The following is a 57671-nucleotide window of genomic DNA, read 5'->3' as shown; positions in this document are numbered from 1 at the left end:
TTGCCATGAGTGAATTGAAGAACGATTGGAACAAGCCGTACAAAAAGTCTGCCCGTGTGGTCGGTGACGTGATCGGTAAATATCACCCCCATGGTGATTCGGCGGTTTACGATACTATCGTTCGTATGGCTCAGCCTTTCTCTCTGCGTTACACCTTAGTCGATGGTCAAGGAAACTTCGGTTCGGTTGACGGCGACTCCGCAGCGGCAATGCGTTATACCGAAATCCGTATGGACAAGTTAGCGCACCAGCTCCTCGCCGATCTTGAAAAAGAAACCGTTGACTATGTGCCTAACTATGATGGTACAGAACAAATTCCTGCGGTGTTGCCAACCCGTGTACCTAACCTGTTAATCAACGGTTCATCGGGTATTGCGGTCGGTATGGCGACAAACATTCCGCCCCATAACTTAACTGAAGTTGTGAAGGGCTGTTTAGCGCTTATCGCCGATCCTGCGCTGTCTATCGAACAGCTGATGGAACATATTCCTGGCCCAGATTTCCCAACCGCAGCGATTATCAATGGCCGTAAAGGCATTATCGATGCATACAAGACGGGCCGTGGCCGTGCAGTAATGCGCGCTCTTGCCGAAGTCGAAACCGAAGACAACGGTCGTGAACGTATTATCGTTACCGAAATTCCTTATCAAGTGAACAAGGCGAAACTCATCGAGAAAATCGCTGAGTTAGTTAAAGATAAGAAGATTGAGGGCATTAGCGGTCTGCGCGATGAGTCTGACAAAGACGGTATGCGCATCGTTATCGAAATCAAACGCGGTGAAGTGGGCGAAGTTGTCCTGAACAACCTCTATGCCCAGACACAAATGCAATGTTCTTTTGGTATCAACATGGTGGCATTGACCAATGGTCAGCCTAAGTTGTTCAACTTAAAAGAAATGCTCGAATGCTTTATTCTGCACCGCCGTGAAGTAGTAACACGCCGCACTGTATTCGAACTGCGTAAAGCGCGCGAACGCGCCCATATTCTTGAGGCATTAGCGGTAGCGCTGGCCAATATCGACCCGATTATTGCGCTGATCAAAGCTTCACCAACCCCAGCTGACGCGAAAGTGAAATTGGTTGAGCAAGGTTGGGAATTAGGCCACGTTCAAGGCATGCTTGAAAAAGCGGGTGACGATGCAGCGCGTCCTGAATGGTTAGAGCCAGAATTCGGTATTCGTGATGGCTTATATTATCTGACTGAGCAACAGGCTCAGGCGATTCTAGAGCTGCGTTTACACCGTTTAACCGGTCTTGAGCACGATAAGATCATCGCCGAATACGAAGAGCTGCTCGAGTTTATCGCAGGACTGCTGTTTATTCTGCGTAGCCCTGAGCGTTTGATGGAAGTCATCAAAGAAGAGCTAGAAGAAATTCTTGCTGAATACGGTGATGCTCGCCGTACTGTCATCAACGCCAATGAAATTGATATGAGTCTTGAAGACTTAATCAACGAAGAAGACGTGGTTGTGACCCTGTCACACTTAGGTTACGCCAAGTACCAACCGCTGAGCGATTATCAAGCCCAGCGCCGTGGTGGTAAGGGTAAAGCCGCAACTAAAGTGAAAGACGAAGATTTCGTTGAAAAACTGCTGGTTGCCAACACCCACGATACCATTCTGTGCTTCTCAGATTTCGGTAAGATGTACTGGCTCAAGGTCTATCAATTACCGCTTGCGAGCCGTACTTCCCGTGGTCGTCCGATTGTTAACTTACTGCCGCTGTCCGATGGCGAACGCATTACTGCGATTCTACCAGTGCGTGAATACGCAGAAGATAAGTACATTATCATGGCGACCTCTAACGGTACCGTGAAGAAAACTGCGCTGACAGCTTACAGCAACCCACGTGCTAACGGCATTATCGCCGTGAACCTGAAAGACGGTGACCAACTGATCGGTGTCGATATCACCAACGGTGATGATGAGATCATGCTGTTCTCGAACGAAGGTAAAGTGGTTCGCTTTAAAGAAGGCGAAGAAGTGGCCGTACTCGATGAAAACGGCAACCCAGTACTGGATGAAGAAGGCAACCCACAAATCAACTTCAAGGGTGTGCGTCCAATGGGTCGCGGCGCGACCGGTGTTCGCGGTATCAAGCTTGAAGAAGGTCAAAAAGTGGTGTCTCTCATCGTACCTAAGGGCGATGGCGCTATCTTAACCGTGACCGAAAACGGCTATGGTAAACGTACTGAACTGTCTGAATACCCATCTAAGAGCCGCGCAACCAAAGGTGTGGTATCTATCAAGGTGAGTGAGCGTAACGGAGCGGTTGTTGGCGCGGTACAAGTTGGCGGCAATGACGAAATCATGCTGATCAGCGACAAAGGCACCTTAGTGCGTACGCCGGCGAACGGTGTGTCAATCATCGGCCGTAACACCCAAGGTGTGACCATTATCCGTACTGCAAGTGATGAGAAAGTGGTTGGTCTGCAACGTATCGATGAGATCCAAGGCGACGAAGATGAAGTCGAGCTGGATGAAAACGGTATGCCAATCGTCCCTGTTGTCGCTGAAGGTGACTCTGTTCATGAAGAGCCTTTAGAGGATGAACTGGAAGAAGAATTAGATGAAGACGAAGAGCTTGACGACGAGCAAGACGAAGACTAATTCGAGAGTATGAAAACGAGCGTCCAATTGGACGCTCGTTTTTTTCATGGCAACGTTTTATTTTATGAATTCTAATATCATGGTTTGTAAATAAGGAGAGTGGCAGTGAACGCGATTTATAATTTCTGTGCAGGTCCTGCAATGTTACCCGCAGCGGTAATGAAAAAAGCACAACAGGAATTACTCGATTGGAATGGGCTAGGTGTCTCCGTGATGGAAGTCAGCCACAGAGGTAAAGAATTTATCGCGCTGACCAAGCAAGCTGAGGCGGATTTACGCGAGCTGATGCACATTCCACAGAACTATCATGTGCTATTTATGCACGGCGGTGGTCGCGGTCAGTTCTCTGCCGTTGTGAATAATTTTTTAGGCAACCAAGGCCGAGCCCTGTATTTAGTCAGTGGTCAATGGTCTTCTGCGGCATTGGCCGAAGCACAAAAGCTGGCGGGCGATGCGCAAATTGATAGCCTTAACATTGTTGAAAAACATAATGGACTCAATACAGTAGTGCTGCCTGATCTGCATAAGATTGATGCCGATTACCGTTATGTGCACTACTGCCCAAATGAGACAGTTGATGGTATCGAAATTTTTGATGAGTTAGACAGTCCATGGCCGATTGTTGCCGATTTATCGTCAACCATTATGTCGCGTGAAATCGATGTAAGCCGTTACGGCTTAATCTATGCCGGTGCGCAGAAGAACATTGGTCCTTCTGGCTTATCCATCGTGATTGTGCGTGATGATATGTTGAAACTGCCGAGTTTAACTCAATCATCCATCATGGATTACCGTTTAGCGGTGGAGCATGATTCTATGTTCAATACGCCACCAACATTTGCCTGGTACTTAGCGGCCGAAGTGTTTGCTTGGCTCAAATCCTTAGGTGGTGTGGCCAGTATCGCTAAGATTAATCAGCAAAAAGCGCAAATGCTGTATGCCTGTATCGACGCCAATCCTTTCTATAAAAATGGTGTCGTCGCGGCAAACCGCTCACAAATGAACGTAACTTTCCAACTGGCTGATGAATCCCTTGATGGTGCCTTCTTAAAAGAGGCCGAAGCGGCGGGTTTAGTGGCCTTAAAAGGGCACCGAATCGTCGGTGGTATGCGTGCAAGTCTTTATAATGCGATGCCATTGGAAGGTGTTACCGCTCTGGTGACCTTTATGAACGAGTTTGCGGCTAAGCATAGCTAAGCCTAGTGAACGGAGTTTAACTTGCTTGCTTTAGCTAACTGATTGATACACGCGGTTTAAAGTTAGTTTTAACAGCGTAAAAGCTAGAACAAAAAACGAATACCTTGGCATTCGTTTTTTTATTGGTTGCATAAAAGCTGAGGGCTTAAGTCAAAGCATGAACTAAGCGAAAGCTGGTTACTTAGGCGCTTTCATCTTAGCAGCCTTGCCTACAGCACTTTGGCAATCGATTTGGCTAAGTAATCCACATTGTCTTCGCTAATGCCTGCAATGCTAATGCGGCTCGAACCCACCATATAGATGCTGAATTCTTTCTGCAGGCGTGCCACTTGCTCAGGATTAACCCCTAGGAAGGAGAACATACCTTTTTGGCGAGCGATAAAGCCAAAGTCACGCTCAACGCCATTGGCTTTGAGTTTTTCGACTAAAATCGCGCGGTTACCATTGATGCGGTCGCGCATCACTTTGAGCTCATTTAACCACTCTTGCTTTAATTCTGCCGAACCGAGAATGGTTTCGACAATTGCCGCGCCGTGGGCTGGCGGCATTGAGTAGAGGCAGCGAACCACATAAAGCAGTACAGAGTGCGCGATGTTTGCCGTGTTCGCATCCTTTGCAACCACAGAGCAAGAACCGATACGCTCACGGTACAGACCAAAGTTTTTCGAGCAAGAGCTACACAGGATCATATTATCGACAGCGGCGGCCATTTTACGCACGCCATAGGCATCGATATCGACACCATCACCAAAACCTTGGTAAGCCATGTCGATAAGTGGGGTAAAACCTTGCTCCTTGGTGAGGGCAACCACTTTATCCCATTGCTCAGTGGTTAAATCCATCCCGCTCGGGTTATGGCAACAGGCGTGGAATAGTACCACATCGTTCGGGCCAATTTGAGTAAGTGCGCTGAGCATCTCATCAAACTTTAATGATTTAGTGTCGTAATCATAGTAAGGGTAGGTTTTAACGGTAATGCCTGCCGCTTCAAACAAGCCTGTGTGGTTCGCCCAGGTGGGATCGCTTACCCAGAGCACCGCATTAGGATTGCAGCGCTTAATAAAGTCACCGGCAACACGCAACGCGCCTGTACCACCAGGTGTGGATACAGTGCGGATACGGTTGGCGATAATCGCGCTGTGATCTCTGCCAAAGGCTAATTCTGTGATCAGGGTATTAAACTGAGGCGAACCGGTTGGGCCTATGTAAACCTTAGTTGTCTCGGTTTCTAAACGGAATTTTTCGGCTTTTTTCACGCAATTAAGGATTGGAGTGTTTCCCGCGGGATCTTTATACACGCCCACACCTAAGTCGACTTTTTGAGGATGTGAGTCTTCGCGGTACTGGGTTAATAAGCCGAGGATAGGATCCGCAGGCATTGCGACGAGTGAGTTAAACATGGCTCCATCTACCTTTTTGGTTATATTGCGACAACATGAATTGCAAAGAATATGCGTGATTTATCGTTTGAAACCTAGAATAGCGTGGATAGATGAAAAATTTAAAGCAAAAACTGTAAACTATGGCCAATTAATCTGGCAAAAAAGCCTGCCAAAAAACGCTTTAGATCACAATTTCACCGCTGATATTTTGTATTTTTGTTATTTTTAGACTGACTTGAGTAATTTTCCGGTTTAAAAAGCCGTTTTTTAGCAAAAAACGGTTGAATCCTGCGTCACTATCGGTAATTTTATAACGACGAAGCACCAACAAGGTCCCCAATCTCCTTTAATTTGTAATCTTAACTTGACGCTATGTAGCGTGAGGTTGCCATTTTGCCTATTTTCAATCCGCGTGCCGTCGATGGTTACGCACTAAGAGAAAGAAGATTTATTCATGAAGCAATTACGTCTTGAACCTGTTGTGCAAGTCCGCGGTGAGATCAACATTCCGGGCTCAAAAAGTATTTCTAACCGCGCGTTATTATTAGCGACCTTAGCCAAAGGCACCACCACGCTAACCAATTTGCTCGATTCCGATGATATTCGTCATATGTTGGCGTCTTTAAAGCAGTTGGGCGTCGAATACCGCTTATCGCAAAATAATACTGTCTGTGAACTGACTGGCTTAGACGGCGTGATTTCATCAGATACCGCGCAAACGCTGTTTTTAGGCAATGCGGGAACGGCAATGCGTCCATTGTGCGCTGCGCTCACCTTAGGTCGTGGCGAATTTACCTTAACGGGCGAGCCCCGCATGGAAGAGCGTCCCATTGGTGACTTGGTCGATGCTTTAAAACAATTGGGCGCTAATATTGTGTACCTTAAGAATGAAGGATTTCCACCACTGACCATCAATGCAACCGGTCTTAACGGTGGCGATGTGGAAATTGCCGGCGATCTGTCTAGCCAGTTCTTAACGGCGCTGTTAATGGTTGCGCCCCTCGCTAAGGGCAGTGTGAATATTCATGTCAAAGGTGAACTGGTTTCAAAGCCCTATATCGACATTACCTTAGCGCTGATGGCACAGTTTGGCGTTCAGGTGATTAACCATGACTATGCCCGCTTTGAGATCCCAGCCGGACAGCAGTATGTGTCACCGGGTAAAGTGTTAGTGGAAGGGGATGCCTCTTCTGCATCTTACTTTTTAGCGGCGGGAGCGATTAAAGGCGGTGAGGTGAAAGTCACTGGCGTTGGCCGTTTAAGCATTCAGGGCGATGTGAAATTTGCCGATGTGCTGGAAAAAATGGGCGCCGATATTGAGTGGGGCGATGATTACATTATTGCGCGTGGCGCGCCGTTAACCGCGGTTGATTTAGACATGAACCATATTCCCGATGCGGCGATGACCATTGCCACTGCGGCCTTGTTTGCTAAGGGCACGACCACCATCCGCAACATCTATAACTGGCGCATTAAAGAGACCGACCGATTAGCGGCGATGGCCACCGAGCTACGTAAAGTGGGCGCGTTAGTGGAAGAGGGCCACGATTATATTCAAATCACCCCGCCAGTAGTGCTCAATACCGCAGAGATTGACACCTATAACGACCACCGCATGGCAATGTGCTTCTCCATGATGGCCTTTGCCGATTGCGGGATCACAATCAATGATCCCGATTGCACCTCGAAAACCTTCCCAGACTATTTTGCCCAATTTGCCAGTCTCAAAGCCTAACCGCTTCCTGTAATAGACTGACTTTGGGTCATATCAAGATGATGAAGCCGCATTTGAGCGGCTTCTAAACTTCATAAAAAATCCACGGATTTTATTTGTATAGTATTGTACAATGCGGCGCGCTCATTTTCGGGGCTCTAGTTAAGAACTCACGGATGATGATTATTTTTTGCGGAGGAATGTATGTCTGAACGGGCTCCTGTAGTCACAATCGACGGCCCAAGTGGTGCTGGTAAAGGGACAATTAGCCAATTGTTGGCTAAGCATCTCGGATGGCAACTGCTTGATAGTGGTGCTATTTACCGAGTGCTTGCGTTAGCTGCAATTCACCACGATGTAGAACTGGAAAATGAAGAATCCATCACACTCCTTGCTGCGCACCTTGATGTGAAATTTTTAACCGGCAATGAGAAAGACCCAGTTCAAGTGATCTTAGAAGGTGAAGACGTCACTACTGCGATACGTACTCAAGAATGCTCAAATGCGGCCTCTAAAGTGGCGGCATTTCCCCGTGTGCGGGAAGCCTTATTACGTCGTCAACGTGCCTTTAGAACGGCACCTGGATTAATCGCCGATGGCCGCGACATGGGCACGGTTGTTTTCCCAACGGCATCGGCTAAATTATATTTAACTGCTTCTGCAGAGGAGCGGGCTCAAAGACGCTATAATCAGTTGCAGGACAAGGGCTTCGATGTTAATATCGAGCGCCTTTTAGCTGAAATTATCGAGCGTGACGACCGCGATATGAATCGTCCAGTGGCCCCTTTGGTCCCTGCCGAGGATGCGCTCGTTATCGATACTAGCGATAAAGGTATTGATGAAGTACTTGAGCTTGCGCTCAACTACATCAACCAAAAATTATCCAACACTAACTAAGTTATTGTTTGGATAGGTATTCGTATTAAGGATGATACGGATAATTTGACTGACTCCACGTCTAGGATTGACTGTGGTTTATTACATTAAAGTAACTTAAACATGACTGAATCTTTTGCTGATCTATTTGAACAATCCCTTCAAACTCTGGAATTCCGTCCAGGCTCTATCGTTCGTGGTACTGTAGTTGCTATCGAAAACGGTATGGTTCTGGTTGATGCAGGTCTGAAGTCTGAAAGCCCAATCCCAGCTGAACAATTCAAAAACGCTCAAGGCGTTTTAGAAATCGCTGTTGGTGATGAAGTTGACGTAGCTCTTGACTCTGTTGAAGACGGCTTCGGTGAGACACAACTGTCTCGCGAAAAAGCGAAACGTCACGAAGCTTGGATCGTTCTGGAAAAAGCTTACGAAGATGCTGAAACTGTAATCGGTATCATCAATGGTAAAGTGAAAGGCGGTTTCACTGTTGAATTAAACGGTATCCGTGCCTTCTTACCAGGTTCTCTAGTTGACGTGCGCCCAGTTCGCGACACCGCTCACTTAGAGTACAAAGAATTAGAATTCAAAGTTATCAAACTAGACCAGAAGCGTAACAACGTAGTTGTTTCTCGTCGTGCAGTTATCGAATCAGAAAGCAGCGCTGAGCGTGATGCACTGTTAGAAAACCTGCAAGAAGGTCAAGCAGTTAAAGGTATCGTTAAGAACCTGACTGACTACGGTGCATTCGTAGATTTAGGTGGCGTTGACGGTCTGTTACATATCACTGATATGGCATGGAAACGCGTTAAGCACCCATCTGAAATCGTAAACGTTGGTGACGAAATCAACGTTAAAGTTCTGAAGTACGATCGTGAGCGCACTCGTGTGTCTCTAGGTCTGAAACAACTTGGCGAAGATCCATGGTTAGAAATCAGCAAGCGCTACCCAGAAAACACTAAGTTAACTGGTCGCGTAACTAACCTGACTGACTACGGCTGTTTCGTTGAAATCGAAGAAGGCGTTGAAGGTTTAGTTCACGTTTCTGAAATGGATTGGACTAACAAGAACATTCACCCATCTAAAGTGGTTAACTTAGGTGACGAAGTTGAAGTTCTGGTTCTGGACATCGATGAAGAGCGTCGTCGTATTTCTCTAGGTCTGAAGCAATGTAAGACCAACCCATGGGATGACTTCGCAACTCGTTACAACAAAGGCGACAAGGTTTCTGGTAAGATCAAGTCAATCACTGACTTCGGTATCTTCATCGGTCTTGACGGCGGTATCGATGGTTTAGTTCACCTGTCTGACATTTCTTGGAACGGCACTGGCGAAGACGCAGTATCTGAGTACAAGAAAGGCGACGAAATCCACGCAGTGGTTCTGTCTGTTGACCCAGAGCGCGAGCGCATCAGCTTAGGCGTTAAACAAACTGAAGACGATCCATTCAACGCTTACTTAGCTGACAAGAAGAAAGGTACTATCGTAAACGGTACTGTTTCTGCTGTTGACGCTAAAGGTGTGACTGTTGAACTAGCTGACACTGTTGAAGGTTACATCCGTGTAGCTGACATCAGCCGTGAGCGCATCGAAGATGCATCTACTGTTTACTCAGTAGGTGACGCTATCGAAGCTAAGTTCATGGGTGTTGACCGTAAGAACCGTTCTATCAGCCTGTCAATCAAAGCGAAAGACGAAGCTGAAGAAAAAGAAGTAATGGCGACCTTGAATAAACAAGAAGACGCTGTTATTAGTAATGCAATGGCTGAAGCGTTTAAAGCAGCTCGCAAATAATCGCCTGTTGTATGGGGAGTTTTTTCTCCCCATTAGGTGACTGTGTTTGGCTTGATAATAGGGGATAGCTAGGATGACAAAATCCGAACTGATCGAAAAACTCGCCACCAGGCAGTCGCAGCTGTCGGCGAAAGAGGTTGAAGGCGCAATCAAAGAAATGCTGGAGCAAATGGCTACAACATTAGAAAGCGGTGATCGTATTGAGATCCGTGGCTTTGGTAGTTTCTCGCTTCATTATCGTGCACCGCGTACTGGCCGTAATCCAAAGACTGGTTCATCAGTTGAATTGGAAGGCAAATACGTCCCGCACTTTAAGCCAGGCAAAGAACTGCGCGAACGCGTTGACGCAGTTAATGTATAATTGACCGCATTACAAAAAGCCTCCGTAAGGGGGCTTTTTTATATCTAATGCAAGGCAAAGCTGGTCAGCTCAGTAAATTTCTTGGATAATCAGAAAATTGAAAGGCGTTTAAGGGAGTGCGACGTGAAATCTTTTGTAGTGACAGTCCTTGTGGCACTGTTATTTATCGTGGCATTGATTTTTGGTGCGCGTAATGAACAAGTAGTGACGATCAGCTACTTTGTGGCTCAGGGTGAGTACCGTTTACCCGTAGTCTTAGCCGTGGTTTTCTTTGCAGGCTTTATGCTCAGTTGGCTTGTAGCCAGCTATTATATTGTCAAATTGAGATTGGCTTTAGTGGCGACCAGAAAGAAATTAACGGTCCAAACAGCTAAAACTCCTCAAGGTGTAGACGCCTAATATGCTTGAGATCCTCTTCCTGCTGCTCCCAATTGCTGCCGGATACGGTTGGTATATGGGGCGGCGGAGCATAAGGCAAAATCAGAGTAATCAGCGTAAGCAATTAAGTCGTGATTATTTCACTGGCTTGAATTTCCTGTTGTCTAACGAGTCGGATAAAGCGGTCGACTTGTTTATCAGTATGCTTGATGTGGACGATGAAACCATCGATACCCATCTTTCCCTCGGCTCTTTATTCCGTAAACGTGGTGAAGTCGACCGTTCCATTCGTATCCATCAAAACTTAATCGCCCGTCCAACGCTCACTAATGAACAGCGCGATATGGCTATGATGGAGCTGGGTAAAGATTACCTTGCAGCAGGGTTTTACGACCGCGCGGAAGAGATTTTTCTGAATTTAGTGAGTCAAGATGACCACAGTGAAGAGTCTGAAACTCAGCTGATTGCCATTTATCAGGTGATTAAGGAATGGCAAAAGGCCATCGATATCACCAAACGTTTAAGCCGTAAGCGTCAGCTGGCACTTAAACCGATTATTGCCCATTTTTATTGCCAGCTTGCGGATGAAACCAGCGACGATGCTGACAAGATCAAGTTACTACAACAAGCCTTAAAACAAGATCCTAAGTGCGGCCGAGCCTTACTCACACTTGCGAAAAAATTTCTCGATACCAAGGATTATAACCAGTGTAAATCTATGCTGATGGCACTGAAAAAGGCTGACATAGAACTCTTCGCCGATGCCTTACCGACGGCGAAACAAGTATATCGTGATACCCAAGATAAAGAGGGCTATCAAGAATTATTAGCGGGCGCGATGGCCGAAGGGGCGGGCGCATCCGTGGTGGTAGCGCTGGCTCAGCATATGATTAGTCTCGATGAGATAAAAGCTGCTGAAAACATGGTGTTGGATGCCCTGTACCGCCATCCCACCATGAAGGGATTCCAGCACTTAATGCAGATGCATCTGCGTCAAGCAGAAGAAGGGCAAGCCAAGCAAAGTTTAACTATGCTTGAGCAACTTGTTGAACAACAAATTAAATTCCGTCCAAGCTACCGCTGCAAAGAATGCGGTTTCCCATCCCACACGCTTTATTGGCATTGCCCCTCTTGCAAAAAATGGGGCACCATTAAACGGATCCGTGGCTTAGACGGTGAATAACCTTTAGAAATACCCTGTTAGTGTAACCCTGTTGGAGAGATGATGACGACTAAACCTATCCTCGTAGCGCTTGATTACGATAATAAAAACCACGCCTTACAACTGATAGAACAGCTCGATCCCAACATGTGCCGCCTCAAGGTGGGCAAAGAAATGTTTACTCTGTTTGGCCCCCAATTGGTCAAAGACATCCACGACCGTGGTTTCGATCTTTTCCTCGACTTAAAGTTTCACGATATTCCTAATACTGTCGCCAAAGCGGTAGCTGCCGCAGCAGAACTTGGCGTGTGGATGACAAACGTGCATGCTAGCGGTGGCTTGGCCATGATGGAAGCCGCGAAAAAGGCGTTGCTGCCCTATGGTAACGATGCGCCTATACTGATTGCCGTGACAGTACTAACCTCAATGAGCGATGACGATTTAAAGCTTATCGGTATCGATGTTCCTGCATTTGAGCATGTACAACGTCTCGCAAAACTGACCAAGCAAGCAGGGCTTGACGGTGTGGTCTGTTCGGCTCAAGAGGCAAGCGTACTTAAGTCACTCTTAGGCCAAGACTTTAAACTTATCACCCCAGGTATTCGCCCGGTGGGCAGTGAAGTGGGTGACCAACACCGCGTAATGACGCCACCTGAGGCGTTGGCTGCAGGTTCTGATTATTTAGTTATCGGTCGACCAATCACTAAGGCCGCCGACCCTTTGGCTGCGCTGCAGGCGATTCATCAATCTTTAGCTTGAGAAACATGATGGAAGCCATTGCGGTTTAAGCACTTGTTCGCACGTTAATTTGACCGTTCACGGAGAATGCCCATGCTGAATACTACGATGTTTAATTATCAAGGTAAGAATGTTGTCGTTGTCGGTGGTACGAGTGGAATTAATCTCGCGATAGCCAACGCCTTTGCGCAGGCTGGCGCGAATGTGGCGGTAGCGAGTCGCAGCCAAGACAAGATTGATGCCGCCGTGTTGCAGCTCAAACAGTCAAATCCAGATGGTATCCACCTCGGAGTGAGTTTTGATGTCAGGGATTTGGCTGCGGTTGAACAGGGCTTTGACACTATCGCCGCCGAATTTGGCTTTATTGATGTATTGGTAAGTGGCGCGGCGGGTAACTTTCCTGCAATTGCTGCAAAACTCTCTGCTAATGGCTTTAAGGCCGTGATGGACATTGACCTGCTGGGCAGTTTTCAAGTGTTAAAGACGGCTTATCCTTTACTGCGTCGCCCCCAAGGGAATATTATTCAAATCTCGGCGCCGCAGGCATCGATAGCTATGCCAATGCAAGCCCATGTGTGCGCCGCTAAAGCGGGTGTGGACATGCTTACACGGACACTGGCGATTGAATGGGGCTGTGAAGGGATCCGAATTAATTCCATTATTCCTGGCCCTATTGCTGGTACTGAAGGCTTTAACCGTTTAGCGCCGAGTGCTGCGCTGCAACAACAGGTGGCACAATCAGTCCCCTTTAAACGCAATGGTGAAGGGCTGGATATTGCCAATGCCGCGATGTTTTTAGGCTCTGAGTTAGCCTCGTACATTACGGGAGCTGTACTTCCTGTTGATGGTGGCTGGTCGCTCGGTGGAGCTAGTATTGCGATGACGGGGTTAAGCGAGTTGGCGCAAAAGGGTCTGCAGTGATAGCGCAAAACTTAAATATTGTAACTAATTTATTTGATAGAGAAATCGGGTGAAAATCCATGGCGAATGCATTACAAGAGCAACTGCTTAAGGCAGGGCTTGCCAGTAAACAAAAAGTGCGTGATGTGAAAACGCAAAAACGTCGCGATAAAAAGGCGCGAGTTGACGATGGTTCAAGCGCATTGAAGCATGAGATTGCCGAACAAAAACGATTGCAGGCAGAGAAAGATAAGGCATTGAACGAACAGCGTTTTGCAGAAGCGACGGCCCGTGGGCAAGTGCGTGGCTTAGTGAGTGAATTCACTCAATTTGCGATTAAGATCCCAAGCCATACCGAGGTGAAGTTTAACTATACCCTCGATAATAAAATCTATTCAGTCTATATCGATGAAAAGATCCAATCAGAACTGCTAAAAGGTCTATTAGGGATTGTTCGATACGAAGATAAGAGCTATCTAGTCCCCCATAAATTGGCCGAGCGCGTTAATCTCTTGGTGCCACAATGGTGCGGTTATCTATGGCAACAGGACGAAGGGAAGGCGGTAGAGGTCGAAGATGACCCCTATGCTGATTATGCGATCCCAGACGATTTAATGTGGTAATCAATGCGTTAATCGTGAGCTAAGCCGACGACACATCGCTTATCTCTGGCTACACTAAAACCCTTAAGGCAACTTAAGGGTTTTTTATTGCCCGTATTTAACATTAACGGTTTTGCTGGTTCTGAGTTGCAAAGTGAATTTGTAATGAGATTGTTTTCTGTATAGAACTGGTATAAATTAAAACAACTGTTTAAATCCTACGTTTAAGAGTCTACCCATGAATCCTTACCAAGCTCCGTTAGCGGATATGCGTTTCTTATTGGAACAGGTTTTTGATGCGCCAAATACTTGGGCACAACTCCCTGATATTGCTGAAATGGTCGATATGGATACGGCCGGCGCGATTCTCGAAGAAGCCGCGAAAATCAGTGCTGAATTAATCCATCCGCTTAACCGTGCAGGCGACGAGCAAGGCGTTCTTCATCAGGATAATCGAGTGATTACCCCTGATGGTTATAAAGCCGTTTACGATCAATATTCCCAAGGCGGCTGGGTGGGCCTGTGTGGTGAACCCGAGTTTGGCGGTATGGGCATGCCGAAAATGCTGGGGGTGTTAGTCGATGAAATGGCTTACAGCGCCTGTAATGCATTCACTCTGTATGGTTCACTCACGGCGGGGGCGGCATTGTGTATTAATGCCCACGGCAGTGAAGAGATTAAAGAAACCTATTTGCCGAAACTCTACAGCGGGGAATGGGCAGGGGCGATGGACATGACTGAACCTCAGGCTGGCTCAGATCTACGTAATATCCGTACCCGTGCTATCCCACAGGATGACGGCAGTTATGCCATTAGCGGCAGCAAAATCTTTATCACGGGTGGCGATCATGATTTGACCGAGAACGTCATTCACTTAGTGCTGGCAAAGCTTCCTGAAAGCAAAGGTATTTCACTGTTCCTAGTGCCTCAAACCACGGTGAATACCGATGGCAGTTTAGGTCAAGCGAACGGTGTGAGTGTCGGTTCAATCGAACATAAGATGGGACTTAAGGGCTCTGCAACCTGCGTGATGAACTTTGATGAAGCCAAGGGTTACCTGATTGGTGAACCAAATCGTGGTCTAGTGTGTATGTTCACTATGATGAACTACGAACGCTTAGCCATTGGTATTCAAGGGCTTGGCAGTGCGCAGGCCGCTTACCAAATGGCTGCGGATTATGCTAAAGAGCGTAATCAAGGCGTCGCCGCCGGTGGTTCGCCGACTGGCAGCGACTCCGATCCGATTATTGTGCATGGTGACGTGCGTCGTATGCTGCTGACGATCAGAGCGATGACGGAAGCGGGGCGCGCACTCTCGGTATTTACGGGTAAACAACTCGATTTGGCAAAATATGCCGAGGATGAAGTTAAAGCCAAGGCCGCACGTTATGTGGGCTTGTTAACTCCCGTGGCTAAAGCGTTTTTAACCGACCGTGGTTTAGATGCCACTATCATGGCACAGCAAGTATTTGGTGGTCATGGCTATATTCGCGAAACTGGTATAGAGCAGCTGGTTCGCGATACCCGAATTGCTCAGATTTACGAAGGCACAAACGGTATCCAAGCGATTGACTTCCTAGGCCGTAAAGTCACTGGCGATAACCTGGGGACCCTAAAAGAATTTGTTGCCGACTTAAAGGCGCAAATGCGTGAATTTACTCAGGTAGACGCCGTGAAAGTGGCCGCCGTTTGTGCCCGTTTAGATGCCTTAGTCATTGTCGCTGAGTCAGTAAATGAACACAAAGTCGCTCAGCCAGCGCTTATCAACGCCAGTGCCGTCGACTTTTTGGATGCCTTTGGTTATACCCTCTATGGTTTCTATTGGTTAGCCATGTTAGATAAAGCCGTGGATGCTGAAGATAAGTATTTTGCCGAGCAGAAATCCTACCTAGCGAAATTCTATTTCGACAAACTGCTGCCTAAAGCGGACTATCACTTAGCGCAAGTTCGTGCGGGTGATACGAGCACAATGGCGATGCCTGCGGAACTGTTCTAATGTTGATTAATCATATTGAAAGTTAGGATTCAAGTAATAAAAAAAGCACTGATAATTCAGTGCTTTTTCTTTTATTTTTTGAAGGTTTTTGTTTTAGTCAGTCAATTTAACTGTGTTCAGCTCTGTAGTTATTGTTTGGCTGGTTTGAGTTTGTGACTCGATAAAGTTCAACAGCAGAGTTAAAAAATCGGCGCTAAAGGCGGGTTTGCGCTGTTTTTTAGTTTCGGGACCAATGCCATTTTCAAGTACCACAAATAGGATATCCCGTTGCTGCGCTAAACGCATAAAGCCGGCTAAATTGGCAACACCCTGCATCGAGCCCGTCTTGGCAAACACCAGATGTTTCAGCGGTGGTTTAGTGTATCCCAAGCGATATTGCAGCGTGCCGCTGACACCAGCCTCGGGCAAACTGTCGACCAGGCTATGAAAGCGAGCATCTCGATAGAGCAGTGCCAGAACATCGGCTAATTGTTTCGCGCTCAATAGGTTATAACGAGAAAGCCCTGAGCCATCGACGATATTGGCATTGGTTAAGTCAATCCTCAGATCGGTAAGGATATGGCGCATGGCCGCTGCACCATTGGTAAAGCTGCCTTGGGTTTTGTAATAGCTTTGTCCTACGCGTTTAAACAGGCTGTCGGCGATAAGATTATCCGACTTCAGTAGCATGGTTTTTAACAACTCTGGCAAGGGATCGCTGCTATGACTGGCAATAAGTTTAGCCTTGGCAGGGATGGCGTTACCCATTTTAACCTTGCCCGAGAGTGACATTTCGCCCTTGAGAGTCGCTATTAGGGTGTCCATGGCAAATTTTTCGGGATCGCTAATGGCAATCGCCAGTGGTATTGCTTCACTTCCAGGATAGCAACCCCGTAGATGATATTGATTCTGGCCAAGGCGCACCAAATCGAGCTGGCAAAAATCATGGCCAGCTTTTGGGGAGAATATAGCATCACTACTGACTTTCACCCCAAAACTGGATGCCCTTAATTTGACCTCAGAAGCATGCTTGGCCGAGCTTGGGGCAAACTGCCCATAAACACAGTTTTGGTTGATGATATAACTCGACACTGGCGCTGCAAAACAAATACCGAGGTCGTCCCATACCCAACCAGGTGCTTGTAATTGCTCTTGTTTATCCCCAATAAGATATAAATGCCCCTCAATGCTTTTAATGCCTTGTTTTTGTAGGTGAGCAAATAAAGCCTTTAGATCGTCTTGGGTGAGGGTAGGATCGCCGCTAAAACGTAGATATACACTACCCGCAATATGGCCTTGGCGAATGGGTGCATCACTCCACAGCTCGGTCACATAACGAAAATCAGGCCCAAGGCTCGCCATAGCAGTGACGGCGGTAAGCACCTTTTGAGTGCTGGCGGGGATAAATAAGGTGTCGGCCTGTTGACTGTATAACAGTTTATCCGTGGTTAAATCACGGGCCAGTAGCGCAACTTGTGAATGGCGTGGGGCAATATCGGCGATTTGCTTGGCAAGGGGCGATTCATCCTGGGGATGGATTGCTGCATAAGCCTGGGTTGACAGCAGAATGCTTGCCAAACAGCTTAGGATTACCCCCTTAGTGTTGGGCCGAATGAATAATAGAGACTTGTCCTTGTGTACCTTATGCGTTATACGCGCGATAAGTGTGCTGAATTTCATTTGTTCCATTAGCGGTCATTGCTACCATCGTCTTTTTCCATAAGACGATACAGCCTTAGAGTGACAAATAAAACCAATCCGATAAAAAGGGGCAAAATGAGTAAACCGAGTTGTGCTTTAAAATGAAAAATTCCCCAAGCTAAGGCTAAGGTGAGGGCGAGGGTCAGTAGGATTTTTTTGTTCATGGTGTTTGGTAATAGGGACATATGACGTTTTAGTTTACGCTAAAACAATATGGACAGGCAGGCTCGACCGCGGGATAACCCCTTTTTTGTGACTCACGTACCATTTTATTAATGCTGCTTTTCGTATGAGCAAATTCGCTCAGTGGAAAAAGAATAAAAGCATTTAGTTAGCTTTTAACACCAGCATGTTAATCTGCACCTTATGAGACAAATCGCTGTATTTTAACCCTTAGGATCGGCAATGAGTCGTTTCAGGTCAAATTACCAGCAAAATAGGCGCTATCCCACGTCCTTTTCGCCGAAAAGTCTTGCCGAGTCGCAGTGAAGTCGGTAATTTCTACCCCTTACGATTTTAGGATCTTAGGTAACCACTAAAACCATGCCTCATATTAGTATGCGCGGCTTACCACAGGCTGTCGTTGCAGAGCTTAGCCAAACATTACTGCAGTCTTTGGCGGCTATATGTAAAGGTAATGCAGAGAGTTTTACATTAGATTGGATCCCGAGCATCAGTTACCGTAATGGCAGAATTGATCAACGCTTTGTCCAAATCGAATTGCTTTGGTTTCCGGTCGACCCTGATATCCATCTTAAAGTAGAACAAACGATCAGGCTGGCAGTGACAGAAGCCTATCCAGAATTAACCCAAATTGCTGTGATGTTTTTGTCACTGACCCCAAGCGCTTCCTATCGGGGTGGTCAGCATGTTTAAAGGAGGATGCCTTGCTAGATAAGCTTGGTGGAATAGCCGTTCAACCCGAGGCTTTAACGTGGTTGCTTACGCCATGCCGATTTAAGGCAGAATTGCTTACCCGTATCGAAAATGCCAAGGACAGCATTTATATCGCCGCACTCTATCTTGAAGACGATGAGGCGGGACGCGAAGTTTTACAGGCCTTGATGACGGCTAAGGCGAATAACCCCGCGTTAGATGTCAAGATTTTGGTCGATTTTCACCGTGCCAGACGCGGCTTGATTGGTCACAAGGGCGATAGCGGTAACTATCTGATGTACCGTAAGGTCATGGCCGAGGCAGAGCATCCTATCGACATTATGGGCGTGCCGGTAAAATCCCGCGAGTTTATGGGCGTACTGCACCTTAAGGGCTTTGTGATCGATGACGCTGTGATTTACAGCGGTGCCAGCCTGAATAACATCTATCTGCAGCAAAACGATAAATACCGTTTCGACCGTTACCATGTGATTGAGTCGGCAGAGTTAGCGCGCAGTATGCGCACTATGATCCAGCGTTATATCATTGCCGATCCTGCCGTTGCCTCACTCACTCAAGATGCGCAGCAAGAAGTCTTGCCACCTAAAACCGATGTGCGCAGCTTTAAACTCAGGTTATCGCAGGCACAGTACGAGTTTAACGCGACCCGCAGTGGTAATCGTGTCACCCCTTTGCTGGGATTAGGTCGCAAGCATAACCTGCTGAATAAAGCCGTGATTGCCATGGTGGAAGAGTCAAAAGACAGGCTGTTTATCTGCACGCCTTATTTTAATCCTCCCTATATTCTGGTGCGAGCCTTAGCTAAACATCTGCGTAAAGGTAAACGTATCGACATAGTGGTTGGCGATAAAACCGCGAATGACTTTTACATTCCGCCCGAGCAGGATTTCTCCACCATTGGTGCCTTGCCGTATCTGTATGAGCAATCGTTGCGTAAATTTGCGAAACGTCAGCAATGGGCAATCGATAATGGCCAGCTCAATATTCATCTGTGGAAACACGGCATCAATAGCTATCACCTCAAGGGGATCAGTGCCGATGGTCGTAAGCATTTGATCACAGGCTCAAACTTAAATCCAAGGGCGTGGGCACTGGATTTAGAGAATGGTTTACTCATTCACGATGAAAACGGTAGCTGGAAGGCGCAATTTGAGGACGAGCAAACCCATATCCTCGAACACACGCAAAGGCTGTATCACTACAGCCAGGTGGATACTTTGCAAAGTTATCCTGAGCCAGTGAAGAAGATTATGAATCGCATTAGAAGGTTAAAAGCAGACTTCCTGCTCAGACGCATTCTCTAATGACACCCAATAAAAAGCCCACTGATGTGGGCTTTTTATTGGGTGTCATTTGTCCGCTATGAATTTTGTGGCAACAGGGTGTGATGGCTATCATTTTGATCCCTTGCATAATGCAATGCGACAATCACTAACACCACCATTAGCGCACAGAGCAAACCAATACTTAACTGGCCGCCCATTGGCACGAGCGACATGGTTAAGGCAGCGAGTCCCGCACCAAAGTTTTGCAAGCCACCGAGCAGAGCTCCTGCAATGCCGGCTTGACGCGGAAACGGCTCTAGCGCCGCCGAGGTTAATGTCGGAAATAACATACCTGCGCCGCTGAAAAACAGAATCGAGCCTATCAATAAACTCCAGCCCACGACCTGTTGAAATATACCGGGGATCAAGATAAACAGCGCACCGGTTCCCAGTAAGGCAACACCTTGCAAAACAGACCGTTGTGGCTGTTTTTTTCTGCCTGCAATTAGTGCGCCGAGCAAATAGCCAGGGATGGGCGCCACAAAATAACAGCTCACCATAAAAGGCGAGAGTTGCAAATATTGGCCATAGAGTACGCCAGCGATGGCTTCGAAGGCGGCAATTCCTGCAAAAGTCGCGACAAGGGAAAGCAAATAGGCCCTAAAACTGCGGTGGTGCAGTACATGGCGATAGGATGCCAACATGGGTTGTTGCTCTCGCTTATCCTTTGGTAAGGATTCCTTAAAACCAAAGCAAAGGAGCAGCCAAACAAAGACGCCGAATCCAAATAGCACCCAGTAAACGGCATGCCAACCAAAGTAAGCCGAAGCAAAGCTGCCTAAAAAGGGGGCGACCAAGGGAAGAAAGACCACGGCCATAGATATGTAACTGTTAAATTTTACTAAGTTATCACCAAAGTAATGATCCCTAGGAATACTTCGGCATAAAGCGCCCGCACTCGCGGTACCCATCCCTTGTAGTAAGCTCGCGAAAATCAATTGACTAAAGCTTGTGGCCCCAGCAGCCATAAAAGCACCCACGATAAAAATCCCAATGCCAATCAGCAGCGGAATTTTACGCCCAACTCGGTCGGATAACGGGCCATAGATAAACTGACATAGGCCGTAGGCGAGCAGATAGCAAGCCATGACGGCCTGCAATTTACTGGCATTCACGGCTAAGCCTTGGGCTATAAGGGGGAGTGCGGGGACAAAAATGGTTTGTGCCATCTGCCCACAAGCCACCATAAATACCAGCATAAAGAGTAACCGAGTGATGCTGCCTGCTGCGGGTGCCGGCGCTTTTTGTGAGATTAAAGACGGTATTTTGTCTGACATCATAATTCCATTAAAAAGCAAAGCTGAACGGTGAGGCGCATATTACGCCCAAAAAGTTTCAGTTCAAGTATCAATCATATTGATTCACATGGATATTTTTTGAGTAAATTGATAAGTTTTTTATTAATTTATAGTTGTAAAACTTAGCTTACACTTAGTTTTTAAGTGGTTAATATAGTTTGATTATTGATAACTGAACGCTGGTAAAGTTAATTGCCACAAGCTTTTTATTGACAGTATTTTGATGTCAACAGATAAGGATGGAGAGCTAACTTGGCTCTCCATCGATATGGACTGTGAACACTATCGCAAGAAAAAGGGATAAATACCTAGAATGTGGATCAGTTTGGCAGTGTTTCTAAGCCGGTTAATATTTGGTAGCCCACAGTAACCCGAGGGGGCACGGGATAATTTTTATTGCTGAGTAACACCATGGCCAGTTTCTTTGCGGGAATATAAGCCACATAGGCGGCAAAACCGCCGGTTGAGCCAGTCTTATTTACCCATTGCGCAGGCTGCGGTTTTTGTGGAGGTTTAATGGCTGTCACTGGCATGCTACCAAACACCACTTCTTGTGTATGTCCCGCAAGCAACTTATCGAGGGCGATGGGATAGGGGTAATGTTCCCAAATCAGTTCCTGCGTCATCATGCCCACATCAAAATAGTCCATATGAGTGGCATCGATGGCCTGCTGCAGCGCGTTAGAAATTGTGTGCAGTTGCATATTAGTTTCAATAAAACGCAGCAGATCGACTGCGGACGTTTTTATGCCGTAGGCCTCATCGGCCAATACGCCTGGATTAAGGCGCACTGGCTGGTCTTGCTTATTGTAACCTTGGGCATATTCAGCCATTTTGTTGGTTGGCACCTGAAGATAACTGTGAGTCATGCCAAGTTGTGGGAAGACGGTTTGCTCCATGACCGCAGGAAAGCTTTGCCCCAACTGCTTTGCTGTAATTAAACCGAGTAGACCTATGCTGGGATTGGCATAATTACGATGGGTTCCTGCGGCATATGCGGGTTGCCATTCTTTAAAATAACGCATCAATTCAGCATTATTGGTCACTTCATCTGGTACTTGCATGGGCAAATTGCCCGCAGTATGAGTTGCTAGATTGATAAGGCTAATCTCATCAAAGTGGCTGCCCCTTAATTCGGGTAGATATTGGCTAACCTTATCCGTGAGCGTGAGCTTACCTTGTACTTGAGCATAGGTTGCGAGTGTCGCGGTAAAGGTTTTACTGATTGAGCCTATTTCAAACAGGGTACTCTCGTTGACTTTTTGGTTAGTGGCTTTCGAGCTGACGCCGTAAGGAAAGAAATATTGTTGCCCATTCATACTGATCCCTATGATGGCACCAGGGATCCCATATTCTTTCATTAAAGGCTTTACTGCTGAATCGACAAGGGATTGGATTTCCTTAGTTTGTAAGTCTCCAGCATTGCGCGTTTCTGATGCGGCATTGACCATTAATGGCGTCGCAGTGAGTAGCACTAAACCTAGAAGGGGTGATGGATTCGATAAGCGTAAAAAGCGCGCGGTTTTTACGGCTGGCTGAAGAGACTCTGGCATACAATTCCTTTCGCGATGATGGGATGACTGAACGGCACGGGTTATAATGGGCGCCGTTTGAAAACTCGATTGTGATGAAAGGTTTAGCATGATTTAGACCCGTTCTGCCATTTAATTTGAGTAGAGGATCATGATTAACGACGAAATTTTAGTAAAGGGTGAACAAGCGGTTGTGATGCCAACGTTGTAATGCTGAGCTTTTGATCCGATTAAATTGCATTTCTGTAATATAAAGCAGCACAAATGCTCTTAGTTAAGAAGATCTGAATACTGATTTTCGTTCAAAATACTGAAAAGAAAAATATAAGAGTTTTGGCACTTTTACACTAGGCTAATTGCGCCTTACACAACCAAAGGATAAACTGCGCCACCGCACGCAAGTACATGCATAAGTGGTGTATACTAAGTACCGCTTTTTATTATAGATTTGACAGATAATTGACTGAGAATTGGCTGCCATGGCTCTAGCCCCCCACGCTGTACATCGCTTATATGAATACCGTAAATCCATTTCAACTAAGCCCTTTGGCGCCCGCGGTAAAAAACTCATCCGCTGTCGTTTTTGTTTATTAGGTGAGCAATTCTGTACCTGTTCACTGCGTAAACAGTTGACTACTCAGGCAAGTTTTATGCTTATCATGTATAACGATGAGGTGCTAAAGCCCACCAACAGTGGCCGCTTGATTGCCGATCTTATCCCTGATACCCATGCCTTTCTCTGGTCGCGCACTGAGCCGGCCCCTGAGCTGCTGGCGCTTTTGGCATCAAGCGACTATCAACCGTTTTTAGTGTTTCCGGCGCAATATGCTGACCAAGGTCAAACCGTATTGACTGAGGTGCCTATGGCAAGTCTTGCCGAGGGTAAACGGCCTTTGCTGATTATGCTCGATGGAAGCTGGCGTGAAGCGATTAAGATGTTCCGTAAGAGTCCTTATCTGCGGGGCTTACCTATCTTGTCCTTCGACCCTGATGCTTTAGCCACCTACGCCTTGCGTAAGGGGAGCCATGATTTTCAATTAGGTACGGCGGAAGTGGCGTCACTGGCACTGGCGGCAATGGGCGAGGAGGCCAATGGCAAGGTATTAACCGCATGGTTCGATCTCTTTGTCGAGTCCTCATTACTCGGGCGTAACCGTCGTTGCCGTGAAGACATTTTACCTATCAGCGATTTTACCGACGCCTTTGAAGCGGCTTACCATGCCGCAACGCCAGCCAACCTATAGTCCCAGTTCATTCATAGAGTCATTCTCCCCGAGAGTGCTTACATTCTTGGGGAGTGATTTACCTAACTCATACCATTGTAAATCCTCGCTTTAGCACACCCATCACAAATCATTGAACTTATTGATTTTAAAATTTCAATTTTATTCAGTTTGCCTTACACTGAATTTGCATTGGTCACAGGATGTTACCTAGAACCGACTAAAATTGTTAAAACCACTTTGCCTATGGGCCTGGTTCCACTGTGTTTAGAGTGCGGGATTCGCATATGCCTCAACTATCTGTTATAGCTCGTTTTTCAGTATCACGCTTAGGTTCATTTCCCCTTTATCTGAGTGGTGTTTTGCTCTGTCTCTCCATTAGTGGCTGCAAGGACCCCGAGATTAAAATCTCCCCCAAAATGGTGGTGGTGGAAAAAGTCACTACAGCAACCGTGCCACTCTATGGCAATTATATCGGTGTCACTCAAGCCTCCTTAGACGTGGAAGTGCGGGCGAGGGTCGATGGTTTTGTGGAGGAAAAACGCTTTGTCGAAGGCAGCGCAGTAAAAGCAGGGGAGCTACTATATCAGATTGATAATAAACCCTATGTGGCGGTTGTGAATCGATTAAAGGCTAAACTCTCTTCGCAGCAGGCCATTCTAGATAAGGCCGAGCGGGATGTGAAACGCTTAAAGCCACTGTATGAACAGGATGCCGCAAGTCAGCTCGATTATGATAATGCGCTTTCCACCCTTGCACAGGCGCGCTCTAACCTCACAGCAAGTCGCGCCGAGGTGGAAGAAGCCGAATTAGAACTCAGTTATACCGAAATTAAAGCGCCGATTGCTGGGCTCGTGAGCCGCTCCGAAGTGGATATAGGCGCGCTTGTTGGCAGTAAAGGTCAGTCGCTGCTGACCCGCGTTAAACAGGTCGACCCGATTTATGTCAGCTTTAATATGTCAGCACTGGATTATTTAAATGCTCAGCGCCGCCTAACCAGCTACTCGGCTAAGAAGGAAGCGGAGGTAGAAGGTAAGGCGCTAGCAGGCTTTGTGCGGATCACGCTCCCAGATAACAGTGAATACCGCTATTTGGGGGATGTGAGTTTTACCGATCCCCAGGTCAACCCCAACACTGGCACCTTTGAGGTGCGGGCGATTCTACCCAATCCCGAAAAAGAATTGTTGCCCGGTCAATATACTAATGTTCGGATTAAATTATCCGAAATCCCCAATGCAATTGTCATCCCGCAAAAGGCCACTCAAGTGGATCAGGGCGGAGTATATGTGATGGTGGTATTGCCGAATAACACAGTAGAGCGACGTTTTATTGTGATCGATCATCAAGGGATTGAAGGCGTTGTGGTCAAAAGTGGCCTCAAAGCAGGGGAAATGGTGATCACTGAAGGCATGCACCGCGTGCGTCACGGACAAATTGCCGAGCCGTTAAGTGCCAAGGAATACGCCGAGAAGGAAGACGAAATGTCAAAAGCCGAGGCACTTAAGCGCCAAGCCTTGGAGCAGCAAAAGCAGGAGCAAAAATAATGGCGCAGTTTTTTATTAATCGGCCGATTTTTGCCAGCGTTATCTCCATCGTAATTGTACTGCTTGGGGTAATCGCTATGTTTAAGCTGCCCGTCGATCAGTATCCTTATATCACGCCGCCACAAGTGACCATTTCGGCCTCTTATCCTGGTGCCAGTTCTACTACGGCCGCCGAGTCCGTTGCCACTCCACTTGAGCAAGAAGTGAACGGCGTGCCCAACATGATTTATATGAGTTCCAAGAGCACGAACTCCGGTAGCACCAGTGTTACAATCACCTTCGATGTGGGCACTAATGCAGACTTGGCTGCGGTCGATGTGCAAAACGCGGCTCAACAAGCTTCGGGTGGGCTGCCCATCGATGTACAAACCGAAGGGGTGACAGTCTCGAAAGATGCTTCGGTGGAATTACTCAAACTGGCATTAACCTCAAACGATGAAAGATTCGATGAGATTTACCTAAGTAATTACGCCACTATCAATATCGAATCGGCGCTGAGACGTATTCCCGGTGTGGGCCGCACCCGTAACACGGGCTCGCGCAGCTATTCGATGCGAATTTGGTTGAAGCCCGATGCAATGGCGGGTTACAGCTTAACCACTACAGATGTGATCAGTGCCATCAAGGCACAAAATAAAGAGTCCCCCGCGGGCACCATTGGCACTCAACCCAATAGCGACGACATCAGCTTGACCTTGCCTATCAGCGTGGCGGGGCGGTTGAGTTCGGTTCAAGCATTTAATGAAATCATTGTGCGCGCCAATCCTGATGGATCGATTATCAGGTTGCGGGACATCGCAGGCGTAGAATTAGGATCGTCTGCCTATACGCTGCAGTCCCAACTTAATGGTGAAAATGCCACTATCTTGCAGGTGTATTTATTGCCGGGCGCCAATGCACTCGAGGTTACCCATAAGGTGAAACAGGCGATGGCGGAGTTGTCGCAAAAGTTTCCCCAAGGAGTTAAATGGGAAGTATTTTACGATGCCTCCATCTTTATTCAAGAGTCCATCGATGAGGTGATCCATACCCTAATTGAAGCCTTAGTGCTTGTGGTATTGGTAGTCTACCTGTTTCTACAAAACGTGCGGGCGACGCTCATTCCCGCCATTGCGGTACCGGTTTCCTTGATTGGTACTTTAGCGGCCATGCTGGCCTTTGGTTTTACGATCAATACCGTGAGTTTGCTCGCACTCGTGCTGGCCATCGGGATTGTGGTCGACGATGCGATTGTGGTGGTCGAAAACGTAGAGCGTTTAATTCACGAGAAGGGCATGAGTGCTATCGATGCGACCCGCATTGCGATGAAAGAATTGTCGGGAGCGTTGGTTGCCACCAGTTTAGTGCTCTGCGCCGTATTTGTACCAGTATCATTCTTGGCGGGGATCACCGGCATTATGTACCGTGAATTTGCGGTGGCGATTACGGTAGCGGTATTGATCTCCACCTTAGTGGCGCTGACCTTAAGCCCCGCACTCTGCGCCTTATTATTAAAACCTAGTAAGGCGCCAGAGCGGGGATTCTTCCACTGGCTGAATCGCAAACTCGACCTTGGCACCAATCAATATGTCGGCTTAGTCGCTTTGACCAATAAATACGCAAAACGCAGTTACTTAGCCTTTGCCATTATGTTCGGTGGCACCTATTTCATCATGTCCCATTTGCCGAGCAGTTTTATGCCCGATGAGGACCAAGGTCGGTTCTTTATCGACATGACGTTGCCCGATGGCTCGACGGTCAATCGCACCGAGGCGATTTTAAAGAAAGCCGAGCAATATGTACGCGCCAATCCTGCGGTAGCCTATTCATTTACCCTTGCGGGGGAAAACCGTCGCTCGGGGTCGAATCAGGCCAATGGTCAATTTGAAGTAGTGCTCAAGCCTTGGGCCGAGCGCGAGGCAACTAATGCAACTGTGCAATCGGTGATGAAAGCGATAGATAAAGAGTTGAAAAACGTGCTGGAGGCCGAGTTTAATCTGTATCTGCCATCGGCAGTGCCGGGCCTAGGCAATGGCTCAGGGGTCGAAATGCAGTTGCAGGATACCTCAGGAACGCGTTTCCAAGGTTTGGTTGAAACCGCTAACGAATTAGTCGAGCAGCTAAAACTCCAACCCGAAGTGGACAGTGCCAGCGTGTCACTACAAAGTGCTATCCCGCAATTACATTTATCAGTCGATGAGGCCAAAGCGATGGCGATTGGGGTGAATGTGAGTGATATTTACAGCACAATCAAAACCTTAACTGACTCTTCAACAGTAAATGATTTTAACCTCTTTGGCCGTGTCTATCGGGTGAAAATTCAAGCGGAAGAGAGTTATCGTCAATTCCCACACCAAATAAAAGATTATTATGTGCGCTCATCGAGCGGCGCTATGGTGCCGATCGGCGTGCTGGCTAAGTATGATTATACGGTCGGCCCGTCTTCCGTGACCCATTACAACTTATTCTCCAGCGCCTCAATCAATGTGACGCCTGCAACGGGTTATGCCACTGGCGATGTTATCCAGGCCATTGAGCGGGTTGCTACGCCCATTCTGCCCGATGAGTTTAAATATGAATGGACTGGCATTACTTACCAAGAGGTGCAGTCAGCGAACCAAACGGGCATTGCTATTGGCTTAGCGCTGTTATTTGTGTTCCTGTTTTTAGCCGCGCTTTATGAAAGCTGGAGTATCCCGGTGGCGGTATTGTTGATCGCTCCCATTGCACTCTTGGGGGCGGCGGTGACAACCCTAATTAGCGGTATGCAGAGTAACCTATTCTTTCAAGTGGCGTTTATTGCCTTAATTGGCATGGCGGCGAAGAATGCGATTTTAATCGTCGAGTTTGCCAATCAGTTGCACCAGCAAGGCAGGACACGTATTTCGGCGGCGCTCGAAGCTGCGACCATGCGTTTTCGGCCTATTTTAATGACCTCCATGGCCTTTATTCTTGGGGTATTACCGCTGGTGTTATCCGAGGGACCTGGTGCTGTGAGTCGACAATCGATTTCCTTACCGATTCTGGGGGGCATGGTATTGGCGACTACCATAGGCATAGTATTTGTGCCGCTGTTTTTTGTGACGACCGCGGGCTGGATAAAAAAGAAAACGGTTAAACAATCCATTAAAACAAAAGAGGAATTACTCCTAGACCAAGAAACCGTCGAGGAGGTGAACCGTGGTTAATTGCCATCCAAAATTATCCAGCCAATCTACGGGTTCTACGCCTGTGCAGCCCATTTTAATGGGTTACCGTTTACGCCTAACGCCAGTTTATCTGGGACTTTTGACGGCGCTAAGTGTCGCAGGTTGCACCATGGGACCAGATTATGAACGGCCAGAACTCGCGTTACCTAACCAGTATCAAGCGCAAATCCTGTCGCAAACGAGTACAGAGCTGGGGAGTTTAAAGGAAGTCTCTGCCTTATCTTGGCGGAATTTTTACCAAGATCCAGTGCTGATCTCCCTTATTGAACATGCATTGTCGGAAAACCTCGATCTGCAAATCGCCCAATCCCGTTTATTGGCTGCTCGCTCAAAAGTGACTGTTGCTGACAGTGCACTTTGGCCAGAGATTTCTGCCAAGGCGGGTTATGAACGCAGTTTAGACAGTGGCGCGACCAACACGAATCCCAGTCCAAGTACCACTTTAGATTTAGTGGGCGCAGTGTCATGGGAGCTCGACCTTTGGGGCGCAAATCGTCGAGCGAGTGAGGCCGCTGAAGCTTACTATCTTTCCGAAGTCGAAAAATTACGGCTCACCTATGTCAGCCTGATCAGTGATATTGCTAGCCGTTATTATGAATGGCTCGATATTGAACAACGTTACAGTGTGTCTACCGATACCGTGAGATTACGGCAAAAGGAACTCGATATTGCCAAGCTTCGCCATGCCAACGGTGTGATTTCGGGCCTCGATGTGCGCCAGGCAGAAGTAGAGCTGCAGAGTACTAAAGTTACCTTGCCGACATTAGACTATGAAAGGAAATTTAAGATAAATCAGCTATATATCTTACTCGGCGAGTACGATTACGCCTTACCATCTCCCCAAGGTTTACCCGAAAATGTCGGTTTACCCTATGAGCTGAGCGCGGGCGTTCCCTCCGAATTGCTGACACTGAGACCCGATGTGAAAATGTCGGAACAAGCAATGATTGCCGCAAATTCGCAGATTGGTATCGCCAAGGCAGCCTTTTTCCCTAAGTTCACAATTTCGGGCCAATATGGCCGGGAAAATGATCATCTTAAGGATATCTTCGATAGTAATGGGGTGACTTGGTCACTCCTCGGAGGCATTACCGCGCCGATTTTTAATCGTGGGAAAATTGCCGCCGAATATGATATCGCCACAGAAGAAGCGAAACAGTCGATGTTAAGTTATCGCAATGTGGTGTTAACTGCCTATTTTGATGTGAACGATGCGCTGAATAATCTTAAACGTGCAGAAGAGGCCATTAAGGCGCAAAAGGAATTAGTCCAATCCTCATCCGCCTATGCACGGCTTGCGCGATTACGTTACCAAAATGGCGTGGCCACTTCGCTGGATTTGATGGATGCGCAGCGGCAATTATTTAGCGCCCAATTAGCCTATAGCGAGATATTACGGGACAAACAGTTGGCCAAAATTGCCCTGTATCGTGCCCTCGGTGGTGGTCAGCTTGAGTGAGTTTTACCTAGTGACGGATGATATCATGTAGAGTCAGGTGGCAATTCCCTGCGAAAAATTTTGACGTTAAGTTCTTTATCATAGGAAATGCCACTCTAATGTGGAGAGTGACGCTGCGCTCATGGGGATAAATTCTCTTCAGTCCAAGGTTTGTCACACTTAGGTGTACTGCTTTTACTTTTTGACCTCAACAGCATCATTTTCAACGTGTGCCAAGGTTGACAGCACACGGTGTTTAAATTCATTCATATTTTCCCTAAAGAGATGAACATGTTGTAAAAATGCCACATAGTCATGCTCAAGCACGAAGCCTGTTGTTTTCATCCTTACGCACATTTCCTTAGCACTTGCATGCATTCTATCGTGCAGGGCTTCTATCTTGATAAATGCTGGTAAATTACGTAAATGCCGGCTATTTTCACTATATAACCACTGCCCAAACTGACATTTCTGATGGGGGCATTTACCGATAAATCTATCTTCAATGGGTAATCTGCATAACAAGGTTTTAATCAAATCCTCATACCACTTTTCATGCACGATATAGGATTTTTCGACGATATTTAACACCTGTTTGATTTCGTCAAATGATAGATTTTTCATGATTGAGTTCTCCGTTACTCGGCTTTTCCTAAAAAATCCCGCCGTTTTTGTTCTAGACAACTACCGAACCAGTATCAACATATAGTTTATATTGGTTATTTTTGGTTGATTACCAAATCCACTGAAAGGGTTAAATTGAGTCTAGTTGTGCTTGGTTATGTTTTCGACGAGATTAAGGATAAATGATGGTAGAGGTTAATGAAAGGGGGAAAACGTATAAGTCGCTCAATATTTAACCGAGATTGATTGTGTTAACGCGGTGCTAATCTTCTTTCGGTTTTAAGTAATGACGCAGTGAACGGGGATCCATATGCCCAGTTCTGGCCATAATATATAATGTATCTTTATTATTTTCATGAAGTTGGGTAACACAACCACTGCGCAGACTATGGGCGCCATAATATTGGGCAGGTAAACCCGCTTTTACACAATATTGTTTTATGATCCGATAAATATCGTCGCCGTTTAAGAATCCACTATTTTTGACTAACGATGATTTGGAAGTAACCTTATCACTTATCTGGTAGGGCCTTAATGTTTTACCGTCACGGGAAATTGAACGGAATAGATGCCCGTCTGTAATTTGACTCTCCTTTAGCCAGTCCTTAACGGCATTGTATGCAGCAAAAGGTTCTGAGTCGGGCAAATTCTTCCACTCCTTTACTCCCTGCTGGTTACTTTTAGAAAATGGCAAGCGTACTTTTAATTTATCCCGCATAAAACTTAAATATTGTACTTTTAAGTTCGCCAATTCGGAGCGACGAAATCCCCCCTGTAACCCAAGTTGAATGATGGCTTTATCCCTGAGACGGAGCAGGGGATGGGGTTGTTGATCTATTGCTTGGATCAATAGCGCTACCTCATCGTACATGATTGGCTGCTGATCATAATTTTGAACCTGTCGATGGTGATTACGACTGAGACCGCGCATTACTCGGATCACGAGCGGATGTTCGGTAGGGGATGGAAAACCAGCTTGGATATGGTAGTAACGGATCGCGGCTAAGCGAGTCGTCAAAGTCTGCTTTGATAGCAGGCTGCCAGTACTCGCTTGAAGCAATTCTTTTTGATGACCGATAAAAGAAATAATACTTCGCGGATCAGCGGGTAAGGACTGCAAGTGATGCGCAGTGCAATATTGCTCAAATAGACTAAAGCTGGTTTGATAAACTCGGCGGGTATTGCTGGATATTTCGTACTCAGTTTCGGCGGCCGCATTTAAAAAGTCATTGTGCACCGATTGCGGCAGTGACCTTTCCTCAAAAAAGGATCTATCGGTTTGTTTATATGTCGTTGTGATATTCGATGTCATATCGGCCGAACGGTTATGGTTATTTCCATCTGCTGAATAAAATGTAATCGATTTCGACATAAGGGGTATTTTTACTGGCGACAAAACTGACGCAATTATATGTAAATCTAGTCCTTAACTACCAGTGATAATCGTCATTATCACTGGTAGATGTCTTATTTGTATTTTAATTAATCGTATCGATTAAAAATAGTGCACAACCCAATGCGAATAGGTCGGGAAAGGAGGATTTATAATATGCGATTAAATAATAGAGGGAATTTACTGTTCAATTATTGAATAATTACGGCATTAAACGTCAAACTTGGCGATAAAATAACCTGCTTTAATTTTATATTTGGCTAACGCTGTAGGTTAGCTGTAATAATTCTAAACTATGGTTTAACCATTCTATCCAGCGATGCCGAAGCTCATAATATCAAGCTGGGGTTTGTTTGCTGGAAGACTGATACGATTTTAGCCATTCAAAAACAAAGTATTAGTAAGCGACACAAAAGCGGCACAAGAACAAGGTTTATTGTTGTTTACATAAAATTGGCTGTAAAAGTTTGCAGCATAAAAACGAGCAAATAAAATGGTTCAACCATTCTTTTAAATTTTGCTGTTTGTCTGTATCATAGCCTATCTATAAATCATTTAAGGGCCGTGAATGATTACTAGCACCTTATGGGAATATCATCATGCCGCGCCTACCGCGGGCCGAAAATTATTACTGTTAGATAAAACTGAATTAGTGTTTGCCTTGCCGTTAATTTATCGCATGGTTCATCCCGAGAGTGTCACTGAGCGAGCAGAGTGGTTTCAGTTAAATCAGTCCCAATCCAGTTATACCGAATTAATTGCTAATTTAAATTTACTGGTTCAACTGCGTAAAAAAAATCAGCCCGTTGACCAACAACTGCAATCTGTAAATCGAATGCTGAATCAGTATTTCAGTGATTTGGGCTGGCGCATGGTGCGAAAAGAACTTTCACAAATTAAAAAGCGCCAGAAGAAATCCCATATCGAAGTCAGTAAAGATATTATTTTACGTTTGAAGCGTTATATGGAACTCGAACGTTTAGACAGTTTCGACCAAGCACTCGATACCTTATTATCTGAACATGCCGCAGCCGTTGCCGCCATGAATAATGACGATATCGAGGCTTAAGATATTGTGTTTCCGATTTTTTAACCTTCCAGTACGTGACTTCTTACTCGAGTCACATAAACTGAAAGATAGAGCGCGTAAGTGGTCAAGATTGTTTGTCGTATCGTTAGCGTAATTTGTATAAGTTATTGTTAAAGTGTTTTATATAGGGATATTGCATGTCACCACATCGAACTGTCGCCGTCCTTTGCCGAATCGAACCCGGATGTTTAGGGCCTGATGGACGTGAACATATTGAAGCTTTCTGTGCCTTAGCACAGCAAGCCATGAAGCATTTCGCCGCCGATTTAGTAACTTGGACGCTAGTGCCCCGTTACGATAAAACGCTGCCAGAAATGGAATACAGTGTCGCCAATAAAACCTTATCTCACACGCAGGTAGCCCAATATTTCAATACGTTAGGTCAGGATGTCGATGCCTTTGAAGAAGCCTTCAACGACAAACTCACTGCATTTATCAATTTATATTTAGCCAGAAAATCGTAGCGACACGCTTATAACGCATTATTCTTTTTACGTGGTCGCAACCGTCCTCATTCTCGTAATGGGGTATAAGGATTTGTTTATGTCTTACTCAGCAATGCTGTCAGCTAACGCCTCGGAATATTCATCATTATTGCAGCAACAGTTTGGTTTTAGTGAATTTAGACAAGGCCAACATGAGGTGATTTCTCAGCTGTTATCGGGTCAATCGAGTCTTGCTATTTTCCCTACCGGCTCTGGCAAATCACTCTGTTACCAATTTACCGCTCTGCAACTTCCCCATTTAACTTTGGTTGTTTCGCCCTTATTGGCTTTGATCAAAGACCAATTGAGTTTTTTACATGAAAAAGGTATCAAGGCGGCGAGTATCGATTCGACTTTAACGCCGGAGCTGACCCAACAGGTGATGCGTGAGGCGCGCTCGGGCGAGTTGAAACTCTTAATGGTTTCGGTGGAACGTTTTAAAAACGAACGCTTTAGGCAATTTATTCAATCAATACCTATCTCTATGCTGGTTGTGGACGAAGCACACTGTATCTCGGAATGGGGGCATAATTTTCGCCCCGATTATTTGAAACTTCCTGATTATCGTCGTGAGTTAACTATTCCTTTGGTGCTGTTACTCACGGCAACGGCGACGCGGAAAGTGAAACTGGATATGGCGGCGCGTTTCGATATTAAGCCACAACACATTGTCCAAACAGGCTTTTATCGTCCTAACCTCGATTTAACAGTTCTGCCTGTGGCAAGCCAATACAAAATGACCACTTTGCAACAGCAACTGCAAAGCTTGACTGGTTGTGGGATTATTTATGTGACTTTGCAACATACAGCAGAGGAGGTGGCAGCAGAACTATGCCGGATGGGATTTGATGCAAGTGCCTATCATGCGGGCTTTGAGGATGAGAAACGTCAGCAAATTCAATATGATTTTATGCAAGGTCAGATCCGTATCGTGGTCGCCACCATTGCATTCGGGATGGGGATAGATAAAAGCAATATTCGCTTTGTGATCCACTTTGATTTGCCTAAATCCATTGAGAATTATTGCCAGGAAATCGGCAGTGCTGGGCGAGATGGTCAGCTCTCTCATTGTGTGACCTTAGCGAACTTGGATGGAATAAATACAGTCGAAAACTTTGTCTATGGTGATACGCCGGAGCTGGCGAGTATCGCTACTGTGATTGATAACATTCGCCAAGAAACTCTAGGCGGTCGTTGGGAGTTACAACTTAATCAGTTGGCCAATGTGAGTAATATCAGGCAACTTCCCCTTAAAACCTTATTGGTACAGCTTGAAATACAGGGCGTGATCAAACCACTTTATGCCTATTACGCCGATATCAGTTACCGTTTTATAGAGCCTCAAGCGCAGATTTTGAGTCAATTTTCGCCCGAGCGACAGGCATTTCTTCGCGATATCTTCGCCCACACTCAGATGAAGCGCGTATGGGGAAGTTTAGATTTTACTGCATTGTATCAGGCAACAGGTGCAGAACGGACTCGGGTATTGGCAGCATTAGAATATCTTGCCAGTCAGCAGCTTATCGAATTAGAAGCTAAGCGAGTCACTGATGTTTATCAAGTGGATACCAATCAATTAGCGCAAATAAATTTAGCCAACGAGCTCCATCAATACTTTGCCGACAAAGAAGTGGCTCGCATTGCCCAGTTAGTGCGATTTTTTGAGTTAACCACCTGCTTAAACTACAATTTAGCCCGCTATTTTGACGATAACGCTGCACCTCAATCCTGTGGTCATTGCAGTGTTTGCCGTGGTGAAGTAGCTAAATTGGCCTATTCGGAGGTGCCATTATGGCCGGATGATGCGCGGCTTCTTGCCGATTTGCATGAGCTGAACGGTGCAGCAGATGCCAAAGGCTTACCGCTTTTATCCCTCGATACCCAATGCCGGTTTTTGGCCGGAATGACATTACCTCTGTTTACTCGCTTACAAGTGCGGAAATTATCAGGCTTTGGCCGCTGTGAACATCTCAGGTATGCGGAGATTAAAGCCAAGCTACAGCAGTTATGCGGCGGTTCTTTATAATAAAAATGGCATATCTCGTTAGATATGCCATTTAATTTTTACATTAAGCACTTGATTATTAGGGTCATTTGTTGAAACGCTGGTTTATTTCGCATACTGGTAAGTAGACTCGACTTTCCATGTTCTAAAGCGCAGTTCTGTGCCTTCTGGCAGATAAAACACTTTCGGTAAACGGCTGTCGTAACGCATTTTAAGTTCACCTGGAATGCGTACAAAGGCTTCTTTCTTGGCCATATCTAGACAGGCCATCATGGTGCTCGGGCCTTCAGAAACTTCAGACACTTGGTAATAGCTATAGCCCCAGCCTTTAACTGTGTGTTCTTTCAACTCGCCGTTCAAACCATGCTTATTGCAGTCGACTAATTGTGTTTGACCAATTTGGATTTCAACCATGTAGTCGTCTTCATTCTCAAGCTTTGGTAAGGTCAAAATATGTTGCACCATACCCGCCTCAGGTGCAGGAAACATTTTAGTGGCTTCTTGTTCGGCATAATTTTTATGGGTGAAACTCGCGACACTGATCATAGGTGCATTTAATCCCGTTGGGTGTGGTGGGCTCACAGCTGCGGCATTAAAAGAAAGTAATGCAAAGGCGAGGGGAAGCGCCGCAGTTTTAAATACGTGAGTCAATTTCATAATAGTCTCCTTGTGAATGTGATAAGGCATAGCGCTGGATGGTTGCACCATCATTTGCTGTATGCCTATCTTTGTAAACGCGGTAGAAAGTAAAAAGGGTTAATTTTTTAATAAATTTTTCAAAAAAGTTTGCCTCTTGCTACAACGTTATGAAAATAATAGCTTTTAAATAATAAGTCATATTTGAATGGGTGTCGCATATTTTATGCTCACCGCAATGAACCTTAACTGAATGATTGCGAGTTACTGTTTGCCGGTTGCGTTAAGTTGGAAATAAACACACGGATCCCCGGCGCAGTGATTTGTGAGGGGCGCACGAGTTTGTCCTCAAAACGGCGAGAACTTGGGACAAAAATTTGATCGCCTGCGCTTAAGAGAAAACGTGGCACTTGGGTGCCGCTAATCACGCCGGACAAGTCCAGTAAAAAATGCTGCTGGCCGCGGATCACTTGCACTTGACGGATCTCGGCATCGGGTCTGACACCGCCGGAGGCACGCAGGGCAGCGTTTATTGTGGGATCACTTGCCTGATCGCCACTATGGCGCTTATCGTCATCCTTAATTTCAGTGTCGGATTTTTGGTTGATAAAGTGTTGTCCTGGTTCAAATACCGAACCTAACACAGTCACTTCAATCGGTGCCCAAGCAATTGGGCTGATATTGACGCGCACACTGCTGGCCTGCATCAATTGCTCACTTATTAGGGTTTGGCTGATACGCAGCGATATTTAATCCCTGCGCATTGATAGGCGGCAGATAGGGTAGATAGATTTGCCCGTTGGCATCAATTTCCACATCGGCACTAAAATCCTCGCCTAAGGACTCCTACACGCAATTTATCGCCAACGGAGAGCTGCGTATCGAGGGCGGCCTTGCCAGTGAAGGTTGTGCCAATTGTTTGCGGCTCGCTTGGATTTAACCTGATATTCTCTGACTGCGCCGTTAATAGTTGTTGATCTGCCTGACGCAGATACGAGGTTTGTGGTCCAAAGTAGTGACAATATTCTCCGGCCTGTTGCAGGCAGAGGTGTTGCTGTGATGTGGGAGTGACACAAGCCGTTAACATGCAGATAGTGACGCCTGTAGTCACTTGTGGCAAGGATAAATGGCATTTACCTGCGATATGGCCCAAATGGCTGAGTGTTAACCTTTCCATAATGTCACTCCCTCTTAGCTAAACCCTGTGCGATGCGCTAGTGGCAACTAAAATGCGCAATGGCAGCATCTTGATTTTCATAAATGCTGAAAATCTGATGTAAGCGCGTCAGTTCAATCAAGGCGCGCACATGGGCCGAAGGAGACAAAAGCAATATTTCACCATCATGCTGCTGTGCCCGTTTAAGGGCGGAGATCAGTACCGACAAGCCACTAGAGTCGATGTATTTCACTTGTTCAAGATTGATGATTAAGCGGTTGGTGTTCTGCTCCATATGGCGTAATAGCGCGGCCCTGTGGGTGGACGTATTGGCCATCATCATCTCTGTAGGAAATATCACTAGGCTCGCGTTGTATTTTTCGAGTGGGAAGAATTTCATGATAATCACCTCTGGCTGCCAGTTAATATTGAAACCGCAGTAACAGATAGGCATTAATCAGGCCAATATTTCTAATTAACAAAATCAATTAGTTAGCTTGATGCAGCCTTAAGGATAGAGCTAGGTTTGAAAATGCATTGCAATTTGCAATTGGAAAGCACTGCGAGCAAGAAACGAAACCTAGCGGTGGAAATTCCCGCCGCTAGGTACGATGGAAATGATCTTTAGTGATGACGCAGTAAGGTTAACCTCAGATGTGAGCCGAGCACTGTGGTCTGAAACCGCACCGCATCCATCCAGTTATACATGATCCATAAGCCTTTACCATGCTCGCTCAGTTGGTCCGGACATTGGTCGAAGGAAACCTTTGGCACCACGGGCGAGCGGTCCAGTAAATCGACGATAATCCGGTCATGATTACAGTGAACAATCAATACGATGGGCTCACGGGAATCTTCGGTGTGATTTATCACATTACTGACCGCCTCGAGTATGCAGGTAATGACTTTAAATCGTTGGCGTTCATGTACATTTTGCATCAGCATAAACTGCTCTAATTCGGAGCAGAAAGGCTGTTGACTCCATTGCTCATGGGTGAGGTTAAACTGCAAGCTGTTCATAATGCCTCCAAAGCCGTATTGGCATAGTTGGCTGACGGGTAGGTAATTAACATCATCGAAATATCATCTTGAGTTGTGCCGCCTTGCCAGAGTTGTAAGGCATGGCTCAAATGATGCAGCAAGGCTTCATCGCTCAAGTTGTTGGCTTTCGTACACAGGGTTTGCAAACGCGCTTGGCCGAAAAAACCGAACTTGGGGTGTTGGCACTCATAGGTACCATCGGAAAATAACAACAAGCGACTGCCAGGCAAGAGGGTGACTAGCTGATCTTGGTACTGCACGGCGCCATGGATCCCAAGAGGTAACTCAGTGTCGAGGGGCAAGGGCTCGCAGCCAGTCTCGGTGAGCAGTAAAGGCGCGGGGTGCCCAGCGCTGCACAGCCTTAGTTCACCCGTCAGCGTATTGATCTTGCCGAGTAACAGGGTCACAAAGCGTCCTGTATTGTCTGGATCGCTAAGCTCGCGGTTAAGTTGATTAACTATTTCTTGTGGTGATAACCCACTCCAATCGGTACGTTCCAGCGATAAACGTTGGGCAAGACTGACACTTTGCAGCGCGGCAGTGACGCCATGGCCTGCTGCATCAATCAAATAAAAACCCAGTTGATCGTCGCCTAAGTCGAAACATTGATAGAGATCGCCCGCCAGATAATTCGCCGGCAAAAACTCATGGTGTAACTGCCAACCCCGCGGCAGCGTTTTACTGCGGGGTAGCAATTCTCGCTGCACCTTAGCAGCTGAATACAAGTCCTGTTTTAAGGTACTGAGCAAGGCGGATTCTTTAGCAAGTCCTTGTTGCAATAACTGATTGTTGCGACTCAAATTATGTTGTAGTTGCACGATACGCATCGCGGCTAACATTCGCACTTTTAACAGTTCAGGCAGAAATGGTTTACAGATAAAATCATCCGCACCCGCTTCGATACCTAGCACAATATCGACTGTTTGATTATTGGCCGTTAAGAGGATCACAAAGGGGGGGAGATGATGATTTTTAACAATTTGACAAAGCTCGATACCGCTCATCTCGGGCATACGCCAATCGCTGAGTAAGATATGTACTTCATTCTGCAGTAAATAATCTAATGCAGCCTTACCGTTACTGCGACTCTCCACCAACCAGCCAAATTGCCTAAGCAGGTGAGTGATATAAAAGCGCTCACAATCTGTGTCCTCAACGACCAGCACAGATAAGGCAACGGCTTGCATCGATGAAAGCGAAGAGAGCGGCATAGTTAGGCTCCTGCAAAGGGAATATTCCTCGTTAGCAAGAGCTATGCCCATATAAAAAAAGCTAACTAAATTAGTTTGATACTTTAATCAAAAGTGAAAAACTTAGGTCATTAGACTGATTTTTGCCAACTTGTTGCAAAATGCAAAACCCTCATCCATATTGAGTTTATCTTTTGTGCAATGTTCCCCAAGGTGATTGTTTTTATTGGTGGTATTTTTTATGGCATAGGGGTTGCTCATAACGTTTAAGGGCGCTGTATGTTGATGCTCCCAATGTTGCCTGCATATCATTAAGAAAAGGACATTTAGCATGGATAAGTTTTCTACATTATTCCCGATGACGACAGCCAAGAAGGCGCTAAAATGGCAATTTATCAGTTTGATAGTCTTTGTGATTAGTTGGATTTTTCCAATTTATGCTCAAGATAATTCTACGGTAAAAGCCGCAAAACCCACGCTGATCTTTGGTGTGGTTCCCCAGCAACCCGCTATTCAACTCGCTAAGTTATGGCCTCCGATCCTCGCCGCCTTGTCCGAAAATGCAAATTACCAATTGCAATTTGCAACGGCACCCGACATTCCCACCTTTGAGCAACGGTTGAAGGATGGACAATACGATATTGCCTATATGAATCCGTATCATTATGTGGTGTTCCATGATCATCCTGGATATCAGGCACTCGCACGAGAAAAGGATAAAAAGCTCAAAGGACTCCTTGTTGTCCGTAGGGATTCGCCCATCAAGTCATTAGCTCAGTTAGAGGGCCAAACCTTGGCATTTCCGGCGCCTGCCGCATTCGCTGCCAGCGTCTTACCGAGAGCGCATTTACAGCAGGACAATATCAATGTGAAGGTAAAGTATGTCGGATCCCATGACTCTGTGTACTTGGCTGTGATCCAAGGTTTGGTTGAGGCGGGTGGCGGAGTGCAGCGTACCTTTAACAATCTGAGTGAGGCGCAAAAACAGCAATTAACGGTATTGTGGCAAACGCCGACCTATACGCCCCATGCTATTGCAACTCATCCACGAGTCTCGACGGCGCAGCGTCAAATGTTACTCGAGCGGTTAATGGCACTCTCGACGACGGCGCAGGGCAAAGCCCTATTAGAATCGGTCGATTTTTCAGCGTTTACCGCGGCAGAAGATCAGGATTGGGATGATGTCCGCTCGCTCAAACTCGGCTCCTTAACCAAACCGCTCGGGAAGAAATAGTGTGTCGTTTAGACTGAAAACAATTTTAGGGATCGCCTTAATCGAAGGTTTACTACTGTTTTTGCTGGTGTATACCAGCATTAACTACCTTAAGTTGTCTAATCAGTCGCAAATTGAAAAACGGGCCGAAACCACATTAACGCTGTTCTCTGTGGCGGCGCAGGATGCGGTGATCAGTAACGATCTGGCGACATTACATTCGTTAATTCAAGAGCTGTTAAGCCACAGCGAAGTCTTGTATGTAACTGTGTCAGATCAGAGCCGCATTTTGGCTTATGGCGGCGCCGATAAATACATTCAGGTTTCGCATCAAGCGGATAAACATCTGGATCAAGTCAAAGATGGGATCTTCGATCTCGAATATCCGATTGAAGTGAATGGCTATCTGTTTGGCAAAGTGAACATGGGGTTTGAGACCCAGAGCCTTGATAATCTGGTTAATACTGTGACACAACAAATCCTCTCGATAGCTGGGGTTGAAATGTTGCTGGTGGCCTTGTTTTCATTGCTGCTTGGGCATTACCTCACCCGTAACTTAACTCAACTAACCAGTGCTTCTAAACGCATTCTCGCGGGCGAGATTGGGGTGAGGGTGCCTGTCAAAGGCAAGGATGAAATCGCTCAGATGACCCGCGCCTTTAACAACATGGTCGATAAAGTCGATGCTAGGACTAAGGCATTAGAGGCGGCAAATATCCGTCTCAATACCATTCTTGAGTCGGCGGTCGATGGCTTTGTGATCATCAATGAATTCGGCATTATTACCGACATCAACCCCGCCGTCAGTAGACTCTTTGGTTATGCCCATAATGAACTGATTGGCCAGAATGTATCGATTTTTATGCCGTTCGACCAAAGGCCATTGCACGATGGTTACATTCAGCAGTACTTCACGACCCATGTTGCCAAAATCATCGGCACCAGCCGCGAGTTAACGGCGCAACGTAAGGACGGCCAACTATTTCCCATCGCTTTATCCGTGTCGCAAATGAGCATCGACAATCGGGCGATGTTTATCGGTTTAGTCAAAGACTTATCCGAAGCGAAACGCAAAGAAATCGCCGCAGCGAAAACCGAGTCAGTGCTGCTTGCCACCTTAGCGGCGAGCCAAGATTGTTTAATTACCATCGATATGTCGGGCAAAGTCATTGAATTTAACCTCGCGGCCACCAGGCTGTTTGGTTATAGCCGCGAGGAGGCGGTCGGCACCTTATTGGAGGATTTAATTATCCCCGAAGACAAACATCATGGGCACCAACAGGGGATGGCGCGTTATCGGAAAACGGGGAAAGGCCATATTCTCAATAAACGGGTCGAATTACTCGCGCGCTGCAAGGCGGGAAATCTAATCCCCATCGAGCTTGAGGTGGTACCGATCCAACTCGGGGATGAAGTGCTGTTTACGGCATTTTTGCGGGATATTTCTGAGCGCAAAGCCAACGAGCAAAAACTACAGCAGGCAAAGGAACAAGCCGAGCAGGGCAGTAAGGTGAAATCGCGTTTCTTAGCCACCATGAGCCATGAGATCCGCTCACCGCTGAACGCAATTTTAGGCGGGGTGGAATTGTTGCTCGACTCATCCTTAAGCAAAGATCAACGCATTCACGCCAATATCGCGCGGGAAGCGGGCAGTGCTTTGCTGCATACCATTAACGATATCTTGGACTTTTCGAAGATTGAAGCCGGGCAGATGGTGCTCGAGTCCCATGAATTTGAGCCGGATAAACTGGTCGCTCAAGTGCTGCAAATTCTCGAGCCAAAAGCCTTCGATAAAGGCTTAGAGCTGGTCAGTTTTGTGAATCGAAATGTACCAAGAACCGTGGTCGGCGATCAGCAGCGCTTACGGCAAGTGCTACATAATTTGGTTGATAATGCGATTAAGTTCACTACATCTGGCACCATCACAGTGGAGATGTGGCTCCCGGACAATCATCAAACCGAGGTGCAACTCTATTGTCGTGTCACTGACTCAGGTATTGGTATCTCTGCGGAGGCGCAAAGCAAACTATTCAAAGAATTTAGCCAAGTACACGATACCCATAACACAAACTACAAGGGTACAGGCCTAGGTCTGGCCATCTGTAGCGAGCTTATCACTATGATGGGCGGCACGATCGAGCTGCAAAGTGAGCTTGGTCAGGGCTGTCGCTTTACTTTTTATGTGTCTTTGCAATTGCTTGAGGGGAATTTCTTCCACAGTCATTATTTCCCCGCCCATTCTCGGGTTCTGCTTGCCCACCATGATGCAACTTGGCTATCGCTCGTCTCGAAACAATATTCGCAATACGGAGTAGAGACGGTTGAAGTGATGGACTGGTCATCAATCAAACGGGCGAAAAAAATAAAAGGACAATTCAACCTGATTTTGCTCGACGAAGGCTTCTTTTTGGATGTAAACGAACAGGATGTCTATCGCTTAAGGCAAGTGCATTTAACGGCCGATGGTTCTATGGTTGCCTTGGTATCGGGTATGAGTACCGAAATAACCCATTCGCTCGCCACGTTAGGGTTAGATCAAGTCGTCAATAAGCCCCTAAGCCGCGCCATGCAGTTAGCACTCTTGAGTAAAGATGCGCTGGCGAATGAGTTTGAAAAGGAATATGTGGCCCAAGAGAAATTCCAAGGCCATATCCTCCTCGCCGAAGACAGCCCCGCGAACCAAATTATTGCCGGAACCATGCTCACCAAGGCAGGTTTTGATGTCACTTATGCCTGCAATGGGCTTGAAGCGGTTAAGTTGGTCGCCGAAAAGCCCTTTGATCTCGTCTTGATGGATGTGCGTATGCCCGAGATGGATGGACTCGAGGCCACTGAGGTCATCCTGCAAAATCAGCCTGAGCAAGTTATTCTGGCGATGTCGGCCAATGTGATGAAAGAAGAAATAGAGCATTGCTATCAAGTCGGGATGAAGGACTTTATCGCTAAACCCGTCAAACAAAAGACCTTACTGCATGCCATTCAAAAGTGGTTGCCCAGTGCCGTTGTCAGTTTACCAAGCTCACATAAACCCGCTGAAAATACAGCGAGTTTACTGGATGAACAACTCTTAGCGGAGCTTGAACAAACCTTAGGTAAAGAAAGTTTAGCGAACATGATGACGATCTTCTGCGATGAATTGGCGCAGCGGCTTAATCAGTTAAGCGAACTCGAATCGACGCAAGTGGACGAGATTGAAGATCAAGCGCACACTCTAAAAAGCAGTTCAGGCAGTTTTGGGGCGACGGCGCTGTTCTTACTAGCTCAGAAATTAGAAGCCTGTGCCCGTCAGCAACAGCTCGGTGCCATTCCCGAGCTGATGGCACAGATTGATGTCCTCGGAAAACAGACTCACAGCCTATTAACGGAACGATTTATTCAATAGGGATAGCTATGAATTATTCAGCATTATTGGTTGAAGACAGTATGTCACTCGGTGCGCTCTATACGGAGTATTTACGCGCGGAGGACATTAACGTAACCCATGTGCATTACGGCGCGGATGCCCTAAAGGAATTGTCGAACTGGCAGCCCGATCTGTTAATTCTCGATATTAAGCTGCCGGATATGTCGGGTCTCGACATTCTTAAGCAAGTGCAGCAGAGCCATCCCCATATCAGCACCATTATGATCACCGCCCACGGCAGCATCGATATTGCCATCGATGCGATGCGCTCAGGGGCGTTCGATTTCTTAGTTAAACCCTTCGATGCCAAGCGACTATCGATAACGGTGCGTAATGCTCTTAAACAAAAACAATTACTCGAGCTTGTGACTCAGTATGAAAACAGCTTACCAAAAGGTCATTACCAAGGGTTTATCGGCGACTCGCTGGCGATGCAGAGTGTGTACAAAACCATTGATTGCGTTGCCAACAGTAAGGCATCTGTTTTCATTATGGGGGAGAGTGGCACGGGTAAAGAAGTCTGCGCTCAGGCCATTCACCAAGTGGGTAATCGCGCCGCCAAGCCTTTTATCGCCTTAAACTGCGCATCAATCCCGAAAGAACTGATTGAAAGCGAAATTTTTGGCCACTGTAAGGGCGCATTTACCGGCGCCCACAGCAACCGAGATGGCGCGGCGACCCGAGCCGACGGTGGCACCTTGTTCCTCGACGAAATCTGCGAAATGGATTTAGAACTGCAGAGCAAATTACTGCGGTTTATCCAAACAGGGACCTTTCAACGTGTGGGGGGCACTAAAGAGGAGCATGTAGATATTCGTTTTATCAGTGCGACCAATCGCGAGCCCTGGGAAGAAGTCAAACTTGGGCATTTCCGTGAGGATTTGTTTTATCGCCTGCATGTTATTCCTATCGAACTGCCGCCCCTGCGCGCACGGGGGAATGATGTGCTCTTGCTGGCCAAACAATTATTAAAAACCTACAGCAAAGAAGAAGGTAAAAAGTTTATCGACTTTAATCCTCAGGCAGCAGCCATCTTGCAAGCCTATGATTGGCCTGGAAATGTGCGGCAACTACAAAATATTATTCGCCAAATTGTGGTGTTGAATGACGCAAACCTTGTCGAGCCGAGTATGTTCCCAGTCCCGCTTAAGCAGTTAGCACATCAAACCAAGATACAGACTGAAACCAAAGCGCAGCCGCAAACTAGGATAAATATTGATAAACCCGTTCAAGCCACGGCCTGCGAATTATCGCCAGGGCCCACTCAAGAGGTGCACACACATAACGCAGAGCAACAGCGGATCCAACCACTATGGCTAATTGAAAAACAAACGATAGAAGGGGCTATAGCCCTGTGCGATGGTAATGTTCCTAAAGCTGCCGCACTGCTGGATATCAGCCCATCGACGATTTATCGCAAGCGAATGACATGGGAAGAACAAGCGGAGAGTTTGAACTAATCAATTGATCCTTTTTTTAGGGGCGCTGGCACTGTGCCTCAACAGTGACAGCCGCTCTATGTTTATCCTATAGGAGTAAATGGCTAATCCGCGATTAATCTAAAGTATTGATAAAGTTGTGGTATCTATTAAGTCTTACAATCTGTCCACTATTTGAATTTAGCAACTAATCAATAACCACGTTTAGTTTTGAAGAAGGCAAGTAGCTGCTTTTGTTTACTGGCTTCGGATAACACATCATGACAAGCCTTACTAGCGCTACCTATCCCAACCACGTTTTGATCGACCATTTCTACCGTTGCAGAGATATTTCTGGAAATATCTTCGGTCACGCTTGATTGTTCACTAGAGGCGGTGGCGACCACAGTATTCACATTAGAAATGGCATTAACAGAGGTTGAAATGCCATGGAAAGCATTACGCACTTTTTCCGATACCATTTGAGACTCATCCAATAAACTGGTATTTGCCTTCATATAATGGTCGGCCTTTTCCGCCTGCGACTGTAACTTTGAAATAATCTCTTGAATATCAATAGTTGATTGCTGAGTTTTAGCCGCAAGTGAACGAACCTCATCAGCGACTACAGCAAAACCTCGACCCGCTTCTCCAGCCCTTGCAGCTTCAATAGCCGCATTTAGCGCCAGTAGGTTGGTTTGTTCGGAAATACTGGTAATAACCTCGATGACAGAGCCAATTTCAATCGAATAGTCTTTCAATTGATTGACTATGGTGCCTGAATCTCGAATCGCTGCGCCTATTTTTGCTGAAATATTATCTGACTCACCAAGTGATTTGTTTCCTACAGAGACATTTCCCATCGCCTCTCCGGCACTGGTTTCCGCTTCTGTCGCATTTTTACTCACTTCGAGTGCCGTACTGGACATTTCATTAAGTGCTGTCGCGATTTGTTCTACCTGCACTAACATTTGCTGGGAATTATGCTCAACTTGATTCATGGTTGAGGCGAGTATTTCGGCTGAAGTCGCGGTATTGTCGGCAACGGTAATCAATTGCTCCGTCATTTCAGAGATTTTATCGGCAGTATCATTGCACCCCCGAGCTAAGATACCCAATTCGTTATTGCCAATATCGGTAATGCGATCGGAAAGATCACCATTAGCCAACTTGGCCATGAAATTCTGCACGGTTTGAATAGAAGTAATAATAAACTTTGAGATAATAATAGAGGTTACTAACACCAACAGTGAAACAATGACTAAGATGGATACCATTATTTTGATCGATTCATCGTAAATTACATCACCATAGTTGCTCGCAGCTTGCGCACCTTTAGTATTGATATCGGATAATTTCAGCAATAAATCCGAGTATTCGTTGTAAGCATCCAGTGATTCAGTCAATAGCAGTTGTTTGGCATCCTCGTTTTTATTTGCCCGTGACAAGTTTAGAAGCTGCTGTTGAACGACCAAATATTGTTCATATAAGCTCTGAAAATCATTGAAGATGTTCCGTTCTTCATTGCCACTGATCAATTGTTGGTAGGTGCGGATAGATTCATCAATATGCGTTTTTGTTTTCTCAAGTTCACGCTCGGTATCCCGCATCTGATCATCATCCAACGAGAGAATATGACGGGATTCTAATACTCTAAGATCTGCCGTTTGGCCATTCAGTCGTTCGACTGTGCGAACTGACGGCAACCAATTATTTGATATCTCCGTGGACTGATCATTGATAATTTGCATTTGATTAATCGCCAGCAAAGTTAGTCCAAGAATAGCAATGATGGGAATCGCAAAAGCGCCAAGTAACAGATGAACAATCTTTAGATTACGCATTTAAACTCCGACAATGATGACTATGTTTAAATTCAGTGATAAAGCCTGATGTAGGTTTTTTTCCTTCATTAGATATATAAGCTAGACTCTTAACTTTCGCTATGCCCACACAATTAATATTTGAATTTCACTAGTTACTTGCTTGTTTGCTAATACAGTTGTAGTGCGGGCAAGATAATTGCAAGCCAAGTCGGCGTGCCAACAAGGATGGTGTCAGTGTCAAAATCATAAAAACGTCTTGTGCCAACATTGGCACGAAATGGGCATAAATTTAGAAAAACGGCGAATTGTGGGGAACAGCGGTAAATGTGGATTAAGCAATTGAGGTGTAATTAGGCAGAGTAGAGGGGGAGTGCATGTTTGAATGTTTTAGGAAAAACCTAGAACAGGCACGAAGATTTTATCTTAGGCACAAATAAAAATTAAGCATCTTGATGGATGATTATAATAAATTGAGGGTTTATAGGGAGTTAGAGCAAGAAATGGTACACCCGAGTGGACTCGAACCACCGACCCCTACCATGTCAAGGTAGTGCTCTAACCAACTGAGCTACGGGTGCACTGTTTGAATTTCAAAATTTATACTCTTTGAATAGAGTGGTACACCCGAGTGGACTCGAACCACCGACCCCTACCATGTCAAGGTAGTGCTCTAACCAACTGAGCTACGGGTGCATTATAGAAATTGTATCGGAAGCCACATCAGTGTTGCGCTTCGGAACGAGCGCTATATTAGGGGGATAGCGAAAGGCTGGCAAGCAAAAAAACGAATTTTATTGCCAAATGGTGAATTGCTGTGCAACTTGTCCAGTGTTTCAGCAAAGTTACTGATAAAACGGCAGCTTAGACTCTAATCCGAGTTAAATCACTTGCATAAACAAAACGGCGAGCCTAATGCTCGCCGTTACATTTAATTTTCCATCACATTAGTGATGTATGCTATCGCCTTCAATCAAACTTAAATGGACGCCATGCTTTTGAATATAACGTAGGCGAATGAAGAACAGCAGCGCCGCCGAGGTGAGACCTGCAATCAATCCCGTCCAAAAACCATGGGCGCCCATGGCCGGCACGATAAAATCGGTATACGCCAAGGTATAGCCCAATGTCATGCCTATGCCCCAATAGGAAAATAGCGTGATATAAAACGCACTGCGGGTATCTTTATATCCACGCAAGGCGCCAGCAGCGACAACTTGAACAGAGTCAGACAATTGATACAGCGCGGCCATCAGCATCAAACTGCCCGCAAGTACCACAACTTCAGGGTCGCTGTTATACAGTTCGGCGATTTGGAATCGGAATAGTACCGTTAGAATCGCCGTTGATAAGGCTAATGAAAGCGCCAACCACAATCCGACCTTAGCCACCACGGCAGAAATATCCGCACGATCGCGCCCAAGGTAATAACCAATACGAATCGAGACAGCAATACCAATTGAGAGTGGCAACATAAACACTATGGCTGAGAAGTTCAACGCTATCTGATGGCTTGCCACCACAGTTGCACCTAAAGGCGCTAATAGCAGGGCAATAATTGCAAATAGACTCACCTCAAAGAAAAGCGCCATTGCGATCGGCATTCCGAGCTTGGTCATTTTCTTCATGGTGGCAAAATCGGGACGATGGAATTGGCTAAAGGGTGCCAATGCTGCAAACTTTTTATGAAACTGCATATAAATTGTCATGGCAATCAACATGGCCCAAAACACTAGTGCGGTCGCCACACCACAACCGGCACCGCCCATGGCTGGTATACCGAAATGACCATAGATAAAGATATAGTTCGCCGGAATATTCACCGCTAATCCCACAAAACCGATGATCATGGTCGGCAATGTATAAGAAATCCCCTCGCTGCACCCTCGCAATACCTGATATAGCACAAATGCGGGCGCGCCCCATAAAATACCGTCGATATATCCTATGGTTAAGTTGTACAATTGTGGCTCTAAATCCATATGGCTGAGCACGAATGGGGCGGATGCGAGAAACGCCATCACGCCAAGACCACCAATCAAGGCTAAATAGGCGCCTTGAAACGCCAGTGGTTGAATGGCTTGTTGATTATTTGCACCATTGTAATGGGCAAATAACGGAGTAAAGGCCATCAATAGCCCTTGAACGAATAAGATAGCGGGTAACCACAGACTGGTTCCCACGGCCACGGCGGCCATATCAACAGCGCTGACTCGACCTGCCATTACAGTATCGATAAACCCCATCATGGTTTGTGTCACTTGGGCGATCAACACTGGGAGTGCGAGTTGAATTAAGCGTTTGGCCTGAAAGCCTGAATGATTCATAAATACAGCCTTTAACGAATAAGCGAGCAAAAAATGTTTACTGGTATAGTTCAAGCCACCTGCGAGGTGGTTGCAATACATAAGAAAGATGGCCTAAATACCCTTGAGGTAGCGTTTAAACCTGATTTGCGTGAGGGACTTGCAATTGGGGCAAGTGTGGCAAATAACGGGGTATGTCTTACTGTGACTCAGGTCGTTGATGATAGGGTATTTTTCGATGTAGTGGAAGAGACCTTAAGGCTGACAAACCTTGCTAATTTGACCGTAGGGCAGCGCGTCAACATCGAGCGCTCTTTGACTTTCGGCAGTGAAATCGGCGGCCATATCCTATCGGGACACATACATACTAAGGCAAAAGTCAGTCACATTAGTCACACCGAGCAGCACTATGATCTGACTTTAAGCGTCGAGCCAAAATGGATGAACTATATCCTTTATAAAGGCTTTGTCGGGGTAAACGGTTGCAGCTTAACGGTAGGCGAGGTGACCGAGAGCAGTTTTATGCTGCACTTGATCCCAGAAACCCTCAAATTGACCAATTTAGGCCAATGTCAGGTTGGAGATGAGTTAAATATCGAAATTGACAGCCAAACCCAAGCCATCGTCGACACTGTCGAGCGCGTGCTGGCCAAACGTTTTAGCGGCCAATCTTAAGCTACATGCCTAGTAAATTTGCTCGTCGTCCGAGTCAATATATAACTCTATGGTTCGGCGGGCATCATCCACATGTAAACGCAGATGGATGGGATTACAACAAATTCGGCAGTCATCGTAATAATCCTGATCGCCGCTGCTGGCATCAATACTAATATGTTGATGGTGTCCGCAGTGGGGGCAGGCAATCACTTTATTCATGATCCTCATGGCGCAACTCCTCTCTAACGAATGCTAGGGATGACACTTGTCGCTAAGCCGAAACACAGGCTTTATTTGAGTATACAAGAATGTACCGTAACAACTTAGATAAAGTCGGTATCAAAATCGCCATAGCTAGATTTTTCTGATCCGGTCTGTGTTTTACACATTCAACTCATACGCCTATGTGCATTTAAGAGATTAAGAACCACAGCATAATCATTGCAAACTCAATCCTTTACCGTAATAAGCTCCACAGGTGCAGTCGCTAATACTCCTTCCTCAATATTGTTGCTTATGGCTTGCGACAGCTGTTGTATTTGTTGTAAAAGCTCGGCGTGGATATCCGCCTGTAATCCAATTGCGTCGAATTGCACCGCTTGGCTTTGAACCGTTCGCGCTGCAGGTTGTGTCAGTGTCAGTGGCATTGGGTTCTGCGTCATAGGGTTAATTGCGACGGCCAATAAGATACTCGTGAACATAACAACTCCGTTTGTTTCATAAAATGCAATGATTTGTCAGGGCAGTATTCGTTGAAGTAAATATCAAAGAATTCCGCTTTCAATTAACGCGTATAGAGTAGGAGTGTTAGATGACTGCTACGTGAACGATTGACTGCAATATAATGAATTGACGGCAATCTTATCGAATTGGCAGTAATCCATGAATGGATTTGGGAAGTATAGCCCGCAATTTGCCCATTTAACTTGCGCGCCTTAAAGGCTATCCCGTAGAATAATTGTCCTGCTACGCAAGGCGGCTAAGACTCCTGTACTGTCTTAACCTCGCGAGCATTCTCTTTTTACTTAATCACCATGTGGCCCTACGTGTGGGTCACCACTGGACAAGGATATTTCATGCCTGTAATTACACTTCCTGATGGTAGCAAACGCGAGTTTGCACATCCCGTATCGACTCTCGATGTTGCCGCTGATATCGGCCCTGGTCTTGCTAAAGCCTGTATCGCTGGTCGCGTGAATGGCGAGCTCAAAGACGCTTGCGATCTAATCGAAACCGATGCTGAACTTTCTATTATTACCGCTAAAGACGAAGAAGGTATTGAAATCCTTCGCCATTCTTGCGCGCATTTATTAGGCCATGCAATCAAGCAATTATGGCCACAAACCAAGATGGCGATCGGTCCTGTGATCGATAACGGCTTCTACTACGACATCGATCTTGAGCACAAGCTGACTCAAGAAGATATCGAAGCCCTCGAAAAACGTATGCTTGAACTGGCGAAAACCAATTACGACGTAGTCAAACGTGTTGTGAGCTGGCAAGAAGCCCGTGATACCTTCGCCGCCCGCGGTGAAGAATACAAGATCGCGATTCTGGATGAGAACATCAGCAAAGATGCGACTCCAGCGCTGTATCACCACGAAGAATACACCGACATGTGCCGTGGTCCTCACGTGCCAAACATGCGTTTCTGTCACCATTTCAAATTGATGAGCATTGCCGGCGCTTACTGGCGCGGTAACTCTGAAAATAAGATGCTGCAACGTATTTACGGTACTGCATGGGCGGATAAAAAAGCCCTGAGCACCCATTTAGCCCGTCTTGAAGAAGCGGCTAAACGTGACCACCGTAAGATTGGTAAGCAACTCGACCTCTACCATATGCAAGAAGAAGCACCAGGCATGGTGTTCTGGCATAACGATGGTTGGAGCATTTTCCTCGAATTAGAACGTTTCATTCGCCGTAAGTTAAATCAATACACTTACCAAGAAGTGAAAGGTCCGTTGATGATGGACCGCGTACTGTGGGAACGTTCTGGTCACTGGGATAAGTACTCAGAAGCCATGTTCACAACCAGCAGTGAAAACCGTGAATACGCGGTTAAGCCAATGAACTGCCCAGGCCACGTACAGATCTTCAACCAAGGGTTGAAATCTTACCGTGATTTGCCACTGCGTATGGCGGAATTTGGTTGCTGTCACCGCAATGAGCCATCAGGTTCACTGCACGGTTTGATGCGCGTACGTGGTTTTACTCAAGACGATGCCCATATCTTCTGTACTGAAGATCAAGTTCAAGCAGAAGTAAGCTCTTGTATCCAAATGGTATACGACACTTACTCAACATTTGGCTTCGAAAACATCGTAGTAAAACTGTCGACTCGCCCTGAAAAACGTATCGGTGATGATGCAATGTGGGATAGAGCCGAAGAGGCCTTAAAACAAGCCTTACGTGCGAACAATATCGAATTCACTATCCTACCGGGTGAAGGTGCCTTCTACGGTCCTAAGATTGAGTTCACATTGCACGACTGTCTAGACCGTGCATGGCAGTGCGGTACAGTGCAATTAGACTACGCATTACCGAGCCGTTTAGGTGCAACTTATGTTGCCGAAGATAACAGCCGTCAAACACCGGTTATGATCCATCGGGCGATTTTAGGCTCGTTGGAACGTTTCTTAGGGATTTTGATTGAAGAATACGCAGGTCGTTTCCCAACTTGGTTGGCCCCAATGCAAGTTGTCGTGATGAATATCACCGACAAACAGGCTGATTATGTTGAAGAAGTGGTCAAATTCTTCAAAGAACAAGGTATTCGCGCCTCATTTGACTTGAGGAATGAGAAAATAGGCTTTAAAATACGCGAGCACACCTTAAGGCGTGTTCCTTATTTATTGGTCGTAGGCGATCAAGAAATGGAAAATAAGGAAGTTGCGGTGCGTACACGTGATGGAGTTGACTTAGGTAAGATGCGAATCGAAGATTTCGCCGCCAAGATCCATCAACAAATTTCGCTCCGTAGTCTCAAATTGTTGGAGGAATAGGTCATAAAGATCAAGAAAACAGCAGGGCGTCAGCCGGCCCCTAATAGAATCAATGAAGAAATCACAGGTGTACCAGAAGTACGCTTAACTGGCATTGATGGTGAAGCTATTGGTGTGGTAAGCATCAGAGATGCTCAGAATTTGGCAGATGAAGCGGGTGTAGACCTAGTCGAAATTAGTCCAAACGCTGAACCTCCAGTATGTCGCATTATGGACTACGGTAAGTTCCTATTTGATAAAGCGAAAGCTCAAAAGGAACAAAAGAAGAAGCAAAAACAGGTTCAGGTTAAGGAAATTAAATTCCGTCCTGGAACTGACGAAAACGACTATCAGGTAAAACTACGCAACCTGATACGTTTTCTGGAAGACGGGGACAAAGCGAAAATTACGCTGCGTTTCCGAGGCCGCGAAATGGCTCACCAAAACCTAGGTATGGATCTATTGAACCGTATCAAAACAGACTTGGATGAGTATGCAATTGTTGAATCCTTCCCGAAAATGGAAGGTCGACAAGCCATTATGGTGCTAGCGCCTAAAAAGAAATAAGTAGGGCAACCTATAAAAGTAGCGAAGGCTATATGCCTTCGCTCGCCTTGCTTTTTATTTAACATCCCAATGCGGAGTTTTAGTAATGCCTAAAATGAAAACCGACAGAGGTGTAGCGAAGCGTTTTAAGAAAACCGCCAATGGTTTCAAGCGCAAGCAAGCCCATTTACGTCACATTCTGACCAAGAAGAGCACTAAGCGTAAGCGTCACTTACGTAACAAGTGTTTAGTTGCCAAAGTTGACGTTCCAGCAATCGCGCGTCAATTACCATACGCTTAATTTAGGAGATTAGAAAATGCCAAGAGTTAAGCGTGGTGTAACCGCACGTGCTCGTCACAAGAAAGTTTTAAAATTAGCTAAAGGTTATTATGGCGCTCGTAGCCGTACTTACCGCGTTGCTGTTCAGGCAGTAACTAAAGCTGGTCAATATGCTTACCGTGACCGTCGTCAGAAAAAACGTCAATTCCGTCAACTGTGGATTGCACGTATTAATGCTGCAGCTCGTCAAAATGGTCTGTCTTACAGCCGTTTCATCAACGGTCTGAAAAAGGCGTCTATCGAAATCGATCGTAAGATTTTGGCTGACATCGCTGTATTTGACAAAGTTGTATTCGCAACTTTAGTTGAAAAAGCAAAAGAAGCGTTAAACTAAGCAATTAGTTTGTCGCACTTAAGAGGGGACCATTTGGTCCCTTTTTTTGTAGCCGATTTTTAGTTCTTTCAGTGCCAAGCTACAAGATGCAGAAAAAAATAGCAGGCTAATGCCTGCTATTTTTAGAGTCGGTTAGCAATCTTGCTAAGACTCAAATGCGATTGATGCTTTGCGAGGTTACTTTTTAGCGTCTAAGTAACGCTCAGCATCTAATGCTGCCATACAGCCAGTACCCGCAGAGGTAATCGCTTGACGGTAATGTTGGTCCATCACATCACCTGCGGCAAATACACCTTCGATGCTGGTTTGGGTCGCGTTACCTTGAAGGCCGCTTTGCACCTTCAGATAACCGTTGTTCATTTCTAACTGGCCTTCGAAAATCCCAGTATTTGGGCTGTGACCAATGGCCACAAACACACCGGCAACGGCCAGATCTGTGATAGCGCCATCTTTGGTGCTCTTCATTTTCAGGCCAGTTACCCCCATAGCATCACCAACCACTTCTTCCATGGTTTGGTCTAGGTGCAGGATAATGTTGCCGTTAGCTACTTTATCCATTAAACGGTCGATAAGGATTTTCTCTGAGCGGAAGGTGTCGCGGCGATGAATTAAGTGCACTTCGGCGGCAATGTTACTCAAATAAAGTGCTTCTTCAACGGCTGTGTTACCACCACCAATGACTGCAACTTTCTGATTGCGATAGAAGAAACCATCACAGGTCGCACAGGCGGATACGCCGCGTCCTTTGAACGCTTCTTCTGACTCAAGACCTAAGTAACGGGCAGAGGCGCCTGTCGCAATGATCAGCGCATCACAAGTGTATTCACTGTTATCGCCTTTTAGACGGAAAGGGCGCTCAGTCAGCGTCACTTCATTGATATGGTCGAAAAGGATTTCAGTATCAAACTTTTCCGCATGCTTTTGCATACGTTCCATTAATGCTGGACCCGTTAAGTCTTCTGCATCACCTGGCCAGTTTTCAACTTCAGTCGTGGTCGTTAACTGACCACCTTGCTGCATACCTGTGATCATCACAGGCTTTAAGTTTGCGCGCGCAGCATAAACTGCGGCCGTGTATCCTGCTGGACCTGAACCTAAAATCAATAGGTTGCTGTGTCTGACTTGGCTCATTTTTCTCTCCGTGCCTTTAGCAAATTGCATGGATTGTAGGGAATTTACCTGTAGGGGTAAAGCGCTGTTTGGTGATTCTTTTAGATTATGCTAATCGAATCTGAAGGCAAATTGTCAGCCTGAGTTTACTTAGAATTTGGCTTAAAACCCGCACGGGTGAAGATATTTGCGATCAGCATAAAAAAATCGGCCTCAACATAGTGAGGCCGAACAAAACTGAGTAGGTCAGTGAAGACCTATGCTCTAATATGATTAGGCTAGTAAACTTGCTGGTGCTGTGTACTCAAGATTTAATGCTTGAGCCACTTCTTTACAAACCAGTTTGCCGTGCATTACGTTCAAACCGTTGAGTAAGTGCTTGTCTTGTAACAGAGCAGCTTTATAACCTAAGTTAGCTAACTTGAGGATATAAGGCAGGGTAGCATTATTCAGTGCAAAAGTTGAAGTGCGGGCAACTGCGCCTGGCATGTTAGCCACGCAGTAATGCACTACGTCATCGACAATGTAAGTTGGGTCTTGGTGAGTCGTTGCATGTGATGTTTCAACGCAACCGCCTTGATCAATTGCCACGTCAACGATAGCACTGCCTGGTTTCATGCGCGAAATCATGCTACGAGTCACCAGTTTAGGTGCAGCAGCACCAGGAATTAATACGCCACCAATCACGAGGTCGGCTTCTAATACATGGCGCTCAATCGCATCGGCAGTAGAGTAAACCGCTTTCACTGCAGAACCAAATTGCACGTTTAAGCGACGCAGAGCATCGATACTACGGTCAAGTACAACAACATCAGCGCCCATGCCCACAGCCATCTGTGCGGCATTAGTACCGACCATGCCGCCACCGATAATCACAACTTTAGCAGGCTCAACACCAGGTACGCCACCAAGTAACATGCCACGGCCACCAGAGGATTTCTCTAATGCCATCGCGCCTGCTTGGATTGACATGCGACCAGCAACTTCAGACATAGGAGCAAGCAGGGGCAGGCCACCACGGTCATCGGTTACAGTTTCATAAGCGATACACACTGCACCACTTTTAATTAAATCTTCTGTTTGCGGTAAATCTGGCGCTAAATGCAGATAAGTGAATAAAATCTGGTCATGACGCAGCATAGCGCGTTCAACTGCTTGAGGCTCTTTTACCTTTACGATCATCTCTGCTTTAGCAAAGACTTCAGCAGCAGTTACTAATATCTTGGCACCTGCATCAACATAATCCTGATCTGAAAAACCAATTCCCGTGCCGGCATTAGTTTCAACAAACACTTCATGACCTTTGATGGTCAATTCGCGAACGCTTGAAGGAACCATACCGACACGATACTCGTGGTTTTTAATTTCCTTTGGTACACCAATAATCATTTTTGAGCCTCAATTGCCTGAAAAACCCACTTTTAATGGGCATAATTGTTATTTTATCGTGACCTGAACGTGATTAATTCAGGGATATCTAGTATAGTATCGGCGACGCAGTTTATGCTGCTGAACTTTTGACATACGTAGAATAAAATGTTGTTTTAGTGATAAAGCAAGGTTAAATAAATGGCATATAATAAAAAGAGTCCTGTAAAAGACTTGGATCGCATCGATCGCAACATTCTTAATGAATTACAAATTGATGGACGCATTTCAAATGTGGAACTATCTAAAAGAGTTGGATTAAGCCCCACTCCGTGTTTAGAAAGAGTGAAACGACTCGAAAAGCAGGGATATATCAATGGCTATACCGCCTTGGTGAATCCTCATTTCTTGGGTGCATCCCTACTGGTATTCGTGGAAATCACACTGAGTCGTGATACTCCCGAAGTATTTGATAAGTTTAATCGTGCTGTGCAACTGTTAGATGATATTCAAGAGTGTCATCTGGTTTCTGGTGACTTTGATTACTTATTGAAGACACGTGTTTCTGATATGTCAGCTTACCGCCGTCTACTAGGCGAAACGCTGCTCAAATTACCTTCTGTTTCCGACACCCGCACTTATGTGGTGATGGAAGAAGTGAAACATACTAGTCGCGTCGCAATAAACCACTTGCTCTCCGATATTTAATACCCTGAAC

General features: G+C 46.1%; 49 protein-coding genes and 2 tRNA genes (1 of these 51 running past the window's edge). 30 read left to right on the top strand and 21 right to left on the bottom strand.

Features of this window, described 5'->3' with window-relative positions; genetic code table 11:
• Together gyrA and serC are read left to right on the top strand one after the other, a co-directional pair.
• A protein-coding gene (gene gyrA / locus ACK5NH_RS02275; RefSeq protein ID WP_416917613.1) for a DNA gyrase subunit A crosses the window boundary here: on the top strand, positions 1 to 2609 show its 3' portion. It extends 148 nt beyond the left edge of the window; the window shows 2609 of its 2757 coding nt (coding positions 149–2757); the start codon falls outside the window, past its left edge; its stop codon occupies positions 2607 to 2609.
• A gap of 105 nt (positions 2610 to 2714) precedes the next feature.
• Positions 2715 to 3806, top strand: a complete 1092-nt coding sequence (serC, locus tag ACK5NH_RS02270) for a 3-phosphoserine/phosphohydroxythreonine transaminase (protein ID WP_416917612.1) — start codon at positions 2715 to 2717, stop codon at positions 3804 to 3806.
• A 209-nt stretch (positions 3807 to 4015) separates the two neighbouring features.
• On the opposite strand, the gene ACK5NH_RS02265 is transcribed toward serC, so the two are convergent.
• Positions 4016 to 5206 carry an amino acid aminotransferase gene (locus ACK5NH_RS02265; protein WP_416917611.1) on the bottom strand — a complete coding sequence of 397 codons (1191 nt, stop codon included), beginning with the start codon at positions 5204 to 5206 and terminating at the stop codon, positions 4016 to 4018.
• Between the two features lie 436 nt (positions 5207 to 5642).
• On the opposite strand from ACK5NH_RS02265, the gene aroA reads away from it, so the two are divergent.
• From aroA to ACK5NH_RS02215, 10 genes are all read left to right on the top strand, one after another.
• Positions 5643 to 6923: a 3-phosphoshikimate 1-carboxyvinyltransferase gene (aroA, locus tag ACK5NH_RS02260; RefSeq protein ID WP_416917610.1), complete on the top strand. Its 1281-nt coding sequence runs from the start codon at positions 5643 to 5645 to the stop codon at positions 6921 to 6923.
• 183 nt (positions 6924 to 7106) lie between these two features.
• A complete protein-coding gene (gene cmk / locus ACK5NH_RS02255; protein WP_011622694.1) occupies positions 7107 to 7799 on the top strand; it encodes a (d)CMP kinase in 693 nt (230 codons plus the stop codon).
• 102 nt (positions 7800 to 7901) lie between these two features.
• The gene (gene rpsA, locus ACK5NH_RS02250; protein WP_011622695.1) at positions 7902 to 9569 is read left to right on the top strand and encodes a 30S ribosomal protein S1; all 1668 of its coding nucleotides are present in this window, start codon (positions 7902 to 7904) and stop codon (positions 9567 to 9569) included.
• Positions 9570 to 9642: 73 nt separating this feature from the next.
• Positions 9643 to 9930, top strand: coding sequence for an integration host factor subunit beta (gene ihfB / locus ACK5NH_RS02245; RefSeq protein ID WP_011072380.1), 288 nt, complete (start codon positions 9643 to 9645; stop codon positions 9928 to 9930).
• A gap of 123 nt (positions 9931 to 10053) precedes the next feature.
• Entirely contained in the window at positions 10054 to 10329 is a 276-nt protein-coding gene (locus ACK5NH_RS02240; protein WP_416917609.1) for a LapA family protein, read from the top strand.
• Position 10330: 1 nt separating this feature from the next.
• The gene (gene lapB / locus ACK5NH_RS02235) at positions 10331 to 11491 is read left to right on the top strand and encodes a lipopolysaccharide assembly protein LapB (RefSeq protein ID WP_416917608.1); all 1161 of its coding nucleotides are present in this window, start codon (positions 10331 to 10333) and stop codon (positions 11489 to 11491) included.
• A 42-nt stretch (positions 11492 to 11533) separates the two neighbouring features.
• Positions 11534 to 12229, top strand: a complete 696-nt coding sequence (gene pyrF, locus ACK5NH_RS02230) for an orotidine-5'-phosphate decarboxylase (protein ID WP_416917607.1) — start codon at positions 11534 to 11536, stop codon at positions 12227 to 12229.
• Positions 12230 to 12301: 72 nt separating this feature from the next.
• Positions 12302 to 13129 carry an SDR family oxidoreductase gene (locus ACK5NH_RS02225; protein WP_416917606.1) on the top strand — a complete coding sequence of 276 codons (828 nt, stop codon included), beginning with the start codon at positions 12302 to 12304 and terminating at the stop codon, positions 13127 to 13129.
• 59 nt (positions 13130 to 13188) lie between these two features.
• Positions 13189 to 13731, top strand: a complete 543-nt coding sequence (locus ACK5NH_RS02220) for a DUF2058 domain-containing protein (RefSeq protein WP_416917605.1) — start codon at positions 13189 to 13191, stop codon at positions 13729 to 13731.
• Between the two features lie 217 nt (positions 13732 to 13948).
• A complete protein-coding gene (locus ACK5NH_RS02215; RefSeq protein WP_416917604.1) occupies positions 13949 to 15706 on the top strand; it encodes an acyl-CoA dehydrogenase family protein in 1758 nt (585 codons plus the stop codon).
• A gap of 93 nt (positions 15707 to 15799) precedes the next feature.
• Here ACK5NH_RS02215 and dacB read toward each other — a convergent pair whose 3' ends face one another.
• Together dacB and ACK5NH_RS02205 are read right to left on the bottom strand one after the other, a co-directional pair.
• On the bottom strand, positions 15800 to 17374 hold the full coding sequence (dacB, locus tag ACK5NH_RS02210) for a D-alanyl-D-alanine carboxypeptidase/D-alanyl-D-alanine-endopeptidase (RefSeq protein WP_416917603.1): 1575 nt from the start codon (positions 17372 to 17374) through the stop codon (positions 15800 to 15802).
• On the bottom strand, positions 17374 to 17550 hold the full coding sequence (locus ACK5NH_RS02205; RefSeq protein WP_011622703.1) for a hypothetical protein: 177 nt from the start codon (positions 17548 to 17550) through the stop codon (positions 17374 to 17376). Before ACK5NH_RS02205 ends, dacB begins: the two co-directional genes overlap by 1 nt.
• A 379-nt stretch (positions 17551 to 17929) precedes the next feature.
• Between ACK5NH_RS02205 and ACK5NH_RS02200 the strand changes: the two genes are divergently transcribed.
• Both ACK5NH_RS02200 and pssA read left to right on the top strand, forming a co-directional pair.
• Positions 17930 to 18262, top strand: a complete 333-nt coding sequence (locus ACK5NH_RS02200) for a DUF1904 domain-containing protein (protein ID WP_011622704.1) — start codon at positions 17930 to 17932, stop codon at positions 18260 to 18262.
• Between the two features lie 11 nt (positions 18263 to 18273).
• Complete coding sequence (pssA, locus tag ACK5NH_RS02195; protein WP_416917602.1) at positions 18274 to 19587, top strand: CDP-diacylglycerol--serine O-phosphatidyltransferase; 1314 nt, start codon at positions 18274 to 18276, stop codon at positions 19585 to 19587.
• Positions 19588 to 19643: 56 nt separating this feature from the next.
• On the opposite strand, the gene emrD is transcribed toward pssA, so the two are convergent.
• Positions 19644 to 20888, bottom strand: a complete 1245-nt coding sequence (gene emrD, locus ACK5NH_RS02190) for a multidrug efflux MFS transporter EmrD (protein ID WP_416917601.1) — start codon at positions 20886 to 20888, stop codon at positions 19644 to 19646.
• Positions 20889 to 21226: 338 nt separating this feature from the next.
• On the bottom strand, positions 21227 to 22357 hold the full coding sequence (ampC, locus tag ACK5NH_RS02185) for a class C beta-lactamase (protein WP_416917649.1): 1131 nt from the start codon (positions 22355 to 22357) through the stop codon (positions 21227 to 21229).
• Positions 22358 to 22917: 560 nt separating this feature from the next.
• Between ampC and ACK5NH_RS02180 the strand changes: the two genes are divergently transcribed.
• The 4 genes from ACK5NH_RS02180 (at position 22918) to ACK5NH_RS02165 (ending at position 29852) form a co-directional block, all read left to right on the top strand.
• Positions 22918 to 23682, top strand: coding sequence for a tRNA-uridine aminocarboxypropyltransferase (locus tag ACK5NH_RS02180; protein ID WP_416917600.1), 765 nt, complete (start codon positions 22918 to 22920; stop codon positions 23680 to 23682).
• A 266-nt stretch (positions 23683 to 23948) separates the two neighbouring features.
• Positions 23949 to 25205: an efflux RND transporter periplasmic adaptor subunit gene (locus tag ACK5NH_RS02175; protein WP_416917599.1), complete on the top strand. Its 1257-nt coding sequence runs from the start codon at positions 23949 to 23951 to the stop codon at positions 25203 to 25205.
• Complete coding sequence (locus ACK5NH_RS02170) at positions 25205 to 28372, top strand: efflux RND transporter permease subunit (RefSeq protein ID WP_416917598.1); 3168 nt, start codon at positions 25205 to 25207, stop codon at positions 28370 to 28372. Before ACK5NH_RS02175 ends, ACK5NH_RS02170 begins: the two co-directional genes overlap by 1 nt.
• Before the next feature lie 58 nt (positions 28373 to 28430).
• Positions 28431 to 29852, top strand: coding sequence for an efflux transporter outer membrane subunit (locus tag ACK5NH_RS02165; protein ID WP_416917648.1), 1422 nt, complete (start codon positions 28431 to 28433; stop codon positions 29850 to 29852).
• Positions 29853 to 30026: 174 nt separating this feature from the next.
• On the opposite strand, the gene ACK5NH_RS02160 is transcribed toward ACK5NH_RS02165, so the two are convergent.
• Entirely contained in the window at positions 30027 to 30455 is a 429-nt protein-coding gene (locus ACK5NH_RS02160; RefSeq protein WP_416917597.1) for a CZB domain-containing protein, read from the bottom strand.
• A gap of 262 nt (positions 30456 to 30717) precedes the next feature.
• Positions 30718 to 31827 carry a site-specific integrase gene (locus ACK5NH_RS02155; RefSeq protein WP_416917596.1) on the bottom strand — a complete coding sequence of 370 codons (1110 nt, stop codon included), beginning with the start codon at positions 31825 to 31827 and terminating at the stop codon, positions 30718 to 30720.
• A 589-nt stretch (positions 31828 to 32416) separates the two neighbouring features.
• Here ACK5NH_RS02155 and ACK5NH_RS02150 point away from each other — a divergent pair.
• The 3 genes from ACK5NH_RS02150 (at position 32417) to ACK5NH_RS02140 (ending at position 35449) form a co-directional block, all read left to right on the top strand.
• The gene (locus tag ACK5NH_RS02150; RefSeq protein WP_416917595.1) at positions 32417 to 32917 is read left to right on the top strand and encodes a hypothetical protein; all 501 of its coding nucleotides are present in this window, start codon (positions 32417 to 32419) and stop codon (positions 32915 to 32917) included.
• Positions 32918 to 33075: 158 nt separating this feature from the next.
• Positions 33076 to 33402 (top strand): hypothetical protein, encoded by a 327-nt coding sequence (locus tag ACK5NH_RS02145; RefSeq protein ID WP_416917594.1) that lies wholly within the window; start codon positions 33076 to 33078, stop codon positions 33400 to 33402.
• 79 nt (positions 33403 to 33481) lie between these two features.
• Positions 33482 to 35449: a RecQ family ATP-dependent DNA helicase gene (locus ACK5NH_RS02140; protein ID WP_416917593.1), complete on the top strand. Its 1968-nt coding sequence runs from the start codon at positions 33482 to 33484 to the stop codon at positions 35447 to 35449.
• Positions 35450 to 35533: 84 nt separating this feature from the next.
• Here ACK5NH_RS02140 and eco read toward each other — a convergent pair whose 3' ends face one another.
• The 6 genes from eco to ACK5NH_RS02110 all read right to left on the bottom strand — a co-directional run bounded on the left by eco (position 35534) and on the right by ACK5NH_RS02110 (position 39472).
• Positions 35534 to 36085, bottom strand: coding sequence for a serine protease inhibitor ecotin (gene eco, locus ACK5NH_RS02135; protein ID WP_416917592.1), 552 nt, complete (start codon positions 36083 to 36085; stop codon positions 35534 to 35536).
• Between the two features lie 224 nt (positions 36086 to 36309).
• Entirely contained in the window at positions 36310 to 36771 is a 462-nt protein-coding gene (locus ACK5NH_RS02130; RefSeq protein WP_416917591.1) for a hypothetical protein, read from the bottom strand.
• A gap of 116 nt (positions 36772 to 36887) precedes the next feature.
• Complete coding sequence (locus ACK5NH_RS02125) at positions 36888 to 37241, bottom strand: hypothetical protein (RefSeq protein ID WP_416917590.1); 354 nt, start codon at positions 37239 to 37241, stop codon at positions 36888 to 36890.
• Between the two features lie 37 nt (positions 37242 to 37278).
• Complete coding sequence (locus ACK5NH_RS02120; protein WP_416917589.1) at positions 37279 to 37620, bottom strand: STAS domain-containing protein; 342 nt, start codon at positions 37618 to 37620, stop codon at positions 37279 to 37281.
• Positions 37621 to 37844: 224 nt separating this feature from the next.
• Positions 37845 to 38240 carry an ATP-binding protein gene (locus tag ACK5NH_RS02115; RefSeq protein WP_416917588.1) on the bottom strand — a complete coding sequence of 132 codons (396 nt, stop codon included), beginning with the start codon at positions 38238 to 38240 and terminating at the stop codon, positions 37845 to 37847.
• A complete protein-coding gene (locus ACK5NH_RS02110; protein ID WP_416917587.1) occupies positions 38237 to 39472 on the bottom strand; it encodes a PP2C family protein-serine/threonine phosphatase in 1236 nt (411 codons plus the stop codon). Before ACK5NH_RS02110 ends, ACK5NH_RS02115 begins: the two co-directional genes overlap by 4 nt.
• Before the next feature lie 310 nt (positions 39473 to 39782).
• On the opposite strand from ACK5NH_RS02110, the gene ACK5NH_RS02105 reads away from it, so the two are divergent.
• Genes ACK5NH_RS02105 through ACK5NH_RS02095 form a run of 3 tightly spaced genes read left to right on the top strand, consistent with a single transcriptional unit; the run spans position 39783 to position 45527 of the window.
• On the top strand, positions 39783 to 40685 hold the full coding sequence (locus ACK5NH_RS02105; protein ID WP_416917586.1) for a phosphate/phosphite/phosphonate ABC transporter substrate-binding protein: 903 nt from the start codon (positions 39783 to 39785) through the stop codon (positions 40683 to 40685).
• A gap of 1 nt (position 40686) precedes the next feature.
• Entirely contained in the window at positions 40687 to 44046 is a 3360-nt protein-coding gene (locus ACK5NH_RS02100; RefSeq protein ID WP_416917585.1) for a PAS domain S-box protein, read from the top strand.
• 8 nt (positions 44047 to 44054) lie between these two features.
• Positions 44055 to 45527 (top strand): sigma-54-dependent transcriptional regulator, encoded by a 1473-nt coding sequence (locus ACK5NH_RS02095; RefSeq protein WP_416917584.1) that lies wholly within the window; start codon positions 44055 to 44057, stop codon positions 45525 to 45527.
• Positions 45528 to 45697: 170 nt separating this feature from the next.
• Here the strand turns inward: ACK5NH_RS02095 and ACK5NH_RS02090 are convergent, their stop codons facing one another.
• The 4 genes from ACK5NH_RS02090 to ACK5NH_RS02075 all read right to left on the bottom strand — a co-directional run bounded on the left by ACK5NH_RS02090 (position 45698) and on the right by ACK5NH_RS02075 (position 49635).
• A complete protein-coding gene (locus tag ACK5NH_RS02090) occupies positions 45698 to 47329 on the bottom strand; it encodes a methyl-accepting chemotaxis protein (RefSeq protein WP_416917583.1) in 1632 nt (543 codons plus the stop codon).
• Positions 47330 to 47812: 483 nt separating this feature from the next.
• A tRNA-Val gene (locus ACK5NH_RS02085) sits at positions 47813 to 47889 on the bottom strand.
• A gap of 38 nt (positions 47890 to 47927) precedes the next feature.
• Positions 47928 to 48004, bottom strand: a tRNA-Val gene (locus tag ACK5NH_RS02080).
• Positions 48005 to 48255: 251 nt separating this feature from the next.
• Complete coding sequence (locus ACK5NH_RS02075) at positions 48256 to 49635, bottom strand: MATE family efflux transporter (protein WP_416917582.1); 1380 nt, start codon at positions 49633 to 49635, stop codon at positions 48256 to 48258.
• Positions 49636 to 49668: 33 nt separating this feature from the next.
• Between ACK5NH_RS02075 and ACK5NH_RS02070 the strand changes: the two genes are divergently transcribed.
• A complete protein-coding gene (locus ACK5NH_RS02070; RefSeq protein WP_416917581.1) occupies positions 49669 to 50289 on the top strand; it encodes a riboflavin synthase subunit alpha in 621 nt (206 codons plus the stop codon).
• 9 nt (positions 50290 to 50298) lie between these two features.
• Here ACK5NH_RS02070 and ACK5NH_RS02065 read toward each other — a convergent pair whose 3' ends face one another.
• Both ACK5NH_RS02065 and ACK5NH_RS02060 read right to left on the bottom strand, forming a co-directional pair.
• Positions 50299 to 50499, bottom strand: coding sequence for a CPXCG motif-containing cysteine-rich protein (locus ACK5NH_RS02065; RefSeq protein WP_011622722.1), 201 nt, complete (start codon positions 50497 to 50499; stop codon positions 50299 to 50301).
• A 221-nt stretch (positions 50500 to 50720) separates the two neighbouring features.
• Positions 50721 to 50972 (bottom strand): hypothetical protein, encoded by a 252-nt coding sequence (locus ACK5NH_RS02060; RefSeq protein ID WP_416917580.1) that lies wholly within the window; start codon positions 50970 to 50972, stop codon positions 50721 to 50723.
• 375 nt (positions 50973 to 51347) lie between these two features.
• Between ACK5NH_RS02060 and thrS the strand changes: the two genes are divergently transcribed.
• From thrS to rplT, 4 genes are all read left to right on the top strand, one after another.
• A complete protein-coding gene (gene thrS, locus ACK5NH_RS02055; protein WP_011622724.1) occupies positions 51348 to 53276 on the top strand; it encodes a threonine--tRNA ligase in 1929 nt (642 codons plus the stop codon).
• 3 nt (positions 53277 to 53279) lie between these two features.
• Positions 53280 to 53822: a translation initiation factor IF-3 gene (gene infC, locus ACK5NH_RS02050; RefSeq protein WP_083757895.1), complete on the top strand. Its 543-nt coding sequence runs from the start codon at positions 53280 to 53282 to the stop codon at positions 53820 to 53822.
• A gap of 85 nt (positions 53823 to 53907) precedes the next feature.
• A complete protein-coding gene (gene rpmI, locus ACK5NH_RS02045) occupies positions 53908 to 54102 on the top strand; it encodes a 50S ribosomal protein L35 (protein WP_011072303.1) in 195 nt (64 codons plus the stop codon).
• Between the two features lie 16 nt (positions 54103 to 54118).
• A complete protein-coding gene (gene rplT, locus ACK5NH_RS02040) occupies positions 54119 to 54475 on the top strand; it encodes a 50S ribosomal protein L20 (RefSeq protein WP_006081652.1) in 357 nt (118 codons plus the stop codon).
• A 177-nt stretch (positions 54476 to 54652) separates the two neighbouring features.
• Here the strand turns inward: rplT and trxB are convergent, their stop codons facing one another.
• The gene (gene trxB, locus ACK5NH_RS02035) at positions 54653 to 55606 is read right to left on the bottom strand and encodes a thioredoxin-disulfide reductase (RefSeq protein WP_416917579.1); all 954 of its coding nucleotides are present in this window, start codon (positions 55604 to 55606) and stop codon (positions 54653 to 54655) included.
• Between the two features lie 252 nt (positions 55607 to 55858).
• Positions 55859 to 56974, bottom strand: a complete 1116-nt coding sequence (gene ald, locus ACK5NH_RS02030) for an alanine dehydrogenase (RefSeq protein WP_416917578.1) — start codon at positions 56972 to 56974, stop codon at positions 55859 to 55861.
• A gap of 180 nt (positions 56975 to 57154) precedes the next feature.
• Here ald and lrp point away from each other — a divergent pair, with 180 nt between their 5' ends.
• Entirely contained in the window at positions 57155 to 57661 is a 507-nt protein-coding gene (gene lrp, locus ACK5NH_RS02025) for a leucine-responsive transcriptional regulator Lrp (protein WP_007647640.1), read from the top strand.
• Positions 57662 to 57671 lie beyond the last annotated feature (10 nt).

Source organism: Shewanella sp., assembly GCF_047975355.1.
In the GTDB taxonomy this organism is placed as follows: Bacteria; Pseudomonadota; Gammaproteobacteria; order Enterobacterales; family Shewanellaceae; genus Shewanella.
Note: the sequence above shows the minus strand (reverse complement) of the source record. Positions and strands in the feature narration are given on the sequence as shown.

Excerpts from the sequence above, each read along its gene's own strand:
- ACK5NH_RS02265 (WP_416917611.1), bottom strand. The coding sequence starts at position 5,206 with ATGTTTAACTCACTCGTCGCAATGCCTGCGGATCCTATCCTCGGCTTA.
- aroA (WP_416917610.1), top strand. The coding sequence starts at position 5,643 with ATGAAGCAATTACGTCTTGAACCTGTTGTGCAAGTCCGCGGTGAGATC.
- cmk (WP_011622694.1), top strand. The coding sequence starts at position 7,107 with ATGTCTGAACGGGCTCCTGTAGTCACAATCGACGGCCCAAGTGGTGCT.
- rpsA (WP_011622695.1), top strand. The coding sequence starts at position 7,902 with ATGACTGAATCTTTTGCTGATCTATTTGAACAATCCCTTCAAACTCTG.
- ihfB (WP_011072380.1), top strand. The coding sequence starts at position 9,643 with ATGACAAAATCCGAACTGATCGAAAAACTCGCCACCAGGCAGTCGCAG.
- lapB (WP_416917608.1), top strand. The coding sequence starts at position 10,331 with ATGCTTGAGATCCTCTTCCTGCTGCTCCCAATTGCTGCCGGATACGGT.
- pyrF (WP_416917607.1), top strand. The coding sequence starts at position 11,534 with ATGACGACTAAACCTATCCTCGTAGCGCTTGATTACGATAATAAAAAC.
- ACK5NH_RS02225 (WP_416917606.1), top strand. The coding sequence starts at position 12,302 with ATGCTGAATACTACGATGTTTAATTATCAAGGTAAGAATGTTGTCGTT.
- ACK5NH_RS02220 (WP_416917605.1), top strand. The coding sequence starts at position 13,189 with ATGGCGAATGCATTACAAGAGCAACTGCTTAAGGCAGGGCTTGCCAGT.
- ACK5NH_RS02215 (WP_416917604.1), top strand. The coding sequence starts at position 13,949 with ATGAATCCTTACCAAGCTCCGTTAGCGGATATGCGTTTCTTATTGGAA.
- dacB (WP_416917603.1), bottom strand. The coding sequence starts at position 17,374 with ATGGAACAAATGAAATTCAGCACACTTATCGCGCGTATAACGCATAAG.
- ACK5NH_RS02205 (WP_011622703.1), bottom strand. The coding sequence starts at position 17,550 with ATGAACAAAAAAATCCTACTGACCCTCGCCCTCACCTTAGCCTTAGCT.
- ACK5NH_RS02200 (WP_011622704.1), top strand. The coding sequence starts at position 17,930 with ATGCCTCATATTAGTATGCGCGGCTTACCACAGGCTGTCGTTGCAGAG.
- emrD (WP_416917601.1), bottom strand. The coding sequence starts at position 20,888 with ATGATGTCAGACAAAATACCGTCTTTAATCTCACAAAAAGCGCCGGCA.
- ampC (WP_416917649.1), bottom strand. The coding sequence starts at position 22,357 with ATGGTCAATGCCGCATCAGAAACGCGCAATGCTGGAGACTTACAAACT.
- ACK5NH_RS02180 (WP_416917600.1), top strand. The coding sequence starts at position 22,918 with ATGGCTCTAGCCCCCCACGCTGTACATCGCTTATATGAATACCGTAAA.
- ACK5NH_RS02175 (WP_416917599.1), top strand. The coding sequence starts at position 23,949 with ATGCCTCAACTATCTGTTATAGCTCGTTTTTCAGTATCACGCTTAGGT.
- ACK5NH_RS02170 (WP_416917598.1), top strand. The coding sequence starts at position 25,205 with ATGGCGCAGTTTTTTATTAATCGGCCGATTTTTGCCAGCGTTATCTCC.
- ACK5NH_RS02165 (WP_416917648.1), top strand. The coding sequence starts at position 28,431 with ATGGGTTACCGTTTACGCCTAACGCCAGTTTATCTGGGACTTTTGACG.
- ACK5NH_RS02160 (WP_416917597.1), bottom strand. The coding sequence starts at position 30,455 with ATGAAAAATCTATCATTTGACGAAATCAAACAGGTGTTAAATATCGTC.
- ACK5NH_RS02155 (WP_416917596.1), bottom strand. The coding sequence starts at position 31,827 with ATGTCGAAATCGATTACATTTTATTCAGCAGATGGAAATAACCATAAC.
- ACK5NH_RS02150 (WP_416917595.1), top strand. The coding sequence starts at position 32,417 with ATGATTACTAGCACCTTATGGGAATATCATCATGCCGCGCCTACCGCG.
- ACK5NH_RS02145 (WP_416917594.1), top strand. The coding sequence starts at position 33,076 with ATGTCACCACATCGAACTGTCGCCGTCCTTTGCCGAATCGAACCCGGA.
- ACK5NH_RS02140 (WP_416917593.1), top strand. The coding sequence starts at position 33,482 with ATGTCTTACTCAGCAATGCTGTCAGCTAACGCCTCGGAATATTCATCA.
- eco (WP_416917592.1), bottom strand. The coding sequence starts at position 36,085 with ATGAAATTGACTCACGTATTTAAAACTGCGGCGCTTCCCCTCGCCTTT.
- ACK5NH_RS02130 (WP_416917591.1), bottom strand. The coding sequence starts at position 36,771 with ATGCAGGCCAGCAGTGTGCGCGTCAATATCAGCCCAATTGCTTGGGCA.
- ACK5NH_RS02125 (WP_416917590.1), bottom strand. The coding sequence starts at position 37,241 with ATGGAAAGGTTAACACTCAGCCATTTGGGCCATATCGCAGGTAAATGC.
- ACK5NH_RS02120 (WP_416917589.1), bottom strand. The coding sequence starts at position 37,620 with ATGAAATTCTTCCCACTCGAAAAATACAACGCGAGCCTAGTGATATTT.
- ACK5NH_RS02115 (WP_416917588.1), bottom strand. The coding sequence starts at position 38,240 with ATGAACAGCTTGCAGTTTAACCTCACCCATGAGCAATGGAGTCAACAG.
- ACK5NH_RS02110 (WP_416917587.1), bottom strand. The coding sequence starts at position 39,472 with ATGCCGCTCTCTTCGCTTTCATCGATGCAAGCCGTTGCCTTATCTGTG.
- ACK5NH_RS02105 (WP_416917586.1), top strand. The coding sequence starts at position 39,783 with ATGGATAAGTTTTCTACATTATTCCCGATGACGACAGCCAAGAAGGCG.
- ACK5NH_RS02095 (WP_416917584.1), top strand. The coding sequence starts at position 44,055 with ATGAATTATTCAGCATTATTGGTTGAAGACAGTATGTCACTCGGTGCG.
- ACK5NH_RS02090 (WP_416917583.1), bottom strand. The coding sequence starts at position 47,329 with ATGCGTAATCTAAAGATTGTTCATCTGTTACTTGGCGCTTTTGCGATT.
- ACK5NH_RS02075 (WP_416917582.1), bottom strand. The coding sequence starts at position 49,635 with ATGAATCATTCAGGCTTTCAGGCCAAACGCTTAATTCAACTCGCACTC.
- ACK5NH_RS02070 (WP_416917581.1), top strand. The coding sequence starts at position 49,669 with ATGTTTACTGGTATAGTTCAAGCCACCTGCGAGGTGGTTGCAATACAT.
- ACK5NH_RS02065 (WP_011622722.1), bottom strand. The coding sequence starts at position 50,499 with ATGAGGATCATGAATAAAGTGATTGCCTGCCCCCACTGCGGACACCAT.
- ACK5NH_RS02060 (WP_416917580.1), bottom strand. The coding sequence starts at position 50,972 with ATGTTCACGAGTATCTTATTGGCCGTCGCAATTAACCCTATGACGCAG.
- thrS (WP_011622724.1), top strand. The coding sequence starts at position 51,348 with ATGCCTGTAATTACACTTCCTGATGGTAGCAAACGCGAGTTTGCACAT.
- rpmI (WP_011072303.1), top strand. The coding sequence starts at position 53,908 with ATGCCTAAAATGAAAACCGACAGAGGTGTAGCGAAGCGTTTTAAGAAA.
- rplT (WP_006081652.1), top strand. The coding sequence starts at position 54,119 with ATGCCAAGAGTTAAGCGTGGTGTAACCGCACGTGCTCGTCACAAGAAA.
- trxB (WP_416917579.1), bottom strand. The coding sequence starts at position 55,606 with ATGAGCCAAGTCAGACACAGCAACCTATTGATTTTAGGTTCAGGTCCA.
- ald (WP_416917578.1), bottom strand. The coding sequence starts at position 56,974 with ATGATTATTGGTGTACCAAAGGAAATTAAAAACCACGAGTATCGTGTC.
- lrp (WP_007647640.1), top strand. The coding sequence starts at position 57,155 with ATGGCATATAATAAAAAGAGTCCTGTAAAAGACTTGGATCGCATCGAT.